Origin of the sequence: Aquimarina algiphila (assembly GCF_007489275.1) — a bacterium.
Lineage (GTDB): Bacteria > Bacteroidota > Bacteroidia > Flavobacteriales > Flavobacteriaceae > Aquimarina > Aquimarina algiphila.
The window spans coordinates 1-57,671 of the sequence record NZ_VLNR01000037.1; the positions used below are offsets into that span (position 1 = coordinate 1).

Genomic DNA, 57,671 nt, shown 5'->3' on the forward strand with positions numbered 1-57,671 from the left:
CTTTTTCAACTTGGGCAACTATTGCCAATTTAAAGCCTAAATTGTAATCTCGTTGTGTACGCTTCTTCCTTGGTTGTTCTGAATGTTTCATAAATAAGTCAATTTTGTGTCAACTTATTTTAGGACAAGACAAACATATATAAAAAGGCTACTCGTAATGAGTAGCCTTTTTATATACACTACTGCTCCATTTTTAAATAATAATCTACAGAATGTTTACCGGATCCATAGAACAGAAAAAATACACATAACAGTAAAATTGTACTGGCAATAATTAAATTTGCTGTATTCATTTCTCCTATGAAATTAATAATAACGGCTCCAAAAAGTAAAGGAAGTTGAGCCATTACCGACCACCTAGTGAGTAAACCGAATGCGATAAGTATCCCTCCTATTAAATGAGCGGGAGCAACATAATGAATAATAATCATAGAACCTGCAAGATTCTGAACAGGTTTGATAAGGTCAACAAGAATTTGGCTATTGCTAATAAAATTTATTCCTTTTATGAATAAAAATACCCCAAGAGCAACTCTTAATAAATCTAATGGGTAATACGTATGTGCATTAGCCCATTTATTTAATGATTTTATTGTTGGCATAATAATACATATATTGATTACACCTCTATAAGATACTGATTTATAACCTAATAAAAAAAAGTAATAAAATCAAACAACACTAACGCCTCGCATATCGAATACTTCTGTAAAGACGAATAATATCATTTTTAAGTAAAAGAAGTATTTCTGGTAGAGACATTATTACTTTTTTGGTAATTAAATCTACTATATAATGCAAACGAAGCTTTAATTGTTCTTCATATTTATAATAATACAAAACCAATGCGCAAATACCAAAAACAAATAATAATACACCTATAAAAGCCTGTAGTGGAGTTAATGTGCGGTAAAAGAAACTGTTAAGCCCTAACCCAAACCAGCTTCCATAAAGCACAAAAAAGTGAATAATATAGATAGAGAGTGTTCTACCTCCTATTTTGGTCATTATTTTACCTGTAAAATAATTTCTCATAAGAATAAATACAGAGAAAAGCATACACACATTACCCAATCTAATAAATAAAAAATTATTATATGCGACAGATTTAAATACAGTAATACCACTCAAGTCATAAAACAACATTAATATGCTTGAAGAATAAAAAACTAATATTGCTCCTAAAGAAAAAAGTAACGTAATGGCAAATGGATAAAATACTTTATGCTTTCCATACTTAAGAAAAAGACTAGCTATAAAACTACCAAAACATACATAACCAAACCATGGGAACAATGTAAAAACTGATCCATTTTTACTCGTAAAATAATTTGCTACAGTTTTTGGTAAAAATTCTAAAATACAACTTCCATATATTGGTTGCAATAGAAAGATAATGATTCCCATACCTAATACAGTATTTTGAAACCAAGCAGTATTTGTTCGATATAATAAAAGATACATTCCTATCAACAGCAACAAAGACGTTCCCATACACTGCAATACATCAACAAAGAAAAATGAAGGGTTTACCGTTCCTTTAAAGATCGCATAAAAACTCAGGCGTAATAAATATCCCCAAAAAATCACTTTAATTGCCCGTTTTATTCCTTTTAACACCCTAGGGTTTTCTAATCCGGTTAAGTTTTGTTTGAGTAATAAATACGTAAAAATAAAACCTGTAATGGTAAAGAATGTAGGAGCGGTCATTCCTCTAAAGTATTCCCAAATTGAATATATTAAATTGTTTCTATCTCGATATGTATCTCCTAAAAGAGTATGTACAAAATGCCCTTGAAGCATCATAATAATAGCGAATGCTCGTATTGCATCAAGAAAATGCAACCGACTACTTTGTTTAGTCATGATTGAAATGTTTGGTTAGTTTGTTTCCCTCAAAACGGGTTTTGAATGTTAATATTACTTAAAAAAAGAAGTAAACCATTTAATTTATAGTCTATTTCTGCTATTTTATGTACCAAATCATACAAATCTAACAGGATTAAAAAATTTGAATATCCTAAAAAATTGAATTTCAAAGAATTCGGATATACTTCAAAAACTTATTGATGTATATTATATTAAAAACATTCTGACAAGGAAGAATTTTCAGAATTATTAATTGATAATGTCACGCTATACTGATAGGGTTCTCAAAATCAAATATCAACATTTGAAGAATAATAACTAATTAATAAAATCAAACCTAATATGTTTTTCTATTTTGGCATCTTTATTGGTGCATTTTTATAAATAAAAACAACATAGTATGAAAACTGATTCTTATACAAAATTTATAATGAGTATAATTGCTATTTGCCTAGTTATTATAGTAGTTAGAGATATGGATATCATTCCAAAAGCTCATGCCAATAATAGCTCTGAGTCAAAATATGGTATTTTACCAATTAATGACGACGGCACTATCACTGTTCGTTTAAGTAATACAGATGAAATTGATGTAAACATCAAAAGCATTGACACTTATGATAAACTCAAAGTAGATTTGACAGATATCAATACGGACAAGGAACTAAATATTAATATTGATGAAATAGGGGGTAGTTATGTATCTAGTGGAGGACCTATCAAAGTGAAGATTCAAAATTAATCCTCTTGAAAAAGCTAAAATATTAGCTTTTTCAAGAGGATACTTAAAACCTGATAATAACATCAGTAAAATATAGGCTAACTCAACTAAATTGTTATTATCTTATACTACAAAGCCGCAGCTCCTTTTGAAATATTATCCAAAGCTTTCGTAATTGTTTGTAATATATTTTCATTTCCATTAATATCGTGACGAAGCCTTAAAAACTCCGGATCATTATAAGAGACCTTTACAACTCCTTCATCATCTTGCCATACCAGTACTTTTTGTGGAAGGTCCAACCCTGTGATTTGCGAGTTTTGCATCAATGGAGTACCTAACTTAGGGTTACCAAACATAATCACTCGCGTAGGGTTTAACTCTAAACCAACAGATGCTGCATTTGCTTGATGATCCAATTGAGCTACAATCTTAAGGTTTGGATTATTAGTAATAATTTCTACTAATGTATTATATGTATCTTCAAAATTTTGAGAGCTTACTTTTGTAATTACACCTTGCGCTTTATCTATTTCCATTTCTTGTTTAGGATTCTGTTCTTTGTCCTTAGACGTATCATTTTGACTTTGATTACAAGAAGTAATTGTTAATACTATCAAAAGAAATCCAAATATTTTATAAATGGTCATGGTGGTTTGTTTTTTTATTGGTCGTAATAACCTATACGATAATTACAAATTATATTTTATACTTAATATCCAGTATCTAGGTTGAACAACATAGCTAGAGGTACTATTATACAATTCGTTAAAACTATCCCTATTAATACTTTTTGTACCTAATGCATTAGTTACAGAAAATTTATATTCCCATTTACTATCGGATTGCTGATACAACATATCAATATCCCAAAAACTATATTCATTAAGTGTAGTTTGGGTATCCTTATAATTATAATAATTATATGAAGATTTTATCAAAAAACTTTTGGCAAATGACCAGTCTAAACGAACAAAGGGTTGATTGGTATAAAATGTCGTTTCTGCTCCATTATTATCATAGTCGTTTATTGTAAGACTATACCCTATATCAAAATTTGGTCCTTTCTTAAAATTAGTTGACCATTCTGTCCTATACATTTGGGTAAGACTTATACTTTCGCTAGGTTGGGTGTTTATAATATTATTAAAGCTAGACCAGTTTATATTTTACATCTAATTCCCCTTTCATTTTACCAAATGTTCTACTAAACCTTCCATTAGCAGAAAATACCTGATCAGCCAAATTAGAATTCGCAGAAGTATTCACTCTATTAATTCCATTAATAACACTTGTGTTTTTAATTGGATTACGTCGGTTAGTATAACTGATTCTAGCAAAAACATTGGTATAATTAAACATATTGAAGCTAAAATAATTTAGAGAAAAATTATCATACAAAGCATTTTCTAAATTACGGTTTCCTTGTATTAAGGAGTTATAATTATTAAATATATATCCCCTTGCCAATCTATTGACATCTGTATATTCTGCTGTTATCGAATAATTCAACCTAAAACTTTCACTACTTTTTAACTGAGCCAAAACAAAGAAATCTGGTAGTATCTTCCACTCATTTTGGTGAATAACAGCTCCTAATTGTCGGTCTCTTAAGTCATAATTATGAAGACTGACACCAGGGTTAATTGTAAAAATACCGGTAATAAATTTATAATGCATACTTGCAAAAACATCACTAAAATTATACTTCACTCGATTACCAAATTCTTCGGTTTCAAAATCATTACGTCTATCATTATTAAGAGTTTGAAAAATATTAGAATTAAAGTTTTGTGCACTCTGTATAGTTCCTAAGGTAAAATTGAGATTACTCTTTTTATTCAACACATAATAATAGTCCAGTTTTGCATCTAATTTGCTGGTTTTCGTGTTTTTTTCCTGATTGATATTATACTGATCTGATTCTTCTAAAGGATCAAAGATATCCGAGGCAGGATCTAAGGGATCATTAATTTGAGTAAAAATACCTCTAAACGGAATTTCTGTTCGAATCGCATTATAAAAGGGATCCTCTTCTTGAAAAAGATGCTGTGCTTCAAGAGAAAATATATTTTTAGCGTTAAGCGTATAATATGCATTTGTATTCTGTTGTATAGAAAATGGAGTATTTTCGAGCCTTTCATTTATATCTTCAGAAATGGTTGATCTTCTAGAAAGGAAAATATCATTTTCTTGTTGCCTGGAACCTTTTCCAAGAATATCATAATCTAATCTAAAATTGGTATTGGGCCTATAACTCGCGCTTAATTTTAGTAATCCTAAAGTGCTTTTTTGCTGTGTATTTTCTGAAGTTTCTTCAACAGTATTATCTGAAGCGTCTGGAGTATCATCAATATAAACTCTGCGTGTATTCGTAATTAAATCTGTTTCGGTATTACTTACAATACCATAACCGCTAAGGTCTAATTTTTTGTTGGCAACAACACTAAAATTAGCAGCTCCAAATTTGGTATCTATTTCATTTGCACGATTATTCTGTAGTGTTGCAAAAGCAAGATCATCTGTAGAAATTGTGAATGACGTTCCTCCTCTTCCCAAATTTCTAAATCCTCCTGTAAAATTAAAATAATCTCTTCTTGTAAACGGAACTTCACCGATATCATTCAAATCAGTAATAATATTTAAACTATATGACGGGCTATAATAAAACAGTTTGGGTTTAATGATATAACGTTCTGTTTCTCCAACTCCGGATCCTGCAGTAATGTCACCAAACCAGAAATTCTTTTTTCCTTCCTTAAGCTTAATATTAATTGCTATCTGATCTTGTGAATTGCGAAGACCTCTCATCTGTCCTACATCTTCATAATTACGAAGCACTTCTACCTTATCCAATGCATCAGCAGGAATGTTCTTGGTTGCCAATTTTGAATCTCCATCAAAAAAATCTTTTCCTTCTACCATCACTTTTGAGACCCTTTTTCCTTCTATTTCAATTTCACCATTTTCATTCACATCGACACCTGGAAGTTTTTCTAAAACATCACCCAACTTTTTTTCTGTTCCATTTACAAAAGAATCTGTATTATAAACCAATGTATCTCCTTTAACAACCACAGGTATTTCATATACAATCTCTACTTCATCCAAATTATTTTCCTGAGATTTCATCTCAAAATCCACAGTAACATTATTAGCGTTTACCTCAATTGACTTCACTTCTGTAGAAAGCCCAATAAAACTAACCTTAAGAAGGTAAACATTATTTTGCGGTACCGAAATTTTATACTTTCCTTCTGCGTTAGTAATCCCATATCCAACCATTGTATTATCAGATTTTTTATATGCAATTACATTTGCCATTTCTATTGAATTGCCAATTGAATCTTTTACAAATCCTATAATCTGACTTTTTTGGGCATTAACTACCTGTGCTATTCCGAAAAGGAATACCAGTACTTGTATTTTTTTACTCATTCTATGATTGATTTTATCCGTTTCTATGTGCAGAAATCATAGTCGTGACATTGTGAGTTCCTATTGTAAAACAATAATCTAATGTATATGCTCATCAGATTATTGCTTTACCTAAAATTCTTATCCTCCAATTCGAATTCTCAAACCGTCTCCATCACCTCTTCTTGACATACGATCCCTCATTTCTTCCATTTTTTTCTCCATAATTTCTTCAAATTCTTGTTCAGAAACTACTTTGCCTTTGACCGGTGCATTGATTTCTATTTTCTTTTTGGGATTGAGAACAATTTTAGAGCATAATATATTTTCATCACCATCACCAACTTCTAATATCAAACCTGGCAATCCCCAATAATTTCCTGGACCATTAGATACAGGGATTTCTGGAGTATACCATGCAGTAATTGTAATCTCTTCTTCTTCGGATTCATCAGTATTCTCCTCATTATTATCAGTAGCAATTCTTATATTTCTCAAACGTTGCCCCATACGTTTTGCAGTTGCTTTATAACAGGTATAAGCTCCGATAGTTTTGGTTTCATCTTCTAATATCCAATCTAGCTCTTCTAGATTATCTTTTATCAGAAATAATTTACCCATCATATCTTGTTTACTTACATATCTTCCTTCTTTACTATTTTTATATAAAACATTAGAAGGCCCAGATCCCGCTATCATAACTCGTACACCGCTAGCAGGTTTTGGCCCCTCTAAGCTTTGAAGTTCTTTGTAGACAGATTCTGTACCATTAAAGTTTAAAGTATATTCTCTCTGAAATTGTTTTTTGAGCATTTCCTGAAGTTGTTTTTGCATATCTGCATTCATTCTGGAATCATCCATATTAAGATCTACCTTGCGATTTGTCTTATACGTTGCTATACCTTGAAAATCCTGAGCAAACAAACTTTCAAATACAAAAAGGAATATCAATATTAAAATTCGTACCATAACTATTGTTTTTGATTATTACTGTACAAATATGTAAACCAAACATTAATAGAACAGTTAACCAGTGTTAACGTGTGTTAACCGATTCGTTTTATATAAGATAAGAGTCTTACTTTTGAATTATGCGAAGAAAAAGTTATAAGAATATACTATATCTTATCATTGCTGTAATTGTTATTACACTTGATATTCAGATATACTGGAATTTAAAAAACTATGAATCTGGAAAACAACAACTGATTAATGAAGTACAAATCAGTTTGGACAATGCAGTAAACCAATATTACACTGAACTCGCAGAAGAAAACACAATACGCTTTGCTTCAGACTCTGCTAATCTTAGAAAATTTTTAAGAAAAGAGAATTTTAGAAATCTTATGCGAGATATGGACTCTGATTGTATTGATTTTAAAACTTATAATTTTTCTGATAGTATTGATACGGCTGATATATCAATAATTAGAAGTTTATCAAAAGAAAATATATCCAACCCTCCTAAGCGCTTATTTATTACAGCAAATAATAATTCATCTGACAGAGCAAAATTGACTCTATTACGAAAACACGACAGTATACACCAAAAAGAGATATTCGAACAATTAACATCTAAAATTGTGATTTCAATTACTCAGGATTCTCTTAGACTTCCAAAAATAGATACTTTAATACAACAAGAATTTCTTAGAAAAAACATTACTGTAGATTACGGTTTAAAATATATTGACCCATTTGGTAAGGAAACAAAAACTAAAAATAAAATTGTAGATACTGCTGTCTTAAGCACTTCTTCAGAATCCATATATCTCCCTAAAGTAAGCTCTCTAGAATTATTCTTCACTAATGAAAAACTAACTATTTTTAAAAAAAATCTGTTAGGTATTCTTTTATCTTTTTTATTAATGGGTATTGTAGTTGGATGCCTGCTTTTTTTACTAAGAATCATTAATCACCAAAAGCAATTAGCAGAACTAAAAAATGATCTAATTAGTAATATCACACACGAATTTAAGACACCCATTGCTACCATAAGCGCTGCAATTGAAGGCATTCAAAACTTTAATCAGGAAAACGATCCAGAAAAGACTAAAAAATATGCAACGATATCCTCAAATCAATTGAGCAAGCTTAATATAATGGTAGAAAAAATCCTTGAAACTGCCACTTTAGACAGTGATAAACTACAATTAAACACAGAAGAAATATATCTCACAGATTATATCCAAACGATTACAGATAAACATCAGGTAAATTCACCAGAAAAAAAAATCATCTTCAACAGTACACAAAAAGATATACGATTAAAAATTGATGTATTTCATTTTGAGAATGCTATTAATAATGTAATTGACAACGCCATCAAATATGGAGGGAATTTGATTAAGGTAAATATTAACGCAATAGTTTCTTCTATTTTGATAGAAATTGAAGACAATGGAAAAGGACTTACTAAGGCACATAAAGAGAAAATATTTGAAAAGTTTTATCGTGTACCTAAAGGAAACACTCATGATGTTAAGGGTTTTGGAATTGGATTATTCTATACCAAAACCATTATCGAAAAACATGGCGGAACCATACAGTTATCTTTAGATAAAGGAGTAACAAATTTCAAAATCATATTACCTAATGGCTGAGATCATCAAAATATTAATTGCAGAAGATGAACCTTCTTTAGGTCAAATCATCAAAGAGAGTCTAGAAACTAGAAATTTCAAAGTATATCTTGCCCAAAATGGCGAAGAAGCATACACTCTCTACAAAACAAAAGCTCCTAAACTATTGGTATTGGATGTGATGATGCCCAAAAAAGATGGCTTTACACTAGCCAAAGAAATTAGACAAGAGGATAATGCAATTCCTATTATATTTCTAACAGCCAAGTCACAAACTCAGGATGTAGTTGAAGGATTTACTATTGGCGGAAACGATTATCTTAAAAAACCATTCAGTATGGAAGAATTGATCGTGAGAATCAATAATTTATTACACCGTATCACTCTACAGAAAAGTGCAGAGATAATTACTATTGGGGCCTATATATTTGATTTCCCAAAACAAACACTCACTTATCAAGAACTAAATCAACAACTTACTCATAGAGAAGCACATCTGTTATTTCATTTGGTAAAAAACAAAAATCAGGTACTGGATAGATCCATGATACTCAAAAAATTATGGGGTGATGATGATTTTTTTAATGGACGAAGTATGGATGTCTTTATAACAAAACTTCGCAAAAAATTAAAAAACGACGATTCTATACAGATTATTAATGTAAGAGGGTATGGATATAAACTCGTCTGTTAGTGCTAATTCTCTTAGATTCTATATCCACAATTAGGTAATTAACTAGGTTTCAAAACATAAATCTTATTGAAATTCTTTTCCATCCTTTTTATGTTCCTCATAAATTCTATTATATTTACGCCCAAACTTGAACCAACGTTTTTTACAAGAACACCCCGAGAAAAATAATCGAATATGCATATAGCTATAGCTGGAAATATCGGTGCCGGAAAGACTACATTGACCCGATTACTTGCTAAACATTATAAATGGGAAGCCCATTTTGAAGATGTATTAGAAAATCCTTACTTAGAAGATTTCTATAACAAAATGGAACGTTGGTCTTTTAATCTTCAGATTTATTTCCTGAATAGTCGTTTTAGACAAATACTCGATATTCGCGAAAGCGGAAAAGATATTATACAGGATAGAACTATATACGAAGATGCCTATATCTTTGCTCCTAACTTACATGCAATGGGATTGATGACCAATCGTGATTTTGAAAATTACAGGTCACTTTTTGATCTTATGGAAAATGTTGTTGAAGGTCCGGATCTTCTTATTTATTTGAGAAGTAGTATTCCTAATCTCGTAAACCAAATTCATAAACGTGGTCGAGAATATGAAAATACAATTAGTATTGATTATCTAAGTAGACTTAACGAGAGGTATGAAGCCTGGGCGCATGATTATGATAAAGGAAACCTTTTAATCGTTGATGTAGACCATATCAATTTTGTAGATAACCCTGAAGATTTAGGAAGTATTATTAATCGTATCGACGCAGAGTTAAACGGATTATTTTAATCTTGTGAGTAGCGATATGGATTTTAATTTGCTCTTTCAATTCCTTGAAGATTTACAAAACAACAATCATAAAGAATGGATGGATGCTAATAGAAAACAGTATCAAACCATTCGAAATTCATTTGTTCAATGGTTAGATGATCTGGATTCGAAATTAGCAGGTATTGACCCTAACTACTTTCCAACTCCAGGAAAAAAAGGGATTAATCGCATCAATAACAACTTACTTTTTCACCCAAACAAGCCTGTGTATAAGGATCATTTTGGGGCAGGACTCGATCAGCGTACCAAACAAGGAGATTTTTATGTTCATATCGGAATCTCAGAGTGTTTATTAGCTGGTGGGTACTGGAAACCTGATAATAAGATTTTAAATAGTATTCGAGAAGCCATTGATTATAATGGAGAAGAATTAGTGAAAATCATAAATAAAAAAAGTTTCAAGCGTACTTTTGGCGGAATGCTTCCTGATGAAGATAAACTAAAAAAAGCTCCAAAAGGTTATACTGTAGATCATGAGCATATTGATTTACTTCGTCATCGAACTTTTGCAGTTATTCATCCCTTAACCAAAAAAGATATTCTTAGCGATGATTTTATGGATAAAGTCATAGAAGTTTATAAAGAAATGCTTCCTTTTCGACGATATTTTAATGAGGCGGTAACTGTATAACGTAGCCCCATTAAAAAGCAACAATTCTTAAAAATCTAATCTATTTTCTTAGATAAATATTCGACAATTATATTTGTCGCTCCTGTATTGCTATTAATAAAGTGTCCAGAAATCATTCCTGTCTTCTCTCTAAACTTTTTATCTTCTGCAAGTTTCTGAATCACATTGGTAAATTCGACAGCATTAGTAATGGAGAATAGTCCGGCTAGTTTTTGTAATTGTTTTGCTTCTCTAAACTTTTCGAAGTTTTTACCAATTATGATAGGAATTCCAAAAGTAGCTGGTTCTAGAATATTATGCAATCCTCCAGTTCCCATAGCGCCTCCTACATATGCAATATCTCCATAACTATATACTCTTGATAAATACCCTATTGTATTCATAATAAAAACCTGTTGATTTTTTAGATCTATACCTTCTTTTTCTGAATATACAACAGTTTTCTTTTTGATTTTCCCTCTCAATCCATTCACACTACTGTCTTTAATTTCGTGAGGAGCGATAATAAAACAAATTTTATCTGATGCTTCATTTACGAAATCTATAAACACCTCTTCATCTTGAGGCCAGGAACTCCCCATTACAATACAGAGTCGATCATTAATAAATTCTGAAATAAAATCTACATGATTATCCATCTCTATCTGATGTGATACTCTATCAAAACGTGTATCTCCACTTAATGTAACATTATTAAAACCAAGCCCTTCGATCAAATTTTTGGACTCTGTATCCTGAACAAAAAAATGATCCACCATCAATAGTGTTTTACGCATAAAACCACCGTACCACTTAAAGAAAGAGTGATCTTCTCTAAATGTTGTTGATATAAATACCACAGGAATATTTTTTGTTTGTAGCATTTTAAGGTAATTAGGCCAAAATTCATACTTTACAAAAATTGCTAATTCTGGTTGTACCTTTTCTATAAATTTCTGAGCATTGCGCTTGGTATCTATCGGAAGGTATACTATGAGATCAGCTAGCGTACTATTTTTCTTAGCTTCATATCCTGAAGGGGAAAAAAAAGTAACCAATAACTTATGATTTGGATATTCTTTTTTTAACTCTTCCATCACAGGCACTCCTTGTTCATATTCACCTAAAGATGCACAATGAAACCAGAGGACACGATCCTCGGCGAATATTTTTTCATCTACTATTTGAAAAACGTTTTTCCTTCCTTCTACAAACAATTTTAGTTTAGGACTAAACATTCCTATAATCGGAAGTATATTTTCAAATATCGCAATAAAGAAGTTGTATAAAACGCTCAAGAATGATGATTTTTTTATGAATTGCTAAAATACAGCTCTTTGTTGTAAAACAACATGGAAAATTTCAAAAGAAGCTTCTTGATTATTTTAAAGAATCAACAATTTAAACCCAAATATTATACGTATAATCTATTATTTGTCTTAAAAATTAAATAACTTGATATCAATATTCACACAAACTCAATATTTATGAAATTAAAAACTACTTTAATTGCGCTATTCTCATGTGCTATATTATGCTCTCAAAGCTTCCGCGAGGTACAACTTCCTAAACCTGAAAACCTAAGCTCTTTTTTTATTGGCCCTCTACTTAAGTCCACAATTCATTATGGAGTTACACCTCCAAATTTTAATGGTAAAGTAATTCTATTTAATCATGGATATATTGATCTCAACCAATCCCAATTCTTATTTGACAATTCTTTTTATCAAGAAACTTACAATGAAGGGTACCAAGCTGTTTTTGTAGCGACTACGCGAGGAGAAGGAATTTGGATTAATGGAAAATTATTAGCCGAGTCTATTGATATTGTTACTCAAAAATTCGATGTAGACCAATTATATTTAATAGCGCATAGCAATGGCGGAAAAGCTTCAGAAGCCGCAATGTTTCATTATGGAAAAAAGAACAAAGTAGCGCAAGCATTTGCTCTTGGCACTCCTTTTTGGGGTACATATCTAGCAGATATTTCACAGATGCCCTGGTTAAATTGGGCTTGGAAACTTACTGGGTTAAATGAAGGCGCCAGAACCTCAACAACATACTATTGTAGAGATGTTATAAGACCTTTTTTAGATAATCATCCCAATAATGAACCAGAAAAGTTTGTTGTACTAGGAGCGTCAGGTTATTATAAAGGGTCTACTATTGCAGCTCCTGCTTTTTTACTTACAGGAGGGATTTTGCTTCCAGTCCAGGGAATAAATGATGGTGTGGCTCCTTACAGGAGTACACTTAGACCTGGTGCCGAGTATGTATTTAGAAAAAATGATTCGAGAGCTATTTTTGATCACCTTGATGTTAGTCTGGGACAGTTTAGTTGGTCATATATAAAATCATATATCGAAAATCGTGCTCCAAAAAACACCATCACTCCTGATACCAACCATAATAATTTTAAGATAGAAAGTAATTATTATATTATCCAATCTGAAAATGAATATGATCGCATCGTATTAGATAAAAACTCTAGTTATGCAGTAACCGAAGTTATTCATGAAAATCCAACTGCAGAATTTAAGGTTTTTGATAAAAATCATAAAAAATTAAATCTATCAAAAAGCTTTAGTACAGAAAGTCATAAAACTACTATTCCGGTTTCACAACATGACTTAACATTAAAAAGTGACTCTCGATTCGCAGCTTTTGTAAAACAAAATAGCGGAGTAAAAATGTCTTTAGAACATATTATAGAAAAGAATCATCAAATATTAAAAGTTAAGATTTATTCTGATAAAAAAGATTTTTTGTCGCTTCTAAATACTGAAGTACGAGCTGTGATAACCAAAACTTCAAAAATTGATGGAACACCTTTACAAAATGATTCTAAAGTAATCATATTTGAGAAAGATAAAGATGGTTTTTATTTCGACACCAGGAATCTGGAAGAAGGTGTATATAGTTTATTTCTAAATTCAGAAAATAAAGGAAATTTTAGAAGAAGTATTATTTCGGGATTCGTTGTGGGAGATATCAAAAACAATTTAACTACTATAGAAAATGAAAATACTTTAGAAAAACCAGAGAAATCAATTCAGATTACACCAAACTCGGTTAAAGACCAAGCCGTTTTATTTATAAAAGGATACACTACTCTAAATAATTGGCTAAACGTAAAGATATATGATATCACAGGAAAAGATATTAAAAGCTTTACAATCAGAACAAATCAGAGTCTAAAATATAATATCTCTGAACAATTACAAACATTAAGTAGTGGCATTTATCTTCTTAACGTTGATGATTTTAAAACTATAAAATTTAATAAAGAATAAGTGAGTTGATATATATGTAAAGTGAAATGTATGTCTAGATACATTTCACTTTATTATTTGCAGTTAATAAAAAATATATCAAAACTATAGTTCACATTGGCAATCGTATCAATATTTTGTACTTTCGTGAGGTTACAATAAACACATTCATGAAGAAAATACAAATGGTTGATCTTAAGGGTCAATATGAGCAAATTCAAGAACAAGTAGATTCATCTGTACTTAACGTTATACATTCCACAGCTTTTATTAATGGACCCGAGGTTCATAGTTTTCAAAAAGAACTAGAGGATTATCTAAATGTAAAACATGTAATTCCTTGTGCAAATGGGACAGATGCATTGCAGATTGCCATGATGGGACTTGGTCTTCAACCAGGAGATGAAGTGATTACAGCAGATTTTACATTTGCCGCAACTGTAGAAGTAATCGCATTGCTTCAACTTACTCCAGTATTAGTAGATGTAGAGCCTGATTCCTTTAATATTGATCCAGAAGCCATAAAAAAAGCAATTACACCAAAGACCAAAGCTATTGTGCCTGTGCATCTGTTTGGTCAAGCAGCCAATATGGATGCAATAATGGCAATTGCAGAAGACTATAATTTATACGTAATCGAAGATAATGCTCAGGGTATTGGCGGAAGTTATACATTTGAAGATGGGAAATCTGTAAAAACAGGGACTATTGGCCATGTAGCGTCAACTTCTTTTTTTCCTTCTAAAAACTTAGGATGCTATGGTGATGGAGGTGCGATCTTTACTAATGATGATGAGCTAGCACATATTATTCGAGGAGTAGTAAATCATGGAATGTACAAGCGATATCATCATGATGTTGTTGGTGTAAATTCTCGTTTAGACTCTATACAGGCAGCAGTTTTAAGAGCAAAATTACCTAATTTGGATCGCTACAATGATGCAAGAAGAACAGCCGCAAGAAAATATAATAAAGCGTTTGAAGGAATTAAAAATATCATAACCCCATCAGCAAAAGGAAATACTTGTGATGTGTCCCAAGGTAAAATTTGCAATACTTGTAATTGTCATGTATTTCATCAATATACCCTTAGAGTAATTAATACTGATCGTGATGCTTTAGTCAAACATCTTAATGATAATGCAATTCCTTGTGGGGTCTACTACCCTATCCCATTACACAGTCAAAAGGCATATCAAGACTCACGATATAATGAAGCTGATTTTCCTGTTACGAATCAGCTGGTTACAGAAGTTATTTCCTTACCTATGCATACAGAACTAGATAATGAACAAATAGATTTTATTACTAAAACTGTTATTGATTTTGTAACAAAATAAATCATACTCATAATATATACTATATGTTATGGTTTAGATAATATTATCTAGACCATAACATTATAAATTAACTGAATTTCTCCCCTAACCTGCTCAAAAAATGGATTCTTTTTGCATCTGTTACAACCTTGTTTCTTATCCCAATATTGAACTCCCTCCTCTGCCAGAGGCATATATAGTAGCCATAAAAGAAAACCATTTAGGCTATATAGAAAAACAGGCGATTCCAAGTACCTTAGAAAGCTTTAATATCAGCTATTATGAATCACCTCATGAACAAATACTAGGTATATGTAATCTTTTAAAACCTATAAATCTAGAGCAAAGATTTCAACCTAAAAAAAGTAGAAAAAAATTAAAGCTATCAGAATTAGTAAAGGATAAAAAAACTAAAGAAATTATAGTTGCTTTCATCAATAGAAAATTAGCTTTGTTTTATAATCTGGTTTATGAAAATCAATACCCCCTTTGTTTTCGAGCAGATAGAAAAGATCCTGTTTCAGTATCTCAAATTCATTTTTCAAATACTGCGTTAGATCCATTATTAACCTTTAAAAAAACTAATGATGGTATCGAATATTCTTTCTCTCTCAGTGATCACGAGAAAGAATATATTCCTTCGCAAAATGATATAACCATACTGTTAAATGATCCGGCATGGATTGTTTTAAACAAAAAAGTATATCAAATTAATAATATTAATGCGAATAAGCTAAAACCTTTCTTTACCAAAGAAGTAATTACCATTGCTCAAAAACATATTAAAACGTATGTAGAAAAAATCATTATTCCGGTGATCAAAAATATAGATATCTCTGCTGTTGGTTTTGATATCCAGATAAAAAATAGCATTACCGGTTATACTATTGAAATTATTGAAGATTTTATCAAAGGAAATTATGTAGCTAAAGTTATTTTTGAGTATGATACTGATATTTTTGATCATTATAGCCAAAAGAGCACTGCTTCTCATGTACATTTTGGTAAAGAAGAGGAGTTACAGATTATTCAGACTAGAAGAGATACTGGTGCAGAAAATAAGATTATTGATTTACTTACAAGTAAAGGATTGTCTTTAAATGATAATTTACTGTTAGAAACAGCAACAGAAGATTCTTTTTCTATATTTCAATGGTACACAAATCATGAGTCACAACTTTCTGAAGAAGGTTTTAAATCTATAATTCCTAAAATTGATAATAAAAATATTCTTTTAGCTCCTCATGCCATTCAGTTTGATAATCAACAACAAAGTGATTGGTTTGACATAAAAGGAGTGATCACTATTGGAGGTTTACAAATTCCGTTTTCAAAATTTGTAAATCATATCAAAGAGAATAATCGTTTTTTTTCTGTTGATGACGATACTATTTTTCTAATTCCAGATTCTTGGATGACCCGATATAGAAAGTTAGCTAGTTTTGGAAAAGTAGAAGAAGAAAAAATCATTATTAACAAGAGTAATTATACGATACTACAGGAGGTATTAACTCCAGAAGAAATTGACATACAAAATCCAACAGAAACTTCATATACCCAATCACCATTACTTAAAGCTACATTACGCCCGTATCAGGAAAAAGGGGTACAATGGCTGGTACAACATAACAGCAATAACTTAGGGGCTTGTCTGGCAGATGATATGGGGTTAGGGAAGACATTACAAACTATTGCTACTTTAGCTTTCACCAAAGACCAACTTACTCCACAGGAAAATGAAGTAGAAAAGATAAAGCTAGATTTATTTAGTAATCCGTTAGAAATAAAAACCTTTCTTAAAGCTTTAATTATATTGCCTTCTTCTTTAATTTTTAACTGGGCACAAGAGATTCTAAAATTTGCACCACATTTCAGTATTATAAAGTATACCGGTTCTGATAGAAAAAAAATAGCTCCTTATTTAGAAAGTTATGATGTTATTCTTACCACGTATACTACCGCAACCAAAGATATAAGTGTCTTAGAAAAAATTAATTTCAACTACCTCATTTTAGATGAAAGTCAACAAATCAAAAACAAAGATTCTAAATTATTCTCGGCTATAAACAAAATTAATTCGGCACATAAAATATCCTTAAGTGGTACTCCAATAGAGAATTCATTATCTGATCTATGGTCGCAAATGCAATTTATAAACCCTGGTATATTAGGTAGCTTTCCTTTTTTCAAAGAATATTTTAAAATTCCAATTGAAAAACATAGAAACCAGGAAAGAATAGAAGAGCTCAAAACACTTATTGATCCCTTTATTCTTAGACGTACCAAAGAACAAGTTGCCAAAGACTTACCTGAACTTACAGAACAGATTATATATACAGAAATGCACTCTAGTCAGGAAAAACAATATGTATCTGAAAAATCTGCAGCACGAAATCTATTGTTAGGAATTGATAGTCAAACCAGTAATAAAATTCATATCCTTAACACGCTTAACAAATTAAGACAATTAGCAAACCATCCTAAGTTAATCAACTCAGATACTGATAGCTCATCAGGAAAATTCGAAGATGTAACCAATTATATCACAACATTGGTTAAAGCAGATAAAAAAGTATTGATCTTCAGTTCTTTTGTATCTCATTTACAATTATATACAAAATGGTGTGATACTCAAAATATTACATACATTACTTTAACCGGGCAAACAAAAGGGGATGAACGAGAACAAGTTGTTAATCAGTTTCAGGAAAACGAATCGACATCTGTCTTTTTTATATCTCTAAAAGCTGGTGGAGTTGGTCTTAATCTTACAAAAGCTTCTTATGTAATTTTATTAGACCCATGGTGGAATCCGTTTATAGAAAAACAAGCCATTGCGAGATCACATAGAATCGGACAAACCAGTAATGTTATGGTTACTCGATTTATTACTAAAAATACCATCGAAGAGAAGATATTACAATTACAAGAAAAGAAAAAAGACTTATCTGATGAAATTATTGATGTAAATGTCATCCCACAGTATGTAGAACAGGATTTGGAAGAATTATTAACATAATGTCTTCTAATTTTTCAAGTATTCGAGAAGGTTTATTCACTATGTATTTTTATCATTGTTTTTATACAAAAGTAATTATTATAAAAGCTTTTGTTTTTTTAGTGTTAATCTCACTATAGAGATATGACTATTTGAAAGAGAAAATTCCTTGTCTTCAATATAATTTTCGATAGAAAACCGATCAGACTAACATAAATTCTCTTGGATAAAATTCGCATTTTTAATCTTCAGAAAAGAAGGTGCTCTTTTCAGGCACCTTCTTTATATCAATCTATTTTTATTTTATGGGTAATTATATCACGTTAAATCGTTTAATTTTTGTGGCCTGATCAGAAATAATATAAATTAAATAAGAACCTTTTCCCAAATCAGAAGCATCCAACTGAAAATTACTACCTCCTATATTTAATTTCCCCAAATCTATTTCCTTGATCATTCTTCCTTGAATATCAAAAATCCTCACGTCAATTTGAGAGGTTTTATTTGATTCAACACTTAAGTTGAGAACATTATTGCTCAATGGGTTTGGATAAATACGTACATTCATATTTTTGCTTGCTTGACTGGCAGTATTCAAACGAGTAGCTTTGCTACAACTAGCAGATGTAGGTTCCCAGAACCAATGACTAATTACAGGATCATAACCTGGATTATCATGTTCACAGATATAGTTAGACCCACCATAGGATACAATATCACCTGTATAATATTGAGTGCCGGCAGTCCAAGGTGCGCAGGCTCCACCATCACCTCCAGAACCGCCATCACAATTTTGAGAAGAAGGATCCCAGAACCAATGACTAATTACAGGATCATAACCTGGATTGTCGTTTACACAGATATAATTACTACCTTGATATGTTACGATATCACCTACATAATATTGCGTACCAGCTGACCATTGCGTACAAGAACCACCTCCACCAGGTCCACCAGGGCCACTTCCCCCGTCTAATTTGGCATCAATTGTATTAAGCAAAGAATAGGAAGGATTAGCGTGATCTTGATCAACGGCCCAGATCATAACGCCTCCAATATTCTCATTTAAAGTCAATTGTACTTTGTCCTCAATCAACTTCTTTGCATTGTAGCCATAACCGTTTGATTGATCACAAGTATTATTGTTCGGATAGACTTTGTTTGGAGCACTGCTATCTGCAGCTACAATATCTTTGTATGCCATTGATGCTCCGCTAGAGTTCCAGCCATAAAAAGGAAGACCTAATTGTAGTTTAGAGTTAGTGACTCCACGACTTTGCCAATAATCAATACCTCCAGCAGCAAAAGTATACGTCGAATGATTTATTCGAGGACTATTATCATAAGCCATAATATGAATACCATCAAGATATTGAAAAGCAGCGGATGAAAAATGTTGACCACGAAATGCTGACGCAGGAACAGCTGTAGAAAGTTCTAATTGTTTTGTTGGGTGTGTATTCATCTTAGCTCTAAGTGCCGCCAGTAGTTCAACATACAGTCCTTGACTACTGGCACTAGGGTATTCCCAATCCACATCAATGCCATCCATGTTGTATTGCACAACCATATTGTAAAGGTTGTTTACAAAATTTGTTTTTGAGTTCCCTTGAGCGACCGAATTGAATGCTTCTGGATTGGCATCAGCAGCACAGGGACCAGACTGATTCGCATAGCTACAAGGAAACCAACCTCCTACTGCAAGAATAGCTTTAGCACCTTGAGCATGAGCTATTGATGTCATGGTACTAAGGTAAGCACCATCTATAGCATTTAACTTACCATCTAAATCAGGGTGAATAGTCGCAAAAGAATAAATAACATGTGTTAATTTCGAAGCTTGATCAGCAGTGATTTGAGCTTTCCAACTCTGCATGTAACCAACTCTTTTCTGTGCATAGATTGGCTGGACAAACATCCACGTCATCAAAAAGATTAGCGGGAAACGATAATAAATTTTTTTCATAATAATATGGTTTTTAGAGTTAATATTAATTAGGAAAAAGAATAACAAACCTCAATTAATGGGATCTAATATCCCCTCATTAGTGGGCTCAAACAAAAACAACCTATAGTAAGTTTGTTATATTTAAATTCATATTGGTCATCATATAATTGCTTACTGGTACAAATCACATAAAGGTAATATGCAAGACTCACTATAACCTTTTTTTTAGCTAAACGGCTAAAATTTGTAGCTTAACGACAAAATTTAGAAGTACTAGTTTAAGAATTCTTTTAAATATCGATCTTGACTTTTGAATTCTAAATAAACATAACTACCATCCCTGATTTCATTAATGAGGAATTATGAGAATCGCTGAAACAATTCTGAATTACAGTATTTTCATCGTTTAGATTCTAAAAAAAATCTTAATACAATTAATGGATACAAGTAATTATACTAAATTGATCCCATTAAGTAACTCATACAATCTTTTAATACAGCTCACTCATGAAATATTTTTATACTTTGTTTATTACATTAATATGTTTAACCATCTCTGCTCAAGACACCTATATTCAATGTGGTAAACTTATAGATACCAAAACAGGTAAAATACTGACTGAAAAAACTATTGTTGTTTCTGGAAATAAAATTCTAAAAATTGAAAATGGTTATGTTGCTGGTAAAAAAAATGACACCACTATTGATCTGAAAGATAAAACGGTAATGCCTGGATTGATTGATATGCATGTTCATATCGAAAGTGAGTCAAACCCAAAAGCTTACCTTGAGCGATATACAGATAATGAAGCCGATGTTGCATATAATTCTGTTGGACTTGCAAAAAAAACACTTATGGCTGGATTCACTACAGTCAGAGATCTTGGTGGTAGTGGTGTAAATATTGCTTTAAAAAAAGCGATTGCACAAAATAAAATTGATGGCCCAAGAGTTTTTACTGCTGGAAAAATAATATCAAGCACTGGTGGTCATGGTGATCCAACTAATGGCAGCAAAAAAGCTTTGGTAGGCGACCCTGGACCAAAGGAAGGAGTTGTTAACGGTATAGAAGATGCCAAAAAAGCCGTACGTCAACGCTATAAAAATGGTGCTGACCTTATTAAAATTACTGCTACGGGAGGAGTACTTAGTGTAGCAAAAAGCAGTTCAAATCCACAATTTACTGTAGAAGAGATTAAAGCTATATGTGAAACAGCAAAAGATTATGGTTTTCATGTAGCGGCTCATGCACATGGAGATGAAGGAATGCGACGCGCAGTTCTTGGCGGTGTAAAAACTATTGAACATGGAACATTAATGAGTGAAAAAACTATGGATCTCATGAAACAACATGATGCATATCTCGTGCCTACAATAACTGCCGGAAAAGAAGTAACAGAAAAAGCAGCTATAGAAGGATTTTATCCTGAAATTATAGTCCCTAAGGCATTAGAAATCGGACCAAAAATTCAAAATACGTTTAAAAAAGCGTATGATCGTGGTGTTGGTATTGCATTTGGTACAGATGCCGGAGTGTATAAGCACGGACAAAATTCAAGAGAATTTGGCTATATGGTCGAAGCGGGAATGCCAGCTATAGAAGTTATACAAAGTGCAACCACTACCAATGCTAAAATTTTGAATATGGATGATCAACTTGGACAAATTGCTCCAGGTTTTTTGGCTGATATTGTAGCCGTAAATGATGATCCTACTCAAAAAATAAAGACTATGGAAAATATAGTTTTTGTAATGAAAGACGGGAAAGTATATAAGAAATAAGGAATATATAAGGTAATAAAACTTAAAAATAACACTAACTTTAATCCTCAATCAATAGTGGTACTCTTTATAGTTTACCAAAACATTCAATCAATTGAAAAAAAGAGATCAAGATGTTATGTATTACGAAGATAATTCTATACGAATTACTCGTAAAAATTACGTGAAATTCGAAAATAACATGCTTCCACATGATCACGATTTCCTATCTGTAAGTCTAATGTTGTCTGGTAGTTTAATAGAACATACAGAAAAAGGGACAAGAATCGTAAAACCAGGGAGTATTTTGATCAAACCTGCTCTACTCGAACATAGTAATATTTTCACAGAGTGTTGCACCATTTTATCACTAAATATATATGATTGGGAGTATTATAAATTTGATTATAAAAACTGGAATATCATTCAACAGCATATGTTGTTGAAATATTTCTTAAGAATTATTCAGGATAAAGATAAAAAACAAAGCCTGAGTGCATTAAAATCTAACCTATCACCTATCGCGGATACAAAACATATACAAGAAAGCATTCCCGAATGGGTTAAACATATTCGAACCATTATTGATACTCAATTTTTAGAGCCTCTCAAAATTTCGGAGCTAGCCAAAGAAGTCAATGTACACCCTGTACATTTAGGAAGAACATTTAAAAACTATTACAAAGTAGATATTAAAGCATATCAAAAGCAATTACGCATGCATTTTGCTGTTTCTCAAATGATTTCCCAAAATAACAATCTCACCCAAATAGCACATTCGACGGGATATGCAGATCAAAGTCATTTCTCAAGAGAGTTTAAAAAATCAACCGATTTTTCTCCAAAAAAAATTGCTTCCTTATTGAATGTTTAATTTGTTCTATTTTTTAACATTTACAGCATATAGTTTTGTTTGAAATGTAAATTCTATATCAATGAAGAAAGAGATCTTTTCAATTAGCCTATTAACGCTATCACTATTTTTTTTATCCTGTAGTACTACACCCAAAAAACCTGATTATTCTGAGTTCAATACTTCATACTCAGAATTCCTGGAATCAGCAGTAAAAGAATTAGGAACAAAGCATGGATTATCTCTTGCTGTAGTCAAAGATGACCAGGTTATTTTTGAACACTATCATGGGCTTGCAAACATAGATAAAGGCATAAAAGTAGATGAGAATACCTTATTTTACATTGCTTCTGCTACCAAATCATTTACAGCCTTATCTGCATTGATTCTTGAAAACAAAGGTAAGCTAGATTTAGATAAATCTTTATCGGCATACTTCCCCGAAGTGAATTTTGCTCCAGAACTCAAAGCAGATCATATTACCGGACACGATTTACTTTTACATACTTCAGGTATAAAAAACTGGCCAATCATAAATTCAACAGCATACACAGGAATTCATGATCAAAATCAACTATTAGAACAATTATCTCAACTTACAAAAGTTAACCAAAAAGCACCTCACGGAAAATTTCAATACTCAAATCTTGGGTATAATATTTTAAGTATGATTATGGAACGAGAACTGGATACGGATTGGCAATCTGTACTTGAAGAAGAAATTTTTAATCCTTTACAAATGAACCGTACAACTGCACGAATGTCGACCGCAGATCAGAATGGATGGGAAGTTGCAAAGCCTCACAGTCAGTTAAATGATCAGAATACGTTAGAGCGACTTTTATTAGAAAAAAAAGATAATACAATGCACGCTGCCGGAGGTATGATTACAACCTCTCGCGATATGGCTCGATGGTTGATTATGGAGCTTAACAACGGAAAAATAGGTAATAAGCAAATCTTTGATACCGATTTAATAAAAAAAAGTGTGTTATCTCATGTCCGTCAAGATAGAAAATATATGGAGCTAAAACGATTTGGATATGGATACGGATGGAATCAAGGGACCACTAATCATGGAGATACCTTAGTTCATCATTTTGGGGGATATGTAGGTTTCCATTCTGAAGTTTCATTTATGCCATCCAAAAAAGTTGGAGTTGTAGTCATGGCAAACGAATCTGACACAGGTAGATATCTCAGTTTCTTACTTACATCTTATGCTATTGATTATTTTTCGGGACGAAAAGATATTGATGTTTATTATCAAAATAAATTAAAAGAATATAGCAAGACTATAGCTACATTCAAAGAGAACGTTAAAGAACACTATATAAAACTAGTAGAAAGACAATGGCAATTAGAATTACCTTTTTCTTCTTATGCAGGAAAGTATACCAGTGATTTATTTGGAACATTAATAATCGAACATCTTGGGGGAAATCGATTAATTGCCAGTTCTGGAAATTTAAAATCTGTTGATGCTACACCCTATAAAAATGCGAATTCGATAAGAGTAGAGATGGTTCCAGGGTCTGGTTCTGGCATCCAATTTATTGTCAATGAAGGAAAAGTAGAACAGGCTATTTGGGAAGATCAAATATATACTAGAGTAATAAACTAATACTTCATAGTCATTCCATTAAAATCATTATGGTATAAAGAAGAAAGAAAAGTTTTTCTTTATACCGTGATGATTACAATTATATCTCAAAAACAAATACAACCTTAATCGTTAAAGCTATCCTAACATTCATGTTTATTTAGTATTTTTATCATCTGATTATTCGTTTTTACATATCATTTAAGTCTTTCCAAAAGACTCCCTCTTTTTTGGGGTAGATATTGTATTAGACTATGCTAAGTTTAATGTAATGGCATAGTTGTGTCCACTCCGATCTAAATTCAAATTTTTTTAATCATTCAAAATGGGATTGAATATGACGTCAATCCGAACATTGATATGCACGATATGTATAAAATATCATGCAATTAAAAACTAAAAAAACATAAAAAATGGATAGTAGAATAGAACCATTTAATTCAAATACAACAGTAGTATTAGATTTTTATAACAAAGTACTTGGTCTAGGCGATACAAGTCTAATAGATGATATACTTACAAACGAATATATACAACATAGTCCAACGGTAAAAACAGGAAAGGATGGCTTTATAGAGTTTATGTCTTTTCTAAAACAGTTACCTCAACCCAAAAACCCTGTTAAACCTTTTATGCGGTTGATTAGTGATGAAAATTTCGTTGCTGTTCATTTAAGTATCAAATTTATGGGGCAACAAAAAGCTGTATTAGATTTGTATAGGCTAAAAGATGGCCTTCTTGCAGAACATTGGGATGCTTCAGAAGATATAACTGGATTCAGTGCAAACCCTAATCCTGTTGTTGAGGGAACAACAACTATTGAGAACATAAATTCAACTGAGGAGAACAAGAACATCATTCATAAGTATACAAAACATGTACTACTGGATAAGTCCTCAGACTTGTGGGTGGATTATATATCAACAAATTTGATTCAACATAATCCAAAAATCGAGAATGGTCGCGAAGCATTGATTCAATATTATAAAAAAATTGATGTCAAAAAAGTTTATCGAATATTAGGGGAAGGAAATTTTGTTGTTACTCAATCCGAAGTCTTCTTTGAAACTGTTCCTTTTGTAGTATACGATATTTATAGGTTAAAAGATAAAATAATAACCGAGCATTGGTCTGTATCTCAAAAAATTCCTAAAGAGATGGCACATCTCAATGGAATGTTTTGATTTTTTAGCTTAATAAAAGCATATTACAAAATATTAAAGGGTGTGTTTCGCACCCTTTATGTTTACCTTTACAAATCAGTAAATGTGACTTTATATCATTCATACAAAAAGAGAATATGAATAAGAACAGAGAAATACATCCTGATTTTCTTTACTTCTTAGCATTAAAAGAACCTGATTTAATTGACCTCTTTAAAGATGTAAGAAACTATATCTTGTCGATATATCCAGATAGTAACGAACTACTTTACCACACACATGCTTTAACCACTGTATATTCAATTTCAGAGAAATTATCTGATGCTTTTTGTATGATTCCTATATACACAAACCATCTTAATCTTGGTTTTAATAAAGGGGTTTTAATCGATGACCCTCATGCATTACTTACCGGAACAGGGAAATTAATACGGCATATACCTATTACAGAAAAAGGAGATTATCAAAACGACGATGTAGAAAACTTAGTGAAATCAGCAATAAATTTTGCTATCAATGATATGAACAAGCCTTCTAAATCTAGTGGAAAAACAATTTCAAAAATAAAAAAACAACTACCAAGGAATGACTAATGACGCTATAAAAATTACCAAAACCGAAGTATTATCAGATAACTGGTATACCCTCAATAAAGTTACCTATGAGTATCAAAACAAAAATGGTGAATGGGAAACACATTCGAGAGAGGCATATGATAGAGGAAATGGAGCTGTTATTTTGCTTTACAATGCTAATACCCGAAAAGTTATTCTTACCAAACAGTTTAGATTACCAACCTATGTAAACGGAAACAAAAATGGTATGATGATAGAAGCTTGTGCCGGATTACTGGATCAGGACAATGCAGAGGACTGCATCCGTAAAGAAACTGAAGAAGAAACAGGTTATAAAATTTCTAAAGTTAAAAAGATATTCGAATCTTATATGTCTCCTGGATCAGTTACAGAAATATTATATTTTTTCATTGCAGAATATACTAAAGAAATGAAAGTAAGTGATGGAGGTGGATTATCAGAAGAACAGGAAAATATAGAAGTACTAGAATTAGACTTTGACACAGCATATAAGATGATTTACTCAGGAGAAATAAAAGATGGTAAAACCATTATGTTATTACAACATGCAAAAATTCATAATATCATATAAATAGTGTTTAATTAAGTGTTTGAGGAGTCTGTATATCTAAAGATCGTGTTAATTTGATTTTCAGCATTAAAAAAAATAATACTTTTAAGCAGTTAATTTATAAAACTAGTATATGATACCCTTACATGAACTATTAGTATTTGCTTTAGCCTCGCTTATTATGGTATTATCTCCTGGACCAAATATGATTTATTTGATATCAAGATCTTTATCACAAGGTAAACAAGCAGGAATTATTTCTTTATTTGGTGTGATTTGTGGATTTCTATTTCATATTCTCATGGTTTCATTTGGATTAACTGCTATATTCTTTGCTGTACCTTATGCGTTTATAGTTGTGAAATTTTTGGGTGTGGGCTATCTTCTGTATTTAGCATACAACACAGTTAAGTCTGATGGTAATAAAATATTTGACACAAAAAATCACAACCTAAAAAAAGACAATCCTTTTAAACTATTTAATATTGGATTCCTAACCAATATTCTCAATCCAAAAATGGCTCTATTTTATTTATCCTTTTTTCCTCAGTTTATTAAACCAGAATACGGCTCAATCCTTTCGCAAAGTTTTCAATTAGGAATCGTTCAAATCATTATAAGTTTTTGTATTAATTTTCTCATTGTTATTTCTGCAGCAAAAATGGCTTCCTGGTTTGCCAAAAATCCAATCTGGGTTAGAGTTCAAAAGTGGTTCATGGCTTCTGTATTAAGTGGCTTGGCAGTAAAAATTGCTTTCGCAAAAGCAAAATAAAAAATGAGTTGCCCGGATAAAAACTAGATAATAGTGTATGACATATCTAAAACTTAACTCATCAGATTATAGACTTCTAGGGTTCTACTTTTTGTTAGCAAGTGTCTGGGATGCTGCTCAGTTTTATATTTTAGAAAAACCTATACTAAAATACACCGTGGACATACCACTATTTTGGATAAAAACGATACTACTCCTTATTGTTTTTAGGTATTTAATTATAGAATTATTGATTAAAAACAAAAAATACTACTTGTTTTTTATTACTGCTTTGGGATGTGTTATTATCATAGGATTTGGCTCACTTCTTCTTCAATTTTGGTCGTCTGGCAACCCATTAAAGATATCAGAAATGACTACTAATTTAGTATTCAAAAGCTATTACAATTCTGCTGTAGATGTTGCCATACCTCTTGGTTTATTACTTGGTAAAAAATACTACGAAAATTCTATCCAGATCAATCAAATTGCAAAGGAACAACGAGAAACAGAACTTAAAGTATTACGTTCACAATTTGATCCTCATTTTTTGTTCAATAGTCTAAATACTTTAGACGCACTTATAGATATTTCTCCAGAAAAAGCAAAAGTATACCTGTCTCGATTAGCATATTTATATCGATATCTTATACAAACCAAAGATCAAGAAGTGGCATCTTTGGAAGAAGAAATGAAATTAGCTGAAAATTATTTCTTTCTTATTAAAACACGATTTGGACATTCCTATGAGTTTAACGTACCAGAGGTTAATCTTCCAAAAAACAAATATTTACCCACAGGAGCTTTACAAACGGTTATTGAAAATGTTGTAAAACATAACAAACCAACTAATGATCTAATTATTACCACACAAATCACCATTAGTAAAAACGATATATTAGTTAAAAATAATACCTCAAAAAGTTCTGAAACAGATCATTATTCGGGTAATGGATTACAAAACATAAAAAAACGATATCTTTTACTTTCTGATAAAGAAGTTACTATAAAAGAAGATGATACACATTTTACTATTCTATTGCCTCTTCTCAATTTGGAACATTAAATAATATACAACATACATGAATATTCTGATTTTAGAAGATGAGATTCCGGCTTACGAAAAACTTAAGCTATATCTTGCTGAGTATTTTGGAACTGACTTTATGCAGGACTGGTCAAGATCTGTAGTAGAAGCAAAAGTATTGTTGTCTGAGCACCAATATGACCTCATCCTTTCAGATATTCAATTATTAGATGGTATTGCATTTGACCTCTTTGACCATATAAATATATCCTCTCCTATTATTTTCTGCACTGCTTATGATACATTTTTATTAGATGCTTTTAAAACTAATGGGATTGCTTACATCCTAAAACCATACTCAAAAGAAGAACTTTCTGAGGCACTTCGAAAATATGAAACACTCATTGCATTACCCAAACACTCACGATCGTTAAATAAAGAAGTTTTTAAAGAGCTTAAAGAACTAATTACTCCCGAAAATAAGCAGTTCTTAAAACGTTTTGTTGTCAAAAAAGGAAATGGCATTAAGTTAATTGATACAGAAACAATATCCCTAATTGATGCTTGTGGTGATTTTTGTAAAATTACTGATCATAACGGAAATATCAATAGTATATCACAGACCATTGGTACTTTGAGTGATCAATTAGATCCTAAAATGTTTTTTAGAATCAATAGAAGCCAAATAATAAATATTAATCATATTAAAGTAATGGATAGTCATAGTAAAAATAGACTACTAATCATTCTTGACGGCATAGAACAAGGAGTTATCACCAGTTCTAACACAACTCCGGCCTTCAGGAAGTGGGTGCAATTTTAGTTTATCTTTAACGACAAAAAGAAACGCTTTACCTCTTTTTTCTCCTCATTCATCAGTATTCTATAATTAGAGTTTTGGTTACAAGCTATATTTATGATTTAGCAGGTATCAAACATTAAGATGAAAAATTATATTATCATTATTTCCTTATTATTAATATGTCGTGTTAAAGGACAACTAATTGATAATTCTAACGACATAGAAACTTTTGAAATTGAGTCAAAGTTCTTAAAAGAAACTCAAAACGTAAAAGTCGCCTTACCATATGGGTACCATAAATCAACTAAATCCTACCCTATTATCCTCATTCTTGATCATCAATTGATGTTTCCAACAATGACAGCAATAGTCAATCAACTAAGTTCTACCTCTAGAATGCCAGAATCTATAGTGGTTGCCATAACTGAAGGAAACAAGCATCGAACGTACTATGCCCCTGATTTGTATGACAATCACAAAAAAAGAAGTTATGGATATGGTAATCATCAGGAAGAATTTAAAATGTTCCTAGAAAAAGAAGTGTTTCCAAAATTGGCTTCTACATATCGAACAGTAAATTTTAAAACCTTGATAGGGTTTTCTCCTTCTTCGGTTTTTACGTTAGACATTTTTTGCAAGCAACCTAAATTGTTTCAGGCATATATAGCAATTGCCTCGGGAAACATTATTGGCGATGGTTATGTAAAAAATAAGAATCTTATCGATGCTATCGAAAGCTCTTTGGCACATAACTCTTCTCACAACGCTTATTTATATGTTGTTTCTGGTGGTAAAGATTTGAATGATCACCCAGACATCAAAGACAATATTACAAGTTTTAATCAAAGGTTATCTCCATTTATCACAAATAAATTTAAAGCAAAAGCAGAAATAATAGATGGCGAAGGTCATACAGATGTTTTACTCCCCGGACTGATTAACGCAATGGATTTTATTTTCCCAAAAGAAAGATGGGTGGTTGATTATATCGATATTATTAATACCTCTGGAAATGCAAAAGAAAATATTGACCTTTTTTATAATAATCTTTCTCAAGAATATGGTTTTACGATTTATCCAAATATGAATCGATTATATAGTATGAACTGTATTAAAAACATTGGTAATCGACTTTTGAGCCAAAAAAGAATAACTGAAACAATTGAGTTGTATCGATATTGGACACAGCTTTATCCATTATCGTCTACATCACATGCCTATCTAGGTTTAGCATTAAAAGTAGCAGGAAATAAAAAAGAATCGATAAAGTCTTATGAAAAAGCTATTAAAATTGCAAAACAAGAATCAAATCCTGAGTTGCTTACATACAAAAAGTCGCTAGAAGAATTAGAGCAGAACATTAAAAAATAATATATATCATTTAACATCACAATCAAGAATTCATCACATTATGAAAACGAATAGTCTCTTTATAATCATCACTCTTCTATTAGCATCTGTTTTTTCTGGAAGAGCTCAACAAGCTAATAACTCATCATTAACACAAATCTCTACTGCACCTATTTCGCATGCTGAAAAAATTACTTTTCATTCTAAAATTCTTAATGAGAAGAGAGTAATGAACATATATCTCCCAGAAAGTTTTCATGACGCTTCTGAAGATCATACATACCCAATAATCATGATAAGTGGTTCTCACGGGGTTAAGTTTTTTCAAATGATATCTGGTGTTGTAAAACATCTTAGTTCTGTCACTCGTATGCCTGAAGCCATCGTTATTAGTTTTGATGAAGAAAAACATTATGCCCCAAATGTGTATACTAATGGTATGTGGGGAAGCACAGAAGAACTAGAATTCAATGCAGACCCTGATCAATTTGTAAAACATCTTAAAGAAGAGTTATTTCCTTATTTAAAAAAACAGTATCGTGCTAATGGCTACAGAATGATTATTGGCGTATCAGGAAGTAGTGTTTTTCCTTTACATACGTTTGCAAAAGAACCTGATCTGTTTCGGGCACATATTACTGTTGCTTCTGCAGATATGATTGGCATGGGATATCGACCCAATACCACATTTATAGATGCCTTTGAAGAAAGTTTTATTAAAAACCCTAATCGCAAAGGACAATTATATCTTGGGATAGCATCATCAGATCTTAAAGGCAAAAAGCAGCAATACCAAAACAATCTTGATGAGTTAAAAAAACGTCTGGCTCCGTTTCAATCCAAAAATCTAATGTTAAAGGTAGAAACCATACCCAACGAAGAACATTATGATTGTATTATAAAAGCGATGCTATCTTCAATAGAAATGATTTTTCCAATAGAAGAATGGTCTCCAAAATTCAGAGATATCATAAAACAACCAGGAAATGCCTTAGAAAATATAGATGCTTTTCACCAAAAACTTTCCACCATGTATGGTTTTCCTATTCTTCCGAAAGCAGAAAGGTGGAATAGTGTAAATTCTCTGCGATTCATAGGAGGAAAATTATTAAAAGATGGAAGAATTAAGGAATCTATAGAAGTTTTTAAAAGAAGAGTAGAATATCGTCCTAAGTCCCCATGGGCATATAATAGCTTATCAGAAGCATTAGAAAAAGATAATCAACTCAAAGCCGCAATAGAAGCACAACAAAAAGCTGTTGAATTAGCCAAAGAGTATGACAACCAATATGTATCTGAATATCAAAAACAATTATCCAAACTTAAAGATAAACTAGAAAAATAAAATTTATGAATATCAAAACCATTTTCCTATTTCTATTTCTACATGGTTTTGCCCATTATACTGCGTATACACAAATTAAAACGACAGAGAATATTGTTGGGAAAAACGTAATTATCAATTCTTCAATTCTAAAAGAAGAAAGAACAATACAAATCTTTCTACCTGATACTTACAAAGATTCTTCAAAAAAATATCCAGTTATTTATGTATTAGATGGACAACGGCTTTTCCTTCATACGGTAAGTTTATTGCACTCATTTAAACAATTTAAACTCACTCCAGAGTTTATCGTAGTAGGTATAAGTAACTCATACCCCCAACGATTTGGTCATTTTAGCTCGGGTACAAAGCCTTTTTTTAATTTCCTTTCTACAGAAGTTATCCCATACCTAGATAAAGAATATAGAACTTCTAGCGAACGCCTATTATTTGGATGGGAATATGCAGGAGGTTTTGCCATCGAAGCAATGATTAAAAAACCTGAATTGTTTAATGGCTACTTGGCTGCCAGTCCTTTTCCAATACATGACCCTGGCCTTCCGATATCTGCAAATCGAATGAAGTCATTAGATAGTATACTTAGAGTAAAAAAGAAGTTTGATACTTTTTTATTTTTCTCATCTAGCAACAATGAAGGTGTGGTTACCGAAGGTACTGAATATCTTAAAAAGAAATTAGAATCTGAAGCTCCAATAACATTACGTTGGGAATATATTTATCTACAAAATGAAGAACATCGTTCTACCTCGTATCACACTTTATATCATGGATTAAAACGCTATTATCATTACTATCCAGAACTCCAGTTTAATTCTTTAAAAGAGTATGAGTCCTCTGGAGGAATGGATAATATTATTACGTACTACAAAAAAAGAGCAAAAAAATTTGATTTTCCTGAAGGAATTGCACGAGGCACCATGTGGAATCTTGTTAAAAAGGCTTCAGATGAAGATGATTATACGGCATTTAACACATTCATAAACCAATTTAAATCAAAAGGGTTTCTAGAAAAATTAAGAACAAACTGGGGATGTGTATTTGCAGAATTTTACCTCAAACATAATCAACCCAAGAAAGCCGAAGAGCTATATCTGTTTTTTAGTACTAAGTTTCCCGAATTGGCAAGACCCATTAATGGATTGGGAGATGTCTATCTAACTTTAAAAAATAAAGACAAAGCAAGAGCGTACTACAAACAAGCAATCACCCTTGCAAAGAAAAATTCTGACTGGAGATTAGAAGAATATGAAAAAGATTTATCTGGTTTAAAAAACAACTGATATTGATCATTACCATTTTGCTTAATACCGATTAATCTTATTATTTTCATTAGGTAACTATATTATGTACGACTAAAAGCCATATTGGATTAAAATATCACTTTTACATATCTTTAATCCTTGGGTTCATCATTAATAATACAAACTCATGCAAATAGTACAACCTGATTTTTCTCGTTTTGAATCAATTGAAGATTTTCCTTATAAAGAGAATTTTATACGTTTTGATAATTTACAAATGCATTATATTGATGAAGGGCAAGGTGAAACTATTCTGGCACTTCATGGAGAACCTACCTGGTCTTATCTTTATAGAAAGTTTATACCCATTTTAAAAAACTATCGATTTATTGCTCCAGATCTTATTGGATTTGGGAAGTCTGATAAAATTGTTGGTTATAAAAACTATAGCTTCGATCTTCATTTTAAATCTCTTGAAAATCTAATTCAGAAACTAGACCTTAATGATATTACATTAGTAGTGCAAGATTGGGGAGGGATATTAGGGTTATCTCTTCTGGCAGAATATCCAGAAAAATTTAAAAGAGTTGTTATACTAAATACTTTTTTACCAGTAGGTAAAAAGATGTCTTTCTTTTTTAAAATCTGGAGAGCATATGCAAAATATCATCCATCACTGTCTATACCGAGTATTCTTAAACATGGTTCATATCAAAAATTATCTCAAGAAGTGCTTCAAGCCTATAACGCTCCCTTCCCGAATAAGAAACATAAAGGAGGAGCAGTAGCTTTTCCTTTACTGGTTCCTGCTAATGTTAATGATCCCGCGGTTAAACCTATACAAAAAGCGAGAGATGTACTTTCTAAATGGCAAAAACCTGCATTAGTATTGTTTTCTGATAAGGATAAAATCCTGGGAGGACTTGAGAAATTCTTTTATCGATTAATCCCTTCTAGCGCAGAACAACAAAAAATTATAATCAAAAATGCAGGGCATTTTTTACAAGAAGAAAAAGGAGAAGAAATAGCACAATACATAGATCAGTTCATGAAAGATGAGCTAAAAATTATAACTTAAATGATCACCAACCTACCTTTATATTCCTAATTAAAATCAAATTGTTGTACTCCTAAATTGCTATATAATTTGATTATAAGTCATACTAAACTGCACCTATTTTAGCACTTAACTCATTTTTGATGATGGTTTTAAGTAGAAAATCTAGCATTTTTAGGGAAAAGAAAAAGTCAAAATAAGCTCATCAAAAAAGACTTGTAAAATTCTTATTTTCAAGCACTTAAACTTCTTTTTTTTATTTCTTAAAAACAACCATTGTGCATTTCAAAAATAACGAAATGGTTTTCTCATACAATAGGATGAAATATTTTTTTATGAGAATATGATATAGTTTTGTTTCATTAATTAATAATAGCTAAAATCATAAACTATAAAAAAGAAATACTATGAACTCATTTAAAACTAAATTCAGGTTTAATTTAAAAGCTATCATGGATATATTGTCAGAGCTTCCTAAAGCTTGTAGTCATGCTATTCATAGATAACTACACACTTTATTAAAATTTTCAATTATGGATACCAAAATAAAATTGAATTATATGTTTCTGGCAAGCTTTTGCCTATTATGCAGTATCGCTTCATTAATAACAATAGTAGTATTAATACTATAATATACCATCATTTTACATCATAGAATTTGGGTCAAAAAACCCCTAAAGTTTTTTAATCTTTAGGGGTAAAATATTATGACAATAAACTTATCCTAAGTTGAATATTATTTTAAACTGAAGCTGAAATCGTTTCCATAGAACGATCTATTTTCTTCACTAATCCAGATAATACTTTTCCTGGTCCAACTTCTGTAAAAACTGTTGCTCCTTCTTCAATCATATTTTGCACACTTTGAGTCCATTTTACTGGAGCAGTAAGTTGAGCAATTAAATTCTTTTTAATTTCAGAAGGATCTGTAACCGCTTTTGTAGTTACATTCTGGTACACCGGGCAGTTTGGAGTACTAAAAGTAGTAGCCTCTATTGCTGCGGCCAATTCTTCTCTTGCAGGCTCCATCAAGGGTGAGTGAAATGCTCCACCAACAGGTAATACCAATGCTCTTCGAGCTCCTTTTTCTTTTAGTACTTCACAAGCTTTATTGATCGCTTCAACTTCACCCGAAATCACTAATTGTCCTGGACAATTATAATTTGCTGCTACTACTACTCCATCAATTTCGGCACAAGTTTCTTCAACAACCTCATCCTCTAACCCTAAAACAGCTGCCATTGTAGATGGTTTTAATTCACATGCTTTTTGCATTGCCATCGCACGTTTGGATACTAATTGTAGTGCATCTTCAAAAGTAAGAGTTCCATTTGCAACTAAGGCAGAAAATTCTCCTAATGAATGTCCTGCAACCATATCTGGTTTAAAACTATCTCCTAATACTTTACTTAAAATAACAGAATGTAAAAAAATAGCTGGTTGAGTAACTTTGGTTTGCTTTAGCTCATCTGCAGAACCTTCGAACATGATTTTAGTAATTTCAAAACCTAAAATATCATTGGCTTTATGAAAAAGTTCTTTGGCAATTTTTGAGTTTTCGTATAGATCAAGACCCATTCCTGAAAATTGGGCACCTTGACCTGGAAATACATATGCATTCATATGAAATTGTGTGTTTAAAATTTTGACAAAAGTAAGGATTAAAAGTCATAAATGGTTAAAGATATAAAGTCTCTAAACAACATAGGTTTTCTATTCTATATATATCGACTTAAAATCTTCTGTATGCTTTTATAATAGGAACTCCCGAATACATTAAGGTGTACTAAAAGGTAATACAATTGCCAGATAGGTAATCTATTGTTCCAATGATCAACAAGCGGAAAAACTTCATTATACGTTTCAAACAGGTTCGCATTAAAACCTCCGAAAAGATGCATCATACCGATATCCATTTCTCTTGGGGCATATGCAATTGCTGGATCGATAAGACAAGGGCTTCCATTTTTATCTATTATATAATTACCACTCCATAAGTCCCCATGAATTAAACTAGGTTGTTCATTAGGAATTTCACTTTCGATAGTTTGATAAAGCTTATCCAAACCTGAAAAAACATAACCCTTCTTGATTGCTAATTTAAATTGAGGTTGTAGACGTTGAGAGATGTAAAATTCTGCGGCAGAATTACATTTTGAATTATATTGAGGTAAGTTTCCTATATAATTATGTTGTTCTAAGCCAAAATACGACATATCACATTGATGTAACGCAGCTAATTTTCTTCCGAATACTTCCCAAAAATTAGTAGTTGGTTGTGCGATTTCGATATAGGACAGTATCAAAAAACCATTGTCATCATGCCTACCAAAATCAAGAATTTCAGGAACTGTAAACGTATTAGAGTTTTTAAGAATTTTTAATCCATAAGCTTCGGCTTCAAACATCCCTGGAAACTTTGAAGCAGTATTACGTTTAACTACACACTTTTGTGTTTTCGTTATCAATAAGTAGACATCATTAATATCGCCACCAGATAAGGTCTGTATAGATATAATGGTTTCTGAAAGGAGATCTTCTAAATACTTTTTGAATTCTATTGATATCATAACGAACTCTTTAGTCTCCAGTAAAATCTAGAGGTTTTATGATCAACTATACCTGGAATCTACTAAATACGACAAAAAGTTGATATTATTTATCTTCTCTTATACGTTAAGTAGGTAAAAGGATACTTATGTTTCTCATCGATATCATGAAACTCTTCTTTTTCTAGTTTCCATATTTCGGTATCAATTTCTGGAAAAAAAGCATCTGCATCAAAAGATTCATGAACTCGGGTGAGTTCGATACAATCAGAGTGATCCATTCCCATTGTATAAATTTCTCCACCACCAATAATAAAAGGTTGCGCATCTCCTTTAGCAACCTCCAGAGCATCTTCTATGGTGTGAACCACAATTGCACCTTCTGCTTGATATGATGTATTTCGGGTAATCACAATATGCACACGGTTTGGAAGTAATTTTGGAAAAGTCTCAAAGGTTTTACGTCCCATAATAATATTATGCCCAGAAGTGAGGCTCTTAAATCTTTTGAAATCATCTGGCAAATGCCAAACCAAATCATTATCCTTTCCCAAGGCATTATTTTCTCCTGCAGCGGCAATCATTGTAACCATATTCTTAGTTGCTTTTAGTTCTCCCACAATCTCAGATGTCTTTCCCTTAATGAATTCTTCTTTTTTCTTTATGAGTTCTTCTTTAGGATACATTAAATCCACATCTTTTTGGATTAAAGCTATCTCTTCTTTTTGTTTGGTAATCAATCTTTCCATCTGGCGATCAGACCATTCTTGTCCCATAAATGTACTAAACAACCATACATTACAAAAGTGAATAGCTAAAAGAAAAAACCAACATATTATGGCTACAACAGACCATGATACACCAAAAAACGTAATATCTTTTCCATAACCAAATGCCAGGTTTAAAATGGCAAAAAAAACAGATCCTACTGCAAAAACTATAAAATGCTGAAAAAGTCTTTTCTTCTGAATAACACGTTTACGTGCATGTTCATAAAGTTCTCGTTGTTGAGGATCAATTTGTAAAGTTTCTTTCTTTTTTGAAAACATATTAATGCTAACTTAGTATCTGTAAATAAACAACATTAAAACAGATCCCGCTCTATAGCGGGATAAGTTCAACTAATCATTTTGAATGCGTTGCTTACAGCAAATCTTCAAAATAAAGTTTCACTTAGTAAAGATATAGTTTTTAGTAAAATGCCCTAAAGTTACTTATGAAGAATTTAAGAAAAGAATTTCCAATTTTAGCTCAGAATACATATCTCAACACAGCTTCTTCTGGTTTACTATATGACTCACTCCTTGATTTTAGACAAGAACATGATTTAGATTTTCTGATTTCGGGTAGCATATTTAGAGATCCTCAAGCCACTTTTCTATCTAATGTGCGTAAAACCATAGCTACTTTTTTTAAGAATTCTGAAGGTGATACAATATTGACTCCTAATTTTTCACTCGGGTTTAATACGATCTTAAACGGACTTGAAAAGAGTAAAAAAGTACTTTTATTAGATGAAGATTATCCATCAATTAATTTTGCGGTTGCTAATAAAGGGTTTAAAATTTGTTATGCAAAAGTGAATGCAACTCTGGAACAAAACATTGAAAATGCCATAAAAAAACACAAGCCTGATATTTTTGCATTTAGTTTAGTACAATATATTAATGGTATTGCAATTGATCATGAATTTCTTGCTTTCTTAAAAAATAAATACCCTGATATTCTCATTATTGCCGATGCTACACAATTCTGCGGAACAAAGGTCTTTAACTTTGATACCTCGGGAATTGATATTATGGGATGTAGTGGTTACAAATGGCTATTAGGTGGTTATGGTAATGGTTTTATGTTATTCAAAAATAACATTCTGGATAACATCACGCCTTCTGATTATAAAAATGCTGCATCCAATACTGACTACGATTCCTCTTACACCAGTTTACAAGCAAGATTTGAATGTGGTCATCTGGATACATTCAATTTTGGAAGTTTACAATATTCTCTCAATTTTCTCACTAAAATAGGATTGCCAAATATCGAAACACATATTCATGAATTATGTGATTATGCCAAATCAGAACTTGCCAACTTACAACTCTTAGAAGAGGACGTTATCAAACGGTCCAAACATAGTTCTATTTTTAACTTAAAAGGTGATCATAGGTTATTTAATCAACTACAAAAAGATCATATTATCACCTCATTAAGAGGATCTGGTATTCGTATAAGTCTTCACTTTTTTAACACTATTGAAGATCTAGATAAATTATTTAACACACTACATCGTTATCGTTAATAAATAACTGACAATCTGATGCTTCTCTCTTTTTAATTATAAAGTTTTGTATTAATTTAATGCTGATTTTTATTAACCAATATAAATAGCATTTAAAATTATGGCGATTACAAAACAATATTTAAAATCTAAACCTATTTGCAAAGTTACCTTTATTGTTCCTGCAAAAGAAGCAACTAATGTTAGTGTAGCCGGAGAGTTTAACGAGTGGAACGCAGAAGCTACTGTTCTTAAAAAACTAAAGAATGGGAATTTTAAAGGAACGATTGATCTTCCAAAAGATAATAATTTTGAATTCAAATATCTTGTTGATGGCGAATGGACCAATGAAGAGGAAGCTGATGGGTATTTGTGGAATGACTTTGCAGCAGCTGATAATAGCTTATTGATTTTATAAAAAAAATGGAGATGTTGGGGGTATTTTATACCCTCAGCACCTTGCTCAAAACAAATATATCATTGATATATTTTGATAAACCTTATGCTTTTTTTAGTAGCTCATAGGGTTATTACTGTTTACTTTCCTTACACCCATAAAACAACACCTCCTTATCATTTTCACAAGCACTACCCTACCATAATAAAGGTATTGACCATACACCTAGGCTAATACAATGGATATTACTTTTTTTAAGAATCTAAATTAATAGTCTTAGTTTTAAGTCATGAATTTTTTGGAAACCATTTTTCTGTTTTTTGCTTTTCAGGCTTTTGTATTTTCAATTTTGTTTTTCCTCAAAAAGAAAGGTGATAGAATTGCTAATATATTGCTGGGTACCTACATATTGTTATTTAGTTATAACATTATATACAATGTATTATATTGGACCAACCTCCTCAACTCACTCCAATATATACATCTAACGTACACCAATAGAATACTATGGGTTTTATATGGTCCAATTTTGTTTCTTTATATAAGAAGGGTGATTTACAAAAATAAATTTAGATCTATTGACATCCTTCACTTTATACCTCTATTCTATGCTTTGATAAATTATTCTCCTTTTTATTTTCTTACTGTAAATGAAAAAATCGAAACACTTATAAACGGTAAAATGGGAGATTACATATATTTCTACACCCCATACTCTATTACAATTATTGTGGCATTAATGCTCTTTTATTGCGGACTACTATTTTTTTCGTTTAGACCTGTTATTAAAAGTTTTAATAATTCCAGGTGGTTAAATTGGTTAAGCTATTCTTTTTGCGGTTATGTACTCTCTTTTTCTTCTTATTTTGTTTTGGTTTATTTTAATTTACTAAACCCTGGATCTGATTATTTTATCGGTTTTTCTATGATCTTTTTTACTGGATTACTTTCATATTTTGGTTTTCTTCAACCTCAAGTTTTTGATGGTTTATCAATGGACAAAGTGCTTCCATTTAAAAAGTATCAAAAGACAGGGCTTTCTAAAAAATATTCTTTAGAATTAAAAACCATACTGATCGATTTTATGAAAGAAGACAAACCTTACTTAGACAACCAAATAAGAATAAGTCATTTGGCCAAAAAACTTAATATCTCAAAACATCATATGTCGCAAGTTATTAATGAACATTTTGATCTTAGTTTTTTTGATTTCATCAATACATATAGAGTGGATCAAGCTAAACATATGCTAACCAAAGACAATAACCTAAATATGACTGAAATACTATATTCATGTGGTTTTAACAATAGAGTATCATTTTACAAAGCTTTCAAAAAGTTCACCAAAATGACACCATCAGAATACAAATTACTCAAATCAAAAGAGTCCTTAAAAATGGCTTCAAAAAATAATCTTTAACCTCTTTTATTATATAAGACCTAATTAATACATCTACTTATTTTATGACCTTGTAAACTAATTATGTAAACCCTTAGCGGGAAGTATAAAACGCTTCTAAAAAGTAACACATCATCTTCAAGTTTTATATTCATTTGTTTGTAACAATACAAATCATTTATTGAAAATTTAAAAAAACAAACATGATGAAAACAGTAACTACATTAGTATTGATCGTATCAATCTCGCTTTACTCATGCGGAGTTGACGATTTCATTCCTTCTGATGATGATTCTATACCACCCATCGAGTATACCTTATCCACCCTTACCACATTGCCTATAGGAACAGGAGGACTAGACGTTGATTCCTATGGAAATATCTACGCTGGAGATTTTGGAGTAGGACTAGCTAACATTAATGGTTCTGATATCTATAAAATAAATCCTTATACTGGAAATTCAGAAGTTTTTGCCAGTCTAGAACCTTCTGGTCTTACAGGCAATCATTTTGATACTGAGGGCAATCTGTACCAGTCAAATTTTGGATCAAGTAAAGTATTTAAAATAGATCCCCATGGAAATCCTGAGCTTTTTACTGAAGCAGTAGCTTTGCCCACCGGGATAACTATAGATGACAGAGGAAATATTTATATTTTAAGTTGTCAAAATGGTACAATTACTAAATTTACACCAAGTGGAGGCTCTAATGTATTAGCAAGCAGTAGTGATTTTGCTTGCGCAAACGGAATTACCTGGGTAAAAGACACTGGTAATCTATATGTCGTAAATTTCAGTGATGGTAATGTATTACAGATTACACCTACTGGTGATGTTTCTATACTTACAGCAATCCCAAATTCTACCGGAAATGCACATATCACTTCATTTCAGGGGGAACTGTATCTTACAGCTGCTTCTTTAGGTCAAATTTACAAAGTAAGTTTGGATGGTGAATCAGTAGAAGTAATTGCTGGAGATGGCAATGCTGTTAATACTGATGGAAATGCCAAAACTTCTGGATTAAGAACACCAAATGATTTAGCATTTAGCCCAAACGGTAAGCACATATATATTAATTGTGTAGCTAACTCTGGAAACAGCAACGAATTATCTCCTACCGTAATACGAGTTCTAAAAAGAAAATAACTTAGAATAGCATCTCTGCTATAGCATATTAAAAAATGTTGGGGTTGTATACTATTCTACAACCTCAACACCTTTCCAAAAAGCAACATATCCTTTGATCTGTTTTGCTAAATCGCTAGTTTCTGGATAATACCATGCTGCATCCTGATTTTCTTTTCCATCTACCTCAACCGTATAATACGAAGCCATTCCTTTCCAAGGGCAATTTGTATGCGTTGCACTTGATTTAAAAAATTCTTTTTTTATTGCCTCAGGCGGAAAATAGTGGTTATTTTCTATTACTTTGGTGTCATTGCTTTCTGCTATTATCTGGCCATTCCATATTGCTTTCATATACTATATTTTAAAATTCTTTTTATATTTTCTACTATTTAGTCTTTGTAATCAAATAGTCTTTATAATCATTGTTTTGATCTGAAAAAGTTTGAACAATACTTAAACCTGATTCTTCTACTAACCACTTTACGGTATCATCATCATACTTTTGAGAAATCTCTGTATGAATACTTTCCCAAGCTTCAAAATGGACCTGTAAAGACAAATTATTTATATCTACGGTCTGTTTTTCTTTACTTACCAAATAACTTTTGGCGGTACCACTTTCGGGATCATAAGTTTCCCAGTGCATGAATTTATCCAAATCAAAATTACCATCCAGTTCTTTATTAATCCTGGCCAAAACATTTTTATTAAAAGCTGCTGTTACACCAGTTTTGTCGTTATAAGCATCCAAAACTTTCTGCGGGTGTTTCTTTTGATCAAATCCCATAAAAAGAAGATCTCCAGGATGCATTGCATTGTATAATTTTTTAAGGAATTGAATTGCTCTAGAATGCAATAAATTACCGATATTAGATCCCAAAACCATAATAACCTTTTTGCGATCACTCATATGTTTAAGACGGTCCAAAATCTCAAAATATTCTCCTATTTGCCCCTGCACAACAATTTTAGGCATTTCTTCTTTAAGATTTTTAACTAATCCATCAACAGCATTTTCGCTAATATCTATAGGTTTATAATTAAAATCATACTTCTGATGAAGCAACTCTTTTAATAACACTTTGGTTTTCTTTCCATCTCCTGCTCCCAATTCGATAAGATCAAAGCCTTGTTTGGTTGCATCAAAACTTTGAAGAATATCTGATGTATGTGTTTCAAAAATTTCATATTCTGCACGTGTAAGATAATATTCTGGCAGAGCCATTATTTGTTGAAAAAGCTCATCTCCTACCTCGTCATAAAAAAATTTTGAGGATAGATATTTTGGAAAAGCAGTTAAGCCTTCACACACTTCTTTTTCAAAAGTGGAAACTAAAACTTTTTGATCTTTGGAATTCATTGAAAATATAGATTATAAATCTTTCACCAACCGCAATCCAGTAAATTGCCATCTTAAGTGAGGGTGAAAAAAATTGCGATATGTTGGTCTTGTATGATTTTGTGGAGTGGCAACAGAACCACCTCTAAGTACTTTCTGATTGACCATAAATTTTCCGTTGTATTCTCCAAGAGCTCCTGGAGCTTTTTTGTAATTAGGATATGGTAAATATGCACTTTCTGTCCATTCCCATCGTGCTCCCCATTTAAAAAAGGATTGAGCGGCTTCCCATTCGAACTCTGTAGGCAAACGTTCTCCTTTCCATTGAGCAAAAGCAAATGCCTCATAATAAGAAATATGAGTTATTGGAGAATCCACCCTCAATTCTTTTAATCCTCTAAGAGTATATTGATGATACTTACCATCTATTTCATGCCAATATAATGGAGCTTTCACTTTTTCGGTATGTATCCAATCCCAAGCTTCGGCATGCCAAAACAAGCTGTTCTTATAACCTCCATCATTGATAAAGTCCAAATATTCTTTATTTGTGACAAGAGTATTGGCAATAGCATATTTATTAAGGAATACCTTATGCACACCTAATTCATTATCATAACAGAATTCATTTCCAGTATATCCAATTTCATAAATCCCTTCTTCGATACTTATATATTCTGAAATTTGCTCTGATACAGGATTTTCTGTAAATGTATCATTGTATTTTGGAAGCAATGGGTTATTACCCAATATAAATTTTATATCAGTAAGTAATAGTTCCTGGTGTTGCTTTTCATGATGAATTCCAATTTCCAAAAGTTTATAAATTTCTGGATCGTCATTCTCTTCTAAAAAAGCTTGTAAATGTGTAGTAACATAATCTCTATACTCATAAACTTCACTTACCGTGGGTCTAGAAAGATTACCTCTATTAGTCCGTACCACTCGTTTTCCAATGCTTTCATAATAACTATTAAAAACGTAAGCATATTCTGGATGAAAACGCCTGTAGCCTTCAACATATTTAGATAAAATAAATTCTTCAAAAAACCATGTTGTATGCCCCATATGCCATTTTGGTGGGGAAACATCTACTATGGGTTGAATTACATAATCTTCTATCTGAAGAGGTGCACATATTTCTTCAGTATCAGAACGTGTTTTTAAAAAGGTAGTGAGTAAATTATCTGTAACGATCATAAAAAAAGAGTGTATCCGACTTACGAATACACTCAAATTTACTGATTTTTATTTTTTCTGATCCTTTAACAAGGTTAATCCAATGTTAAAATTAACATATAATTACTGTGGTTTTCTAAAAGTAATTGGCACAGTATACGCTACAGCTATAGGTTTATTACCCCACTTACCGGGTTGCATTTTAGGAATTGCTCTTATAATTCTAATAGCTTCTCTTTGTAGATATCGATGAGCACCCGTAACCTCAAGTACTTCTACCTTACCTTTATTGTTTATGATAAATTCTACAGTAACCGTTCCACTAAGACCATCATTTAGAGCTGCATCAGGATACTCAAAATTCTGAATGATATGATTTCTTAATTTCTGATCAAAGCAATTTGCAGGTTCCAATCTTGATCTATCGCACTTTGGCCAAATTGGCGTAATTCCCTTTTCATTCGCATTCTCCTGTGATAAAATTATCGCATCCTGAGAGAAGGAGAATGTTGAAAACAAAATTGTTAATATTAGTAATAGTCTCTTCATTGTAGTTCATTTAAAATTTGGGCTTAAACTGCGACCGCTCCCTTAATATGTGGGTGAGGATCATAGTCTACTAACTTGAAATCATCAAAAACGAAGCCAAAAATATTTTTCACCTCTGGATTGATTATCATTTTAGGCAATTTTCGAGGTTCTCTTGATAGCTGTAATTCTAATTGCTCTTTATGGTTATTGTATATGTGTGCATCTCCAAAAGTATGAATAAACTCACCTGCTTCATAACCACAAACCTGCGCCATCATCATAGTAAATAAGGCATAAGATGCAATATTAAAAGGAACTCCTAAAAAAATATCTGCACTACGTTGATACAACTGACAAGATAATTTGCCATCTGCAACGTAAAACTGAAAAAAGGCATGGCATGGAGGCAAAGCCGCCTTACCATTCGCTACATTCTCTGAAAAAGATTTTGATGTGTCAGGTAAGACACTTGGATTCCAAGCAGACACTAACATACGTCGACTATTAGGATTCTCTCTAAGGGTATCTACTATTTCCTGAATCTGATCAATCTCATTACCATCCCAATTTCTCCATTGATGGCCATATACCGGACCTAAATCCCCTTTATCATCTGCCCACTCATTCCATATACGAACACCATTTTCTTGTAGATAACTAACATTTGTATCTCCTTTTAAAAACCATAATAGTTCGTGAACTATAGATTTGAGATGGAGTTTTTTTGTGGTAACCATAGGAAAGCCTTCGCTAAGATCAAAACGCATTTGATATCCAAAAACACTTTTTGTCCCCGTCCCTGTTCTATCTCCTTTTTCATTCCCATTTTCTAATACATGATGTACCAGGTCAAGATATTGTTTCATTTTTTACTCCTTCGATATTTGTTAAAATTATTCTAATGTAAGTCAAATATACAAAAAATAGGTATTGAGATATTGTTTACAATATAGATTATGAAATAGTTATTAAACAAGTTCATAAATTATATTTTCAATAAAAAAAACGAGTGTATTTTACCCTATTATCATTCCAGCAATAGTAGCTGACAATAAAGAGGCTATAGTACCTCCAAGTAATGCTTTCATACCAAATTCGGACAAGGTTTTTCGTTGTCCTGGAGCAAGAGAGCCAATCCCTCCAATCTGAATTCCTATTGAGGCGAAATTTGCAAAACCACACAACATATATGTTGCCATAATAACCGATTTATTATAGGTTAAATGTGTTGCATTTGTTACATTTTTTAAATCTGCTAATTGTATATATCCAACAAACTCACTAGCTGCTAGTTTTATTCCTAAGAGTTGACCCATCAAGGCTATGTCCTCTTTAGCGACTCCAATCAGCCACATTAATGGAGAGAAAAGATAGCCTAAAATCAGTTCAAGAGATAAGCTTGGATAAGCTGTATTTGATGCTATCCAAGTGTTTATAGAAGTAATATCTCCAACCCAACCCAATATACCATTAAGCATAGCAATAAAAGCTACAAACACTAATAACATAGCACCAACATTTACAGCTAGCTTTAAGCCTTCAGTTGTTCCATTTGCTATAGCGTCTAAAATATTAGATCCTATTTTTTCTGAAGAAACATGTACATCTATATTAATTTCTTCCGTTTGCGGAAATAGTATTTTAGAAATAACAATTGCTCCGGGAGCTGCCATTACTGATGCTGCTAATAGGTGTTTTGCAAATTGTAATCGTAAAACCGGATCATCTCCTCCTAAAAACCCAATATATGCGGCCAGTACAGCTCCAGCAACAGTTGCCATGCCACCGATCATAACCAATAACATTTCGGATTTATTCATTTTTTCTAAATACGCTTTAATTAACAGAGGCGCTTCTGTTTGGCCTAAAAAGATGTTACCAGCGACACTTAAACTTTCTGCTCCAGATATCTTGAGTGCTTTGGTCAACAACCAAGCCAAGCCTTTTACTACTTTTTGAATAATACCTAAATAGAATAATAAAGAAGTTAAAGCTGAAAAGAATATAATAGTTGGTAATACTTGAAAAGCGAATATAAAACCAAAAGTATCCATATCTACAACCAAACCTTCAAACAGAAATTTACTTCCGGCTCTGGTAAAATCTAAAACACTAACAAATAGGCTTCCAACCCATTCAAATATCGTTTGAACAAACGGTACTTTTAAAACTCCAATAGCAATTATTAATTGAAATCCAACACCTAATCCAACTGTTTTCCAATTAATAGCTTTTCGGTTACTGCTAAATAAAAATGCAATAATCAGAAGTACTATCATTCCCAAAACACCTCTCCATAAACTACTAAAAGAGAAGCCCTGGTTAGGTATCAGTTGATTTACCTCCACTACAGGCGCTACTTCAGTTATTTCTTTTTGAGTAGTAAGAGTATATGTAATTCCTTTTTTAATAACTACTAATGTAGAATCTGTTAAAGTAGTTACTTTATAACGAATTAGAGAATCCTGAGCAGTCTCTGGAAAAAGCAAAAGGATATTATTTTGTTGAATATAATCCCCCTGGAGTATTTCTGAAGCTTCATTAAAAGAATATGAAAATTGTCCTTTTTCTAATTGAAGATAATCATCTTTCCCAACATTAGAAACCTCTTCTGAAGCTCCATCAATTTTTTCTAAAACCCATCTTTTCTCTATTGATTGTGCAGATAATACAGTAAAAATAAATAGTGAAAACAGAAAAGTAAGTACTCCTTTCTTCATAAATATTGAAATCATTTAAAAAAACATATTAGATTTTTTTATATCGACATATAAAACTATCCTCTTTTAGAAATCTCATCTCGAATTCTTGCCGCTAATTCATAATCTTCATTATTAACAGCTTGGTCGAGCATTCGGTTAAGTTCTTCCAGAGACAAATCTTTATAGCTAGTTTCTTTGCCTACCATTTCAATATCATCAGATACAAGTTCGTCTACTAATAAGCTTTCAGGATCATTTTCATCATCCTTCTTCGGGTTTACTTTAAGATATATCCCCGCTTGATCCAAGATATTCTTATATGTAAATATGGGTGCTTGAAATCGCAATGCTAAAGCAATTGCATCACTTGTTCTTGCATCTATAATTTCTTCTATCTTATCACGCTCACAGATAATACTAGAGTAGAAAACACCATCTACCAACTTGTGAATAATCACTTGTTTTACAACAATGTCAAATCGATCTGCAAAGTTTTTAAAAAGATCATGGGTAAGTGGTCTAGGCGGCTTAATTTCCTTTTCTAAAGCAATAGCTATAGACTGTGCTTCAAAAGCTCCTATAACAATTGGTAACTTCCTTTCTCCATCCACCTCGCTTAAAATTAGTGCGTATGCACCATTTTGGGTTTGACTGTATGATATTCCTTTTATGTTCAGACGAACTAAACTCATATTGCTCTCAATAAAAAAAGGCTGTTTGAACATATGGACTTTTACCTCAGTTCAAACAGCCCTGAATTGGGCACAATTTATGAAAATTATGCGTTATTCGCTTTAAATTCTTTTAATTTTTCAATAAGTTTTGGCACTACTTCAAAAGCATCTCCCACTATTCCATAGTCTGCCGCTTTGAAGAAAGGGGCTTCAGGATCATTATTAATTACCACTTTTACTTTACTAGCATTGATCCCTGCCAAATGTTGAATAGCACCAGAAACTCCAATTGCTATATATAAGTTTGAAGCGACTGGTTTTCCTGTTTGGCCAACATGTTCTCCATGTGGTCTCCATCCCATATCACTTACTGGTTTAGAACAAGCAGTAGCTGCGCCAAGTACACCTGCAAGTTCTTCTATCATCCCCCAATTCTCTGGCCCTTTTAATCCACGACCTCCAGACACAACAATTTCTGCATCTGCAATAGAAACTTTATCAGTAGCTTTATCAACTGCTGTTATTTCTACTGTAAAGTCATTATCAGAAAGTGTTGGTTCAAATGCTTCTGCAGCTGCTGCTCCAGAATTTTCTTTAAGTCCAAAAGCATTATTAGATAATCCTATTACCTTAACATCAGTAGTCATTTCGGTGATATTAAAGGCTTTATTTGTAAATGCCGTACGTTTAACCTTAAAAGGAGAAGTACTTTCTGGTAATGCAACTACATTTGATGCATATCCTGCATCAAGATGCACAGCTAATAACGGTGCTAAAAACTTACTATCCGCAGTAGAACTTACCACAATTACTTTTGTTTCTTCTTTTTCTGCTGCTTGCTTAATTGCATCTGCATATGCTTTTGCATTAAAAGCAGTAAGTTTATCATTTTTAATTTCTAACACCTTATCTACTCCATAGGCACCTAGTTCATTACTATCACCACCATTAACACTCACTGCTGTTACCGTTGTACCAAGCATATTAGCAACTTCTTTTGCATAAGAAGCCACTTCAAAAGCGGTTTTTTTAAATTTTCCGCCTTCACTTTCTGTATATACTAAAACTGACATATTTCTTATTTTTTGCTACTGATCTGATCTCAGTATTTATTTTAAATTTTGTTTTTAAGCCGGATTAGATCACTTTAGCTTCATTGTGTAATAAAGAAACTAATTGATCAATATTTTCAGGATCTACCAATGTTACATCTCCTTTGGGAGCTGGTTTTTGAAACTGGACAGCCTTTGTTTCCTGACCTGCCTCGATAGGTTCGACTACTGTAAGTGGTTTTTTACGAGCCATCATGATTCCACGCATATTAGGAATACGCAAATCACTTTCCTCAACTAATCCTTTTTGCCCTCCGACAACCAAAGGTAATTTGGCAGTAGAAGTTTCTTTCCCTCCATCAATCTCACGAATCGCAGTTGCAGTATCTCCTTCTATTTCTAATCCAATACATGTATTTACAAAATTGGCATCTGTTATCGCAGCTACCATACCAGGCACCATTCCTCCATTATAATCTATAGACTCTCTTCCTGCGATCACAAGGTCATATCCTCCATCTTGTACAACTTTTGACAATTGTTTAGCCACATAAAAACCATCTGTAGCTTCTGCATTAACGCGAATTGCATTGTCTGCACCAATAGCCAACGCTTTACGTAAAGTAGGTTCTGTTTCTGGACCACCAACATTTACGACATCTACAGACGCACCTTGCTTTTCTTTAAACCACATTGCTCTTGTTAATCCAAATTCATCATTAGGGTTGATTACAAATTGTACCCCATTAGTATCGAATTTAGTATCACCATCCGTAAAATTAATTTTGGAAGTTGTGTCCGGCACATGGCTAATACAAACTAATATCTTCATTTTATATAGGTATTTTTTGAGAATTTAATAATAAAAGCGAAGGTACAAATAAAAAGTCAAATTTACTATGCGTGCATAATAAATTTTTCAATTTTACACCCCTACTAAAGGGTTTTAATTGCTACTTTTGCCTTTCGTGTAGCACAAAATAATTATAAAGTCAATGAAAACGATACAGTTCAGAGAAGCAATTTGCGAAGCAATGAGTGAAGAAATGCGACGAGATGAATCCATATATTTAATGGGTGAAGAAGTTGCAGAATATAACGGAGCATACAAAGCCAGTAAAGGAATGTTGGATGAATTTGGTCCTGATCGTGTTTTGGACACTCCTATATCTGAATTAGGGTTTTCTGGAATTGGTGTAGGAAGTGCAATGAACGGTAATAGGCCTATTATCGAATTTATGACTTTCAACTTTTCATTAGTAGGTATTGACCAAATCATTAACAATGCAGCAAAAATGCGTCAAATGACAGGTGGTCAATTTAATATCCCAATAGTATTTAGAGGTCCAACAGCTTCTGCCGGTCAATTGGGAGCTACGCATTCTCAAGCTTTTGAAAACTGGTTTGCCAATACACCTGGTCTTAAAGTAGTCGTTCCTTCTAATCCTAAAGACGCCAAAGGTTTACTAAAATCTGCAATTCGAGATAACGATCCTGTTATTTTTATGGAAAGCGAACAAATGTATGGGGATAAAGGAGAAGTTCCTGAAGGAGAATATACAATCCCTCTTGGAGTAGCCGAAATTAAAAGAGAAGGTAGTGATGTCACCATCGTTTCCTTTGGAAAAATTATTAAAGAAGCTTACAAAGCCGCAGATGAACTGGCAAAAGAAAATATTTCTTGTGAAGTTATCGACTTAAGAACTGTTAGGCCTTTGGATCTTGAAGCTATATTTACTTCTGTAAAAAAAACCAATCGTTTAGTTGTTTTAGAAGAAGCATGGCCTCTTGCTAATATTTCTTCTGAAATTACTTATCAGGTTCAAGCAAATATTTTTGATTATCTAGATGCACCAATTGTAAAAATTAATACCGCAGATACCCCAACACCTTATTCTCCTGTATTATTAGAAGAATGGTTACCAAATAGTAAAGATGTTGTTAAAGCTGTCAAAAAAGTGATGTATAAATAAAATGAACTCCTTTATTTTGCGTTTCTTCAATTTCAGGAACATCACCAAATGTAAAAAATGGCCTAAAAATTGAGGTGATCCACTAATTATCACAAGTATTAATCTTAACATCTTTAGATGAGACATTTGATTTTAGGAGTATTTCTCACTTTTTTTTGCTCAACTTTCATTCATTCACAAACTAAAATAGGCGGACAGGTATTCGATAGTAATAAACAACCTGTACCCTTTGCCAATATCGTATTTGTAAACTCTACAATTGGTACGATTACAGATGAGAATGGTAGATTTTATATGGAATCTGAAAATAACTATTCTAGTATAAAGGTTTCATTTATTGGTTTTAAAACCAAAACTATCAAGCTCACCAAAGCGGTTACGTACAAAATGGAAATCCTTCTTGAAGAGGAAGCTGCAACATTAGACGAGGTTGTTATTTACAAAGGAAAAACTTCTAAAAAAAATAATCCTGCAATAGATATTCTAAAGAAAATCTGGGATAACCGAAGAGAAAATGGTGTAAAAAAGTTTAAGCAATACACTTATGATAAATACGAGAAACTAGAATTTGATTTAAATACCATAGATAGCTCTCTGATTAATAGCAGAATTTTTAATGGTATGGAATTCATTTTTGATGATGTAGATACTTCTCGAATAACAGGGAAGACTTATTTACCTATTTTCCTGAATGAAGCCAGTTCAAAAGTGTATGGAGATAATATCCTTAATGAATCTAAAGAAGTTCTAACAGGAAATAAAAATGCAGGTTTTAGTGATAACCAAACATTAATTGCTTTTGTTAAAGATTTGTATTCAGACTACGACATTTATGATAATTATCTAAAATTCTTTGATAAAAGTTTTACTAGTCCTTTATCTAGAACTGGTGTTGGTGTATATAATTATGTCCTTTCAGATAGCGCTTATATTGGTAACAAATGGTGTTATAACATCATATATTATCCTAGAAGGAAAAATGAACTAACCTTTAAAGGAGATTTCTGGGTAAATGATACTACCTGGGCTATTAAAGAAATAAATCTGGAAATCACAAAAAGTGCAAATATTAACTGGGTAAAGGACCTTTATATTGAACAGGAGTTTGATGTATTAAACGATTCAATTTTTTTAATCACCAAAGACTATTTCCAATCCGATTTTGCTTTTAGTAAAAAAGAAAAATCTCGTGGAGTCTATGGTAAAAGGACGACCCTATATGACAAGTATAAATTTGACATAAAAAAGGATAGAAAATTTTACCAAACCCAGGTAGATCCCTATGATCAGGATATTTATAATCGCGAAGATTCTTTCTGGGAAAATGCCAGAATGGAAGAATTAAACAAGGATGAACAAAAAGTATATAAATTATTAGACACGCTTAGAACTGTAAAAGCTTTTAAACGTCTTTATAATATAGGAACCATATTAGCTACGGGGTATGTAGAATTTAATGGTTTTGATTTTGGTCCTTTATTCTCCACTATTGGATATAATGATATTGAAGGATTTAGATTAAGAGCAGGTGGTAGAACTTATTTTACATCTAATGACAGATGGCGTATAGAAGGATATGGAGCATATGGATTTAAGGACCAAAAATTTAAATATGGCATCTCTGGTAAATACCTTATTGATCGAAAGTCCAGACTTATTGTTTCTGGAGGAAATCGAAGGGATGTAGAACAGTTAGGAGCAAGTTTAACAAACACAAATGATGTAGAGGGTAGAAGTCTTGCTTCGTCATCTATTATAGCAACTGGCGATAATGACAGGTTAACTTCTATCAATTTATCAGCGCTCTCGTTGGCTATTGAACCCAGAAAGAATCTTATTTTTGGAGTCACTGGTTCATATCGAAATTTAAAACCTGCAGATCGATCGTTATTTAGTCTCGATTTTGTAGATCCAGAAACTAATGAACTTCAATCTGAAATACAACAGACCGAAATAGCAACGTCACTCGCGTATTTCCCGGGTCGAAAGACTACAGGGTATGGTGTAGATAGAGTAACCGTAAATGAAGGTGATTTTGCTACTTTATTCCTTAATTACAGCGCAGGTTTACAAGGTATTATCGATAGTGATTTTGAATATCAAAAAATTCAATTCTTATATCAACAACCTTGGAACATAGGTGGTTTTGGACGATTAAATAGTACTTTAGAAGTAGGTAAAACATTTGGAGATGTGCCTCTTGGGTTATTAAGTGTTATCCCTGGAAATCAAACTTACTTATCTATTTACAATACATTTCCTTTACTTAATTTTTATGAATTTGTAACCGATACTTATGCTACGTTACACTTAGAACATAATTTCAACGGAAGAATATTTTCAAGAATTCCATTCTTAAGAAAGTTAAATCTTAGAGAGTTAGTTGGAGTACGTGCAGCATGGGGCCAGTTATCAAATGACAATATTTTATTAAGTGCTCCATCCAATGAAATCTTAATCGCTCCAGAAGACGAGGCTTATTGGGAGTATAGTTTGGGTGTTGGAAATATTTTTAAAATTTTTAGAATAGACTTTCATTTTAGAGGAAACTATTTTGATAATCCTGACGCACGTAAATTTGGAGTTACAGGGTCTTTTGGCTTTTACTTCTAAAACAAAGGGAATCAAATTATAATATAGAAATAATAAACTATTGTTTTTACTTAGCAAAGTATAGGTTCTTTTTTCTGAAAACGTTATAGTTTATCTCTACGTTAAGATTTCATAAGAAATATAATAATTTTTCCTTATAAATTTTAACTAACCCCTTGTAATACCTATCTTTGCCGCCCAATAAAAAGAGAATAAACTTATGAGCGCAGCTAACAGCGAAAGCTTTGATGTACTTATCGAGATTCCTAAAGGAAGTCGAAATAAATACGAATATGATTTTGATATAAAAAAAATACGATATGATCGTATGATTTTTTCATCTATGATGTATCCAGCAGATTATGGATTTATTCCAGAAACTCTGGCATTAGATGGAGATCCACTGGATGTTTTGGTACTTGTTACAGAACCAACATTCCCTGGTTGTGTAATGGAAGTAAAACCTATTGGTGTTTTCCACATGACCGACGAAAAAGGACCTGATGAAAAAATTATATGTGTCCCAATTGCTGATCCAATAGCAAGTAGACTTGCTGATCTTAAGGAAATGAACCCTCACCTTATCAAAGAGATTGAGCATTTTTTCCAAGTGTACAAAGATCTGGAAAGAAAAAAAGTTGATGTTGGTGGATGGGGTAATATTGACGAAGCTAAAGAAATTATCAAAGCATGTGTTAAACGCTTTGACGAAATTGAAAATAGACCAGAAGGATTATTTAGCATTTCTTAAGTAAGCTATATACAATCTTTAAAATAAAAGACGTGATATTTCATCTGAAATATCACCTTTTATTTTACATCATACTCATCTGGAAACTCCCGTTCATATAATTTCATTTGAGATCTACTCATATGCTCTGTAATATTATAATTTCTTTTATATTTATATTGGATAAGTATTGGATAATTTATCTTGTAGTTTACATTGATCAGATTTCCATCATCATATTCAAAAATATTAAAAGCCCAATAACTATGGGCATTAGTACGTTCTAGATTCATCGTTACAATCTCATAATTTCCATCGTTATCAACATCTCTTTCTACTCGGTTTTCATCAATCATCATATCATAAAAAGACACTTTTTTAAACAAACCATCTTCCCTTTGAAATAAATACATCACCTTAACCAGCATACCCATTATACCATTTCCTGTACCTTGATGCACCAATTTCACATCTTTAAGACCATCTCCATTGATATCTGAAACAATCACAAGTGTCCCATTCATCGTTAATGGCGAAAAAGAACCCGGTTGTTTTATGTTCTGAATTTGACTTTTATTTCTAAAAACCCTAATCTCTCCCATAGCTGTCGTCTTCTCTAACCAAGTTAATTGAATAGTGAGTTTATCTTCATTACTAAAGAAATGATCTATAGATAAAGTACAATCATACCTTCCTTTTGTGTCTATTCTATCATAAATTTTCCAATCTCTATGCATTGTATAGTTCGGTGACGAATAACTCTCAAATGGATACTGAGCTTCAACAAAGCTTACTGAAAAAAAAGTGAAAAATAGTATTAGAAACAAAGTTCTTTGAATAGGTATACGCATATTAAACATATTTTAAAAATGTTGATAAAATTAAAATATCTTTACCATAGAAAAACTCCCTGAAAACCGTAGTTTTATCAATATTTCCAGCGTTCGATTATCATTTTCTCTACTATTTAACTATACTTTTGTATTTAGGGTATTTTTACTACATTTAGCGACTAATTAAACTAAAAAGACATTTATGCAATCAAATATGATTTATGTGCCAATTGTTTTGGCACTATTAGGGCTAATTTATATGCTTATTAAGAAATCTTGGGTAATGAAACAAGATGCCGGTGATGGCAAGATGAAAGAAATTTCGGATCATATTTATGAAGGTGCCTTGGCTTTCTTAAATGCAGAATATAAACTTCTTGCAATATTTGTCGTAATAGTCAGTATATTATTATTTATTGTTTCTATCGTAGTTGATACAACACACTGGTTAATTGTAATCGCTTTTGTTTTTGGAGCTGTATTTTCTGCTTTTGCAGGAAATATAGGAATGAAAATTGCTACCAAAACAAATGTTAGAACTACCCAGGCAGCTCGTACTAGTTTACCAAATGCACTTAAAATATCTTTTGGAGGAGGTACGGTAATGGGACTGGGAGTTGCAGGATTAGCCGTATTAGGTTTAACCGCATTCTTTATTATATTTTATCATGTCTTTATGGGAGGTGAATGGGTTTCTACAGATAAAATGACCATAGTTTTAGAAACATTGGCCGGGTTTTCTCTAGGTGCAGAATCCATTGCTTTATTTGCTCGTGTAGGTGGAGGTATTTATACAAAAGCTGCAGATGTTGGAGCTGACCTTGTTGGTAAAGTAGAAGCAGGTATCCCAGAAGATGATCCTCGTAACCCTGCTACTATTGCAGATAATGTAGGTGATAATGTAGGTGATGTTGCTGGTATGGGGGCTGATTTATTTGGATCTTATGTAGCAACTGTTCTTGCAGCAATGGTATTAGGAAATTATGTAATTAAGGATATGGGAGGCTCTATTACAGATGCTTTTGGAGGTATTGGACCGATTCTATTACCTATGGCAATTGCAGGTGTTGGTATCGTTATCTCAGTAATAGGTACAATGCTTGTTAAAATAAAAAGTAATGATGCCAAAGAAGCTCAAGTAATGGGAGCGCTGAATGTGGGGAACTGGACATCAATTATCTTAGTTGCAGCAGCTTGTTTTGCACTGTGTACCTGGATGCTACCCGAAACAATGAAAATGGAATTCTTTGGAGAAGGACTTGTAGAGATTTCTTCGATGAGAGTTTTTTATGCAACTTTAGTTGGTTTGATCGTAGGAGCAGTAATTTCATCAGTAACCGAATATTATACAGGATTAGGGAAGTCACCTATCCTTAAAATTGTACAACAATCAAGTACAGGTGCTGGAACCAATATTATTGCTGGTTTAGCAACAGGTATGATTTCTACATTCCCTTCTGTATTATTGTTTGCAGGAGCCATTTGGGCATCTTATGCTTTTGCAGGATTTTATGGAGTTGCATTGGCAGCATCTGCAATGATGGCTACTACAGCAATGCAATTAGCCATTGATGCTTTTGGACCTATCTCAGACAATGCTGGTGGTATTGCAGAAATGAGCGAACAAGAACCTATAGTAAGAGAACGTACAGATATATTAGATTCTGTTGGTAATACAACAGCAGCGACAGGAAAAGGATTTGCAATTGCCTCTGCGGCATTGACATCCTTGGCCTTATTTGCTGCTTATGTTACCTTTACAGGAATTGATGGTATTAATATTTTTAAAGCACCGGTTTTAGCCATGTTATTTGTTGGAGGTATGGTACCTGTAGTATTTTCTGCCTTAGCTATGAATGCAGTAGGAAAAGCAGCTATGGAAATGGTACAGGAAGTCCGTCGCCAATTTAAGGACATCCCCGGAATTATGGAAGGTACAGGAAAACCAGAATA

General features: G+C 32.2%; 50 protein-coding genes (1 of these 50 running past the window's edge). 29 read left to right on the forward strand and 21 right to left on the reverse strand.

Translation table 11 applies throughout. The features are described from left to right. Window positions 1-179: 179 nt before the first annotated feature. Window positions 180-602 (reverse strand): DoxX family protein, encoded by a 423-nt coding sequence (locus tag FOF46_RS16835; RefSeq protein ID WP_143917262.1) that lies wholly within the window; start codon window positions 600-602, stop codon window positions 180-182. 79 nt (window positions 603-681) lie between these two features. Next, complete coding sequence (locus FOF46_RS16840; protein WP_143917263.1) at window positions 682-1,866, reverse strand: heparan-alpha-glucosaminide N-acetyltransferase domain-containing protein; 1,185 nt, start codon at window positions 1,864-1,866, stop codon at window positions 682-684. 403 nt (window positions 1,867-2,269) lie between these two features. On the opposite strand from FOF46_RS16840, the gene FOF46_RS16845 reads away from it, so the two are divergent. After that, complete coding sequence (locus FOF46_RS16845) at window positions 2,270-2,611, forward strand: hypothetical protein (RefSeq protein ID WP_109435471.1); 342 nt, start codon at window positions 2,270-2,272, stop codon at window positions 2,609-2,611. Window positions 2,612-2,718: 107 nt separating this feature from the next. Here the strand turns inward: FOF46_RS16845 and FOF46_RS16850 are convergent, their stop codons facing one another. The 4 genes from FOF46_RS16850 to FOF46_RS16860 all read right to left on the reverse strand — a co-directional run bounded on the left by FOF46_RS16850 (window position 2,719) and on the right by FOF46_RS16860 (window position 6,976). Beyond that, window positions 2,719-3,240 (reverse strand): DUF302 domain-containing protein, encoded by a 522-nt coding sequence (locus FOF46_RS16850; protein ID WP_109435472.1) that lies wholly within the window; start codon window positions 3,238-3,240, stop codon window positions 2,719-2,721. A 42-nt stretch (window positions 3,241-3,282) separates the two neighbouring features. Next, window positions 3,283-3,690, reverse strand: a complete 408-nt coding sequence (locus FOF46_RS33050) for a hypothetical protein (protein ID WP_333968568.1) — start codon at window positions 3,688-3,690, stop codon at window positions 3,283-3,285. A gap of 52 nt (window positions 3,691-3,742) precedes the next feature. Further along, window positions 3,743-6,028 carry a carboxypeptidase-like regulatory domain-containing protein gene (locus tag FOF46_RS16855; RefSeq protein WP_333968567.1) on the reverse strand — a complete coding sequence of 762 codons (2,286 nt, stop codon included), beginning with the start codon at window positions 6,026-6,028 and terminating at the stop codon, window positions 3,743-3,745. A gap of 120 nt (window positions 6,029-6,148) precedes the next feature. Next, window positions 6,149-6,976, reverse strand: a complete 828-nt coding sequence (locus tag FOF46_RS16860; RefSeq protein ID WP_143917264.1) for a GLPGLI family protein — start codon at window positions 6,974-6,976, stop codon at window positions 6,149-6,151. Window positions 6,977-7,098: 122 nt separating this feature from the next. On the opposite strand from FOF46_RS16860, the gene FOF46_RS16865 reads away from it, so the two are divergent. The 4 genes from FOF46_RS16865 to FOF46_RS16880 all read left to right on the forward strand — a co-directional run bounded on the left by FOF46_RS16865 (window position 7,099) and on the right by FOF46_RS16880 (window position 10,745). After that, window positions 7,099-8,610 carry a sensor histidine kinase gene (locus tag FOF46_RS16865; RefSeq protein ID WP_143917265.1) on the forward strand — a complete coding sequence of 504 codons (1,512 nt, stop codon included), beginning with the start codon at window positions 7,099-7,101 and terminating at the stop codon, window positions 8,608-8,610. Next, a complete protein-coding gene (locus FOF46_RS16870) occupies window positions 8,603-9,283 on the forward strand; it encodes a response regulator transcription factor (RefSeq protein WP_109435476.1) in 681 nt (226 codons plus the stop codon). The genes FOF46_RS16865 and FOF46_RS16870 overlap by 8 nt, the downstream gene beginning before the upstream one ends. A gap of 174 nt (window positions 9,284-9,457) precedes the next feature. Then, window positions 9,458-10,072: a deoxynucleoside kinase gene (locus FOF46_RS16875; RefSeq protein WP_109435477.1), complete on the forward strand. Its 615-nt coding sequence runs from the start codon at window positions 9,458-9,460 to the stop codon at window positions 10,070-10,072. Window positions 10,073-10,088: 16 nt separating this feature from the next. Continuing rightward, window positions 10,089-10,745: a DUF2461 domain-containing protein gene (locus FOF46_RS16880; RefSeq protein WP_143917266.1), complete on the forward strand. Its 657-nt coding sequence runs from the start codon at window positions 10,089-10,091 to the stop codon at window positions 10,743-10,745. A gap of 35 nt (window positions 10,746-10,780) precedes the next feature. On the opposite strand, the gene FOF46_RS16885 is transcribed toward FOF46_RS16880, so the two are convergent. Beyond that, entirely contained in the window at window positions 10,781-12,022 is a 1,242-nt protein-coding gene (locus FOF46_RS16885) for a 3-deoxy-D-manno-octulosonic acid transferase (protein ID WP_244299640.1), read from the reverse strand. A gap of 189 nt (window positions 12,023-12,211) precedes the next feature. Between FOF46_RS16885 and FOF46_RS16890 the strand changes: the two genes are divergently transcribed. The 3 genes from FOF46_RS16890 to FOF46_RS16900 all read left to right on the forward strand — a co-directional run bounded on the left by FOF46_RS16890 (window position 12,212) and on the right by FOF46_RS16900 (window position 18,334). Further along, entirely contained in the window at window positions 12,212-14,017 is a 1,806-nt protein-coding gene (locus FOF46_RS16890; RefSeq protein WP_143917267.1) for a T9SS type A sorting domain-containing protein, read from the forward strand. A 149-nt stretch (window positions 14,018-14,166) separates the two neighbouring features. Beyond that, on the forward strand, window positions 14,167-15,336 hold the full coding sequence (locus FOF46_RS16895; protein WP_143917268.1) for a DegT/DnrJ/EryC1/StrS family aminotransferase: 1,170 nt from the start codon (window positions 14,167-14,169) through the stop codon (window positions 15,334-15,336). Between the two features lie 100 nt (window positions 15,337-15,436). Next, on the forward strand, window positions 15,437-18,334 hold the full coding sequence (locus tag FOF46_RS16900) for a DEAD/DEAH box helicase (protein WP_143917269.1): 2,898 nt from the start codon (window positions 15,437-15,439) through the stop codon (window positions 18,332-18,334). Window positions 18,335-18,626: 292 nt separating this feature from the next. On the opposite strand, the gene FOF46_RS16905 is transcribed toward FOF46_RS16900, so the two are convergent. Continuing rightward, window positions 18,627-20,279: a glycosyl hydrolase family 18 protein gene (locus FOF46_RS16905; RefSeq protein ID WP_143917270.1), complete on the reverse strand. Its 1,653-nt coding sequence runs from the start codon at window positions 20,277-20,279 to the stop codon at window positions 18,627-18,629. A gap of 489 nt (window positions 20,280-20,768) precedes the next feature. Between FOF46_RS16905 and FOF46_RS16910 the strand changes: the two genes are divergently transcribed. From FOF46_RS16910 to FOF46_RS16970, 13 genes are all read left to right on the forward strand, one after another. After that, window positions 20,769-22,043 carry a metal-dependent hydrolase family protein gene (locus FOF46_RS16910; RefSeq protein ID WP_143917271.1) on the forward strand — a complete coding sequence of 425 codons (1,275 nt, stop codon included), beginning with the start codon at window positions 20,769-20,771 and terminating at the stop codon, window positions 22,041-22,043. 94 nt (window positions 22,044-22,137) lie between these two features. Then, window positions 22,138-22,896, forward strand: coding sequence for a helix-turn-helix domain-containing protein (locus tag FOF46_RS16915; protein ID WP_143917272.1), 759 nt, complete (start codon window positions 22,138-22,140; stop codon window positions 22,894-22,896). 61 nt (window positions 22,897-22,957) lie between these two features. Beyond that, window positions 22,958-24,499 (forward strand): serine hydrolase domain-containing protein, encoded by a 1,542-nt coding sequence (locus FOF46_RS16920; RefSeq protein WP_143917273.1) that lies wholly within the window; start codon window positions 22,958-22,960, stop codon window positions 24,497-24,499. Window positions 24,500-24,891: 392 nt separating this feature from the next. After that, window positions 24,892-25,662 (forward strand): nuclear transport factor 2 family protein, encoded by a 771-nt coding sequence (locus tag FOF46_RS16925; protein ID WP_143917274.1) that lies wholly within the window; start codon window positions 24,892-24,894, stop codon window positions 25,660-25,662. A gap of 116 nt (window positions 25,663-25,778) precedes the next feature. Beyond that, window positions 25,779-26,234, forward strand: a complete 456-nt coding sequence (locus FOF46_RS16930) for a DUF1801 domain-containing protein (protein WP_143917275.1) — start codon at window positions 25,779-25,781, stop codon at window positions 26,232-26,234. Further along, window positions 26,227-26,808 (forward strand): GDP-mannose pyrophosphatase NudK, encoded by a 582-nt coding sequence (gene nudK, locus FOF46_RS16935; protein ID WP_109435489.1) that lies wholly within the window; start codon window positions 26,227-26,229, stop codon window positions 26,806-26,808. Before FOF46_RS16930 ends, nudK begins: the two co-directional genes overlap by 8 nt. Window positions 26,809-26,920: 112 nt before the next feature. Next, window positions 26,921-27,559 carry a LysE family translocator gene (locus FOF46_RS16940; protein WP_143917276.1) on the forward strand — a complete coding sequence of 213 codons (639 nt, stop codon included), beginning with the start codon at window positions 26,921-26,923 and terminating at the stop codon, window positions 27,557-27,559. A 37-nt stretch (window positions 27,560-27,596) separates the two neighbouring features. Continuing rightward, on the forward strand, window positions 27,597-28,604 hold the full coding sequence (locus tag FOF46_RS16945; protein WP_143917277.1) for a sensor histidine kinase: 1,008 nt from the start codon (window positions 27,597-27,599) through the stop codon (window positions 28,602-28,604). A gap of 16 nt (window positions 28,605-28,620) precedes the next feature. Then, entirely contained in the window at window positions 28,621-29,388 is a 768-nt protein-coding gene (locus FOF46_RS16950) for a LytR/AlgR family response regulator transcription factor (RefSeq protein ID WP_109435492.1), read from the forward strand. A 120-nt stretch (window positions 29,389-29,508) separates the two neighbouring features. Then, window positions 29,509-30,738 carry an alpha/beta hydrolase-fold protein gene (locus FOF46_RS16955; RefSeq protein WP_143917278.1) on the forward strand — a complete coding sequence of 410 codons (1,230 nt, stop codon included), beginning with the start codon at window positions 29,509-29,511 and terminating at the stop codon, window positions 30,736-30,738. 40 nt (window positions 30,739-30,778) lie between these two features. Then, window positions 30,779-32,062, forward strand: a complete 1,284-nt coding sequence (locus tag FOF46_RS16960; RefSeq protein WP_143917279.1) for an alpha/beta hydrolase-fold protein — start codon at window positions 30,779-30,781, stop codon at window positions 32,060-32,062. 5 nt (window positions 32,063-32,067) lie between these two features. Beyond that, the gene (locus FOF46_RS16965) at window positions 32,068-33,342 is read left to right on the forward strand and encodes an alpha/beta hydrolase-fold protein (RefSeq protein ID WP_143917280.1); all 1,275 of its coding nucleotides are present in this window, start codon (window positions 32,068-32,070) and stop codon (window positions 33,340-33,342) included. 148 nt (window positions 33,343-33,490) lie between these two features. Beyond that, window positions 33,491-34,381, forward strand: coding sequence for a haloalkane dehalogenase (locus tag FOF46_RS16970; RefSeq protein ID WP_109435496.1), 891 nt, complete (start codon window positions 33,491-33,493; stop codon window positions 34,379-34,381). Between the two features lie 720 nt (window positions 34,382-35,101). Here the strand turns inward: FOF46_RS16970 and fabD are convergent. The 3 genes from fabD to FOF46_RS16985 form a co-directional block, all read right to left on the reverse strand. After that, window positions 35,102-35,983, reverse strand: a complete 882-nt coding sequence (gene fabD, locus FOF46_RS16975) for an ACP S-malonyltransferase (RefSeq protein WP_143917281.1) — start codon at window positions 35,981-35,983, stop codon at window positions 35,102-35,104. A 95-nt stretch (window positions 35,984-36,078) separates the two neighbouring features. After that, entirely contained in the window at window positions 36,079-36,930 is an 852-nt protein-coding gene (locus FOF46_RS16980) for a fructosamine kinase family protein (protein ID WP_143917282.1), read from the reverse strand. An 89-nt stretch (window positions 36,931-37,019) separates the two neighbouring features. Beyond that, window positions 37,020-37,958, reverse strand: a complete 939-nt coding sequence (locus tag FOF46_RS16985) for a dihydrofolate reductase (RefSeq protein WP_109435499.1) — start codon at window positions 37,956-37,958, stop codon at window positions 37,020-37,022. Window positions 37,959-38,125: 167 nt separating this feature from the next. Between FOF46_RS16985 and FOF46_RS16990 the strand changes: the two genes are divergently transcribed. The 4 genes from FOF46_RS16990 (at window position 38,126) to FOF46_RS17005 (ending at window position 42,131) form a co-directional block, all read left to right on the forward strand. Further along, window positions 38,126-39,208, forward strand: a complete 1,083-nt coding sequence (locus tag FOF46_RS16990; protein WP_109435500.1) for an aminotransferase class V-fold PLP-dependent enzyme — start codon at window positions 38,126-38,128, stop codon at window positions 39,206-39,208. A gap of 100 nt (window positions 39,209-39,308) precedes the next feature. Further along, window positions 39,309-39,605, forward strand: coding sequence for an isoamylase early set domain-containing protein (locus tag FOF46_RS16995; RefSeq protein WP_109435501.1), 297 nt, complete (start codon window positions 39,309-39,311; stop codon window positions 39,603-39,605). Between the two features lie 661 nt (window positions 39,606-40,266). Further along, entirely contained in the window at window positions 40,267-41,004 is a 738-nt protein-coding gene (locus tag FOF46_RS17000; protein WP_160114096.1) for a helix-turn-helix domain-containing protein, read from the forward strand. Window positions 41,005-41,186: 182 nt separating this feature from the next. Then, window positions 41,187-42,131, forward strand: coding sequence for an NHL repeat-containing protein (locus tag FOF46_RS17005; RefSeq protein ID WP_143917284.1), 945 nt, complete (start codon window positions 41,187-41,189; stop codon window positions 42,129-42,131). 51 nt (window positions 42,132-42,182) lie between these two features. Here the strand turns inward: FOF46_RS17005 and FOF46_RS17010 are convergent, their stop codons facing one another. The 9 genes from FOF46_RS17010 to FOF46_RS17050 form a co-directional block, all read right to left on the reverse strand. After that, window positions 42,183-42,464, reverse strand: coding sequence for a DUF427 domain-containing protein (locus FOF46_RS17010; protein ID WP_109435504.1), 282 nt, complete (start codon window positions 42,462-42,464; stop codon window positions 42,183-42,185). A 34-nt stretch (window positions 42,465-42,498) separates the two neighbouring features. Then, the gene (gene egtD, locus FOF46_RS17015) at window positions 42,499-43,473 is read right to left on the reverse strand and encodes an L-histidine N(alpha)-methyltransferase (RefSeq protein WP_109435505.1); all 975 of its coding nucleotides are present in this window, start codon (window positions 43,471-43,473) and stop codon (window positions 42,499-42,501) included. Between the two features lie 12 nt (window positions 43,474-43,485). After that, window positions 43,486-44,652, reverse strand: coding sequence for an ergothioneine biosynthesis protein EgtB (gene egtB / locus FOF46_RS17020; protein WP_143917285.1), 1,167 nt, complete (start codon window positions 44,650-44,652; stop codon window positions 43,486-43,488). A 102-nt stretch (window positions 44,653-44,754) separates the two neighbouring features. After that, window positions 44,755-45,180: an energy transducer TonB gene (locus FOF46_RS17025; protein ID WP_109435507.1), complete on the reverse strand. Its 426-nt coding sequence runs from the start codon at window positions 45,178-45,180 to the stop codon at window positions 44,755-44,757. A gap of 23 nt (window positions 45,181-45,203) precedes the next feature. After that, window positions 45,204-46,028 carry a thymidylate synthase gene (locus FOF46_RS17030; RefSeq protein WP_109435508.1) on the reverse strand — a complete coding sequence of 275 codons (825 nt, stop codon included), beginning with the start codon at window positions 46,026-46,028 and terminating at the stop codon, window positions 45,204-45,206. 150 nt (window positions 46,029-46,178) lie between these two features. Beyond that, window positions 46,179-47,882 carry a NupC/NupG family nucleoside CNT transporter gene (locus FOF46_RS17035; RefSeq protein WP_143917286.1) on the reverse strand — a complete coding sequence of 568 codons (1,704 nt, stop codon included), beginning with the start codon at window positions 47,880-47,882 and terminating at the stop codon, window positions 46,179-46,181. Window positions 47,883-47,938: 56 nt separating this feature from the next. Further along, window positions 47,939-48,556 (reverse strand): bifunctional nuclease family protein, encoded by a 618-nt coding sequence (locus FOF46_RS17040; protein WP_109435510.1) that lies wholly within the window; start codon window positions 48,554-48,556, stop codon window positions 47,939-47,941. Between the two features lie 86 nt (window positions 48,557-48,642). Beyond that, window positions 48,643-49,611, reverse strand: coding sequence for an electron transfer flavoprotein subunit alpha/FixB family protein (locus tag FOF46_RS17045; RefSeq protein ID WP_143917287.1), 969 nt, complete (start codon window positions 49,609-49,611; stop codon window positions 48,643-48,645). Between the two features lie 64 nt (window positions 49,612-49,675). Next, window positions 49,676-50,422 carry an electron transfer flavoprotein subunit beta/FixA family protein gene (locus FOF46_RS17050; protein ID WP_143917288.1) on the reverse strand — a complete coding sequence of 249 codons (747 nt, stop codon included), beginning with the start codon at window positions 50,420-50,422 and terminating at the stop codon, window positions 49,676-49,678. A gap of 163 nt (window positions 50,423-50,585) precedes the next feature. Between FOF46_RS17050 and FOF46_RS17055 the strand changes: the two genes are divergently transcribed. The 3 genes from FOF46_RS17055 to FOF46_RS17065 all read left to right on the forward strand — a co-directional run bounded on the left by FOF46_RS17055 (window position 50,586) and on the right by FOF46_RS17065 (window position 54,906). Continuing rightward, window positions 50,586-51,563, forward strand: a complete 978-nt coding sequence (locus FOF46_RS17055) for a pyruvate dehydrogenase complex E1 component subunit beta (RefSeq protein ID WP_109435513.1) — start codon at window positions 50,586-50,588, stop codon at window positions 51,561-51,563. Between the two features lie 117 nt (window positions 51,564-51,680). Continuing rightward, on the forward strand, window positions 51,681-54,176 hold the full coding sequence (locus FOF46_RS17060) for a DUF5686 and carboxypeptidase-like regulatory domain-containing protein (protein WP_109435514.1): 2,496 nt from the start codon (window positions 51,681-51,683) through the stop codon (window positions 54,174-54,176). Window positions 54,177-54,375: 199 nt separating this feature from the next. Continuing rightward, window positions 54,376-54,906, forward strand: coding sequence for an inorganic diphosphatase (locus FOF46_RS17065; protein ID WP_109435515.1), 531 nt, complete (start codon window positions 54,376-54,378; stop codon window positions 54,904-54,906). Between the two features lie 59 nt (window positions 54,907-54,965). On the opposite strand, the gene FOF46_RS17070 is transcribed toward FOF46_RS17065, so the two are convergent. Next, entirely contained in the window at window positions 54,966-55,736 is a 771-nt protein-coding gene (locus FOF46_RS17070; protein WP_143917289.1) for a hypothetical protein, read from the reverse strand. Window positions 55,737-55,920: 184 nt separating this feature from the next. On the opposite strand from FOF46_RS17070, the gene FOF46_RS17075 reads away from it, so the two are divergent. Continuing rightward, window positions 55,921-57,671: the 5' portion of a sodium-translocating pyrophosphatase gene (locus tag FOF46_RS17075; RefSeq protein WP_109435517.1), read on the forward strand. 649 nt of this gene lie beyond the right edge of the window; 1,751 of the gene's 2,400 nt are visible here — the first part of the coding sequence; the start codon lies at window positions 55,921-55,923; its stop codon lies off the right edge, out of view.

What these genes read in the sequence shown, in the direction of transcription:
- FOF46_RS16835 (WP_143917262.1), bottom strand. Translation starts at nt 602, where the DNA reads ATGCCAACAATAAAATCATTAAATAAATGGGCTAATGCACATACGTAT.
- FOF46_RS16840 (WP_143917263.1), bottom strand. Translation starts at nt 1,866, where the DNA reads ATGACTAAACAAAGTAGTCGGTTGCATTTTCTTGATGCAATACGAGCA.
- FOF46_RS16845 (WP_109435471.1), top strand. Translation starts at nt 2,270, where the DNA reads ATGAAAACTGATTCTTATACAAAATTTATAATGAGTATAATTGCTATT.
- FOF46_RS16850 (WP_109435472.1), bottom strand. Translation starts at nt 3,240, where the DNA reads ATGACCATTTATAAAATATTTGGATTTCTTTTGATAGTATTAACAATT.
- FOF46_RS33050 (WP_333968568.1), bottom strand. Translation starts at nt 3,690, where the DNA reads ATGTATAGGACAGAATGGTCAACTAATTTTAAGAAAGGACCAAATTTT.
- FOF46_RS16855 (WP_333968567.1), bottom strand. Translation starts at nt 6,028, where the DNA reads ATGAGTAAAAAAATACAAGTACTGGTATTCCTTTTCGGAATAGCACAG.
- FOF46_RS16860 (WP_143917264.1), bottom strand. Translation starts at nt 6,976, where the DNA reads ATGGTACGAATTTTAATATTGATATTCCTTTTTGTATTTGAAAGTTTG.
- FOF46_RS16865 (WP_143917265.1), top strand. Translation starts at nt 7,099, where the DNA reads ATGCGAAGAAAAAGTTATAAGAATATACTATATCTTATCATTGCTGTA.
- FOF46_RS16870 (WP_109435476.1), top strand. Translation starts at nt 8,603, where the DNA reads ATGGCTGAGATCATCAAAATATTAATTGCAGAAGATGAACCTTCTTTA.
- FOF46_RS16875 (WP_109435477.1), top strand. Translation starts at nt 9,458, where the DNA reads ATGCATATAGCTATAGCTGGAAATATCGGTGCCGGAAAGACTACATTG.
- FOF46_RS16880 (WP_143917266.1), top strand. Translation starts at nt 10,089, where the DNA reads ATGGATTTTAATTTGCTCTTTCAATTCCTTGAAGATTTACAAAACAAC.
- FOF46_RS16890 (WP_143917267.1), top strand. Translation starts at nt 12,212, where the DNA reads ATGAAATTAAAAACTACTTTAATTGCGCTATTCTCATGTGCTATATTA.
- FOF46_RS16895 (WP_143917268.1), top strand. Translation starts at nt 14,167, where the DNA reads ATGAAGAAAATACAAATGGTTGATCTTAAGGGTCAATATGAGCAAATT.
- FOF46_RS16900 (WP_143917269.1), top strand. Translation starts at nt 15,437, where the DNA reads ATGGATTCTTTTTGCATCTGTTACAACCTTGTTTCTTATCCCAATATT.
- FOF46_RS16905 (WP_143917270.1), bottom strand. Translation starts at nt 20,279, where the DNA reads ATGAAAAAAATTTATTATCGTTTCCCGCTAATCTTTTTGATGACGTGG.
- FOF46_RS16910 (WP_143917271.1), top strand. Translation starts at nt 20,769, where the DNA reads ATGAAATATTTTTATACTTTGTTTATTACATTAATATGTTTAACCATC.
- FOF46_RS16920 (WP_143917273.1), top strand. Translation starts at nt 22,958, where the DNA reads ATGAAGAAAGAGATCTTTTCAATTAGCCTATTAACGCTATCACTATTT.
- FOF46_RS16925 (WP_143917274.1), top strand. Translation starts at nt 24,892, where the DNA reads ATGGATAGTAGAATAGAACCATTTAATTCAAATACAACAGTAGTATTA.
- FOF46_RS16930 (WP_143917275.1), top strand. Translation starts at nt 25,779, where the DNA reads ATGAATAAGAACAGAGAAATACATCCTGATTTTCTTTACTTCTTAGCA.
- nudK (WP_109435489.1), top strand. Translation starts at nt 26,227, where the DNA reads ATGACTAATGACGCTATAAAAATTACCAAAACCGAAGTATTATCAGAT.
- FOF46_RS16940 (WP_143917276.1), top strand. Translation starts at nt 26,921, where the DNA reads ATGATACCCTTACATGAACTATTAGTATTTGCTTTAGCCTCGCTTATT.
- FOF46_RS16945 (WP_143917277.1), top strand. Translation starts at nt 27,597, where the DNA reads ATGACATATCTAAAACTTAACTCATCAGATTATAGACTTCTAGGGTTC.
- FOF46_RS16950 (WP_109435492.1), top strand. Translation starts at nt 28,621, where the DNA reads ATGAATATTCTGATTTTAGAAGATGAGATTCCGGCTTACGAAAAACTT.
- FOF46_RS16955 (WP_143917278.1), top strand. Translation starts at nt 29,509, where the DNA reads ATGAAAAATTATATTATCATTATTTCCTTATTATTAATATGTCGTGTT.
- FOF46_RS16960 (WP_143917279.1), top strand. Translation starts at nt 30,779, where the DNA reads ATGAAAACGAATAGTCTCTTTATAATCATCACTCTTCTATTAGCATCT.
- FOF46_RS16965 (WP_143917280.1), top strand. Translation starts at nt 32,068, where the DNA reads ATGAATATCAAAACCATTTTCCTATTTCTATTTCTACATGGTTTTGCC.
- FOF46_RS16970 (WP_109435496.1), top strand. Translation starts at nt 33,491, where the DNA reads ATGCAAATAGTACAACCTGATTTTTCTCGTTTTGAATCAATTGAAGAT.
- fabD (WP_143917281.1), bottom strand. Translation starts at nt 35,983, where the DNA reads ATGAATGCATATGTATTTCCAGGTCAAGGTGCCCAATTTTCAGGAATG.
- FOF46_RS16980 (WP_143917282.1), bottom strand. Translation starts at nt 36,930, where the DNA reads ATGATATCAATAGAATTCAAAAAGTATTTAGAAGATCTCCTTTCAGAA.
- FOF46_RS16985 (WP_109435499.1), bottom strand. Translation starts at nt 37,958, where the DNA reads ATGTTTTCAAAAAAGAAAGAAACTTTACAAATTGATCCTCAACAACGA.
- FOF46_RS16990 (WP_109435500.1), top strand. Translation starts at nt 38,126, where the DNA reads ATGAAGAATTTAAGAAAAGAATTTCCAATTTTAGCTCAGAATACATAT.
- FOF46_RS16995 (WP_109435501.1), top strand. Translation starts at nt 39,309, where the DNA reads ATGGCGATTACAAAACAATATTTAAAATCTAAACCTATTTGCAAAGTT.
- FOF46_RS17000 (WP_160114096.1), top strand. Translation starts at nt 40,267, where the DNA reads ATGGGAGATTACATATATTTCTACACCCCATACTCTATTACAATTATT.
- FOF46_RS17005 (WP_143917284.1), top strand. Translation starts at nt 41,187, where the DNA reads ATGATGAAAACAGTAACTACATTAGTATTGATCGTATCAATCTCGCTT.
- FOF46_RS17010 (WP_109435504.1), bottom strand. Translation starts at nt 42,464, where the DNA reads ATGAAAGCAATATGGAATGGCCAGATAATAGCAGAAAGCAATGACACC.
- egtD (WP_109435505.1), bottom strand. Translation starts at nt 43,473, where the DNA reads ATGAATTCCAAAGATCAAAAAGTTTTAGTTTCCACTTTTGAAAAAGAA.
- egtB (WP_143917285.1), bottom strand. Translation starts at nt 44,652, where the DNA reads ATGATCGTTACAGATAATTTACTCACTACCTTTTTAAAAACACGTTCT.
- FOF46_RS17025 (WP_109435507.1), bottom strand. Translation starts at nt 45,180, where the DNA reads ATGAAGAGACTATTACTAATATTAACAATTTTGTTTTCAACATTCTCC.
- FOF46_RS17030 (WP_109435508.1), bottom strand. Translation starts at nt 46,028, where the DNA reads ATGAAACAATATCTTGACCTGGTACATCATGTATTAGAAAATGGGAAT.
- FOF46_RS17035 (WP_143917286.1), bottom strand. Translation starts at nt 47,882, where the DNA reads ATGAAGAAAGGAGTACTTACTTTTCTGTTTTCACTATTTATTTTTACT.
- FOF46_RS17040 (WP_109435510.1), bottom strand. Translation starts at nt 48,556, where the DNA reads ATGAGTTTAGTTCGTCTGAACATAAAAGGAATATCATACAGTCAAACC.
- FOF46_RS17045 (WP_143917287.1), bottom strand. Translation starts at nt 49,611, where the DNA reads ATGTCAGTTTTAGTATATACAGAAAGTGAAGGCGGAAAATTTAAAAAA.
- FOF46_RS17050 (WP_143917288.1), bottom strand. Translation starts at nt 50,422, where the DNA reads ATGAAGATATTAGTTTGTATTAGCCATGTGCCGGACACAACTTCCAAA.
- FOF46_RS17055 (WP_109435513.1), top strand. Translation starts at nt 50,586, where the DNA reads ATGAAAACGATACAGTTCAGAGAAGCAATTTGCGAAGCAATGAGTGAA.
- FOF46_RS17060 (WP_109435514.1), top strand. Translation starts at nt 51,681, where the DNA reads ATGAGACATTTGATTTTAGGAGTATTTCTCACTTTTTTTTGCTCAACT.
- FOF46_RS17065 (WP_109435515.1), top strand. Translation starts at nt 54,376, where the DNA reads ATGAGCGCAGCTAACAGCGAAAGCTTTGATGTACTTATCGAGATTCCT.
- FOF46_RS17070 (WP_143917289.1), bottom strand. Translation starts at nt 55,736, where the DNA reads ATGCGTATACCTATTCAAAGAACTTTGTTTCTAATACTATTTTTCACT.